This is a genomic window from Klebsiella sp. RCJ4, assembly GCF_009025755.1.
Classification (GTDB): Bacteria; Pseudomonadota; Gammaproteobacteria; order Enterobacterales; family Enterobacteriaceae; genus Klebsiella; species Klebsiella michiganensis.
The window spans coordinates 286823-342448 of record NZ_WCIN01000023.1 but is presented as its reverse complement, the minus strand read 5'-3'; the positions used below and the strand labels follow the sequence as shown (position 1 = coordinate 342448).

Sequence of the window (55626 nt, the reverse complement as noted above, 5' to 3'; positions counted from 1 at the left end):
TAGCCTGAAGAATGCCCATGTCGGAATATCTCTGCTTACTCACCACAAGTAAAAGGAGACAAACCGACATGGGACTTTACAGGAGTTCATCACATGTATATTGGCGTTGCAAATACCACATAGTCTGGACACCCAAGTACCGATTCAGGATCCTGAAAGATAAGCTGGGTAAGGAGCTGTACAGGACGATCTATATCCTCTGTGGAATAAAGGATTGTGAGGTTCTGGAGCTAAATGTTCAGCCCGATCATGTACATCTGGTCGTCATCATTCCACCAAAGATCTCGATATCAACTCTGATGGGCCATCTAAAAGGACGCAGTGCCATCAGGCTTTATAACCGTTTTCCACATATCAGGAAGAAGCTATGGGGGAATCATTTTTGGTCGCGAGGCTACTTTGTCGATACGGTGGGAGTGAATGAAGAAATTATCAGACGATATGTGAGGCATCAGGAGAAAACGGAACAAACGTATGAACAGCAGATGGAATTGCTAGAGTAATCAGCGGAAGGTGACAATAGCCCCCCTTACAGGGGGCATTCTCAAAAGCCACCTTCTCAGAAGGTGGCCTTTTACTTTCAGAGCTATTCGCTTTCAGCCGGTAGCCTGGGCAGCCAGTCAATGGGCGCTTCGCCGCGTTCGGTCAGCCACTGATTCGCCTGCACGAAATGATTACTGCCAAAGAACCCGCGGTGGGCGGAGAGCGGCGACGGATGCGGCGCTTTGAGCACGCAGTGGCGCTGGCGATCGATTATCGCGCCTTTCTTCTGCGCATGCGAACCCCACAGCAGAAAGACGACGCCTTCCCGATGCTGGTTAATCAGCGAAATGACTTTATCGGTAAAGGTTTCCCAACCGAGGCTGGCGTGAGAGTGCGCTTGCCCGGCACGTACCGTTAATACGGTATTGAGCAGCAACACGCCCTGGCGCGCCCAGCTTTCGAGATAACCGTGAGTCGGGCGCTGAAAGCCTGGTATCGTCCCTTCCAGTTCTTTGTACATATTCAGCAGCGATGGCGGGATCTGAATGCCCGGTAGAACCGAGAAGGCGAGGCCGTGCGCCTGCCCGGGTCCGTGGTAAGGATCCTGGCCGAGAATCACCACTTTAACGTCGCTTAGCTCAGTATAACGAAACGCGTTAAAGACATCTTTTTGCGGGGGATAGATGGTGATTCCCGATTGCCGCTCGTCAGCAACGGTTTTCAGGGTATTAACAAAATAGGGTTGCTGCTTCTCTTCTGCCAGCACGTCATGCCAGGTTAATGGGGCGGTCATTTTGCTCTCCTGCAAAGTGTCATTGCCATAGCTTAACTGCATCTTTCAACATCACAAAATTTGCCCCACGCGATTGACGCTCTTTATGCAAAAAAAATTGAAAACTTACAAATTTATTTGGTGGGTGGCATGGCGTAACTTGATGTAAAACAATAATATCCGCCTATGACCACTTTTGTGATGTGGTTTTTGTTGATTTAAATCAAAGAATGCCGGGGGTACGGCTGATATATATACACTCATAGAACAATGGTTTTACCAATTGGCCGCGAAGGCCAATAATCGAACAAACCCTGCCTGGGAGGCATAAAATGATTACTGGTATCCAAATTACTAAAGCTGCAAACGACGACCTGCTGAACTCTTTCTGGCTGCTGGATAGCGAAAAAGGCGAAGCCCGCTGCCTGTGCGCGAAAGCTGGTTTTGCTGAAGATGACGTGGTTGCAGTGAGCAATCTGGGTGAAATCGAATACCGTGAAATCCCGGTAGACGTGAAGCCTGAAGTCCGCGTTGAAGGCGGTCAGCACCTGAACGTTAACGTGCTGCGTCGCGAAACTCTGCTGGACGCGGTTGAACATCCGGAAAAATACCCGCAGCTGACCATTCGCGTGTCTGGCTATGCGGTACGCTTTAACTCTCTGACTCCGGAACAGCAGCGCGACGTTATCGCCCGTACTTTTACTGAAAGCCTGTAAGATTCCGTTTTAATGTGAAAACGCCGGGATATCCCGGCGTTTTTTTACTCTTCGTTTGACTTCTGCGGAGCATCCGCTGCGCTTGGTTTACGACGCTTACCAATGTTTTTGGTATCGCGATGGCGTTTTTTCACGCGCGGTTTCTCTTTTTCTTTCTCTTTCTTCTCTGCACGCTTGGCTAAAACCTTCTTGGAAGGTTTACCGGTTTGCTTCTCGCTGGGTGCGCGAGTGGTCGGGCGCAGTTCATCGATGACGCGGGCTTTTAACGGCTCTTCAATATAGCGGCCAATTTTACCCAGCAGCAGATGGTCGTGGGCTTCGACCAGAGAGATGGCCGTTCCCTTTTTACCCGCGCGTCCGGTACGACCGATACGGTGCAGATAGATGTCGGCCGTGCGCGGCAAGTCGAAGTTGAAAACGTGACTGACGTCCGCGATGTCGATCCCGCGCGCGGCAACGTCGGTGGCGATTAACACGTTAATACGGCCATCGGTCAGGCGGCTAATCGCTTCATTACGTTTTGCCTGTACCATCTCGCCTTCCAGCCAGCAGGTGTTGATACCCGCTTCACGCAGCCAGCCCGCCAGCTCATGCACGCGCTCGCGCTTACGGACGAAGACGATAGAACGCGTCGCTTCCGGCTGCTTTAGCAGATGGACCAGCAGAGCGGTCTTATGCTTGACGTCATCGGCGCGGTAATACCACTGGTGAATCTTTTTACGCTCGCGGGTGGAGGGGGTCGCAGAGACTTCCACCGGTTCTTCCAGCAGACGCTCAGCAAAATCTTTAATGGCGTCACCTTCGAGGGTGGCGGAGAACAGCATGGTCTGCTTACGCCAGCGGGTTTCACCGGCAATGTGTTCGATATCCTGCGCGAAGCCCATGTCCAGCATGCGGTCCGCTTCATCAAGGATCAGCGTTTCAACGGCGCGGCAATCAAAGTTTTCTTCTTTAATATATTGCAGCAGGCGACCGGTCGTGGCGACCACGATGTCCTGGTTCTCGCTGAACACTTCGGCATGGTTCATATAGGCGACACCGCCGGTGATCGTGGCGATATCCAGATGAGTATGTTTTGCCAGCTCACGCGCATGGTCGGCAACCTGCATCGCCAGTTCGCGCGTGGGGGTCAGGATAAGAATGCGCGGCGGACCAGACTTCTTGCGCGGAAAATCGAGCAGATGCTGCAACGCTGGCAGGAGATACGCCGCCGTTTTACCGGTGCCGGTCGGGGCTGAACCGAGAATATCACGGCCATCAAGCGCAGGCGGAATAGCGGCGGCCTGAATGGCTGTCGGGCGTGTGAAACCTTTATCCTGGAGGGCGTCCAGCAGGTTTTCGTCGAGTTCAAGTTCGGAAAAAGTCGTTACAGTCATGATCTACCTCTGAGTGGACCGCCGATTATAGACGTTACGGACGCAATGTTCATCTGTTTGTAAGGCTATCTGTTCTCCGGTATTGTGCATAGCCTTAAGCTCAGGAGTTTTTTGCCCGCAAGGTTATCGAGGATGTCCCAGTCGAAGTTCGCGCTGCCGCGCAATGGTTTTACGTTTAAGCAGTTTTTTGTCGCCCACGATCGCTGTGCGATGAAAGTGGGTACCGACGGCATTTTACTCGGCGCATGGGCCCCCATCGCTCAGGTTAAGCGCGTGCTGGATATCGGCGCGGGCAGCGGTCTGTTAGCGCTGATGCTCGCGCAGCGAACCGGCGAGGCGGTCATCGTGGATGCCGTGGAGCTGGATGAAGAAGCGGCAGAACAGGCGCGAGAAAACGCCGCGGATTCTCCCTGGGCCGAGCGCCTGCAGATTCATCAGGCGGATATTCAGCAATGGCAGCCGCAGCAAACCCGGCGCTATGAGCTGATTGTCAGCAATCCGCCTTTTTTCGCTGAAGGTGTACCTTGCGCCACCTCGCAGCGCGAGCAGGCTCGCTATACCTCCTCCCTCGATCACGCAACATTATTAACCTGCGCCGCCGAGCTTATTACGGAGGAGGGGTTTTTCTGCGTCGTGCTTCCGGTCGACATTGGTAACGCCTTTGTGCAGCGGGCGCAGAATATGGGCTGGCATCTGCGTCTGCGTACCGACGTGGCGGAAACGGAAGTGCGCCCGCCGCATCGGGTTCTGTTGGCTTTTTCGCCGACGGCGGGGGAGGAGTGCTTTAGCGACAGATTGGTCATCCGTGGGCCAGAGCAGCAGTATTCCGAAGGATTTACCGCTCTGACCCAGGACTTTTATCTTTTTATGTGAGCCAGCGGCGAGAGCACCGACGGCCCGCTCTCCGGCAACTGGTCAGGATAGTCCAGCGTATAGTGAAGCCCGCGGCTCTCTTTACGCAGCATGGCGCAGCGCACAATCAGCTCAGCAACCTGCACCAGGTTTCGCAGTTCCAGTAAATTATTGGAGACGCGGAAGCGGGCGTAGTATTCGTCCAGTTCCTGCTGCAGCATAGTAATTCGGCGCAGGGCGCGCTCAAGACGGCGGGTGGTGCGCACGATGCCGACATAATCCCACATCAGCAAGCGCAGCTCATGCCAGTTGTGCTGAATCACGACCAGTTCATCAGGTATTTCAACCTGGCTTTCGTCCCATGATGGCAGTTCATTGACCGTCTGCGCGAACGGCAGACGCTTAACGATATCTTCGGCGGCGGACCACCCGTAGACGAGGCACTCAAGCAATGAGTTTGATGCCATCCGGTTAGCGCCGTGTAATCCGGTATAGCTTACTTCGCCGATGGCATACAGCCCGTCGACGTCGGTGCGCCCGTGATCGTCAACCATGACGCCGCCGCAGGTGTAGTGCGCGGCAGGAACCACGGGCACCGCTTCTTTTGTCAGATCGATGCCCAGCCCCAGCAGCTTCTCGTAGATCATCGGGAAGTGGTGGCGAATAAATTCTGCCGGTTTATGGCTGATATCCAGATACATGCAGTCAGCGCCAAGGCGCTTCATCTCATGATCGATGGCTCTGGCGACGATATCGCGCGGAGCCAGCTCGCCGCGCTCGTCAAAGTCCGGCATAAACCGCGTGCCGTCAGGGCGTTTCAACAGCGCGCCCTCGCCGCGCAGCGCTTCCGTCAGCAGGAAGTTGCGCGCTTGCGGATGGTACAGCGCGGTTGGGTGGAACTGATTAAATTCGAGGTTGGCGACCCGGCAGCCGGCACGCCAGGCCATCGCGATACCATCGCCGGAAGAGACATCAGGATTCGTCGTATATTGATAAACTTTAGCCGCGCCGCCGGTAGCCAGCACCACGGCCTTTGCGTTACAGGTTTCAACCGCTTCTTTATTACGATTCCAGATCCACGCACCCACCACCCGGCGCGTGCCGGGCAGGCCGATTTTATCGGAGATAATAAGGTCAACGGCGTTACTGCGTTCCAGTATGCGGATATTTGGGTGGGCCAGCGCCTGGCTCACCAGGGTAGTCTCAACGGCTTTACCGGTCGCATCGGCGGCGTGGAGAATTCTGCGGTGGCTGTGACCTCCCTCGCGGGTCAGATGGTAGCTCTCTTCGCCGTTCGCCTGAACCTGAGTATCAAACAGCACGCCCTGATCGATTAGCCACTGAACGCAGGGTTTGGCGTTGCTCGCCACGAATGAGACCGCATGGCGATCGCAAAGACCCGCTCCGGCTATCAACGTATCCTCGATGTGCGAGTCAACGCTATCGGTTTCATCAAATACGGCGGCAATACCGCCCTGAGCGTAGAAAGTAGAACCTTCACTGATAGGGCCTTTGCTGAGAACCGTGACCGCGCAGCGTTCCGCCAGGCGTAAGGCAAGGGATAATCCGGCAGCGCCGCTGCCAATAATCAGCACATCACAGGAGGAATCGGAAGTTGTTTTCATGGCCTTTGTTTAATTTACTAAACACAATAAGCGAACAATAGCACCAGCCAGCGAGAAATCGTACATTTTTTTTACTCAGCGTTGTGAGGACTAAACATAACGGCGTAATGAGGCGGGCTGTAAATGGAAAAAAGGTTTTGCGAAGCGGCTCGTGAGCTTCAGATTTTATAGTGAAATAAAAGCCGGGTTACGTTACCCTTCTGGCGGGTCTTGCGCTTTTTCTTATTATCTTACATATCGTTTAGCGACCGGGACATATAATGAGAGATAACAATCCGTCAGCCGGTGCCGGACGAAAAACAAAGGCGTAACGGAACTTTATTGTTTTCAGACACTCCAACCCTCTGCTTGCTCACTTGATGCAGTAATTGGGTGGTGTTTTTGAATACGCATGGGAATTGGGTTTGGGGAGACATTACCTCGGATGAGCGAGCAGTTAACGGATCAGGTCCTCGTTGAACGGGTCCAGAAAGGAGATCAGAAAGCATTTAACCTGCTGGTGGTGCGCTATCAGCATAAGGTTGCAAGTCTGGTCTCCCGCTACGTGCCGCCGGGCGATATCGCTGACGTTGTTCAGGAATCGTTCGTTAAAGCATGGCGTGCGCTGGATTCTTTCCGGGGGGATAGCGCTTTTTACACCTGGTTATATCGCATCGCCGTAAACACGGCGAAGAATTATCTGGTTGCTCAGGGACGCCGTCCGCCATCCAGCGATGTTGATGCGAATGATGCTGAAAACTTCGAAAGTGGCGGGGCATTGAAAGAAATTTCGAACCCTGAGAACTTAATGTTGTCAGAAGAGCTGAGACAAATAGTTTTTCGTACCATTGAATCGCTTCCGGAAGATTTACGCATGGCAATTACCTTGCGGGAGCTGGATGGCATGAGCTATGAAGAAATAGCCGCCATCATGGATTGTCCGGTGGGTACAGTGCGTTCGCGCATCTTCCGGGCGCGAGAAGCTATTGATAATAAAGTTCAACCGCTAATCAGGCGTTGACGATAGCGGAATACTGGAAAAGGGTATCAGGCATGCAGAAAGAAAAACTTTCGGCCTTAATGGATGGTGAAACGCTGGATAACGAACTGCTCAACGAGCTGGAGCGTTCATCTGAAATGCAAAAAACCTGGGAGAGCTACCATCTCATCCGCGATACGCTGCGAGGCGATACGAGTGAGGTGCTCCATTTTGATATCTCAGCTCGCGTCATGGCCGCCATTGAAAACGAGCCCGTTCGTCAGACGGTTCCTCTAATTCCTGAATCTCAGCCCGCACCGCACCAGTGGCGTCAGATGCCTTTCTGGCAAAAAGTACGCCCGTGGGCCAGCTCGCTTACCCAGATGGGCGTTGCCGCGTGCGTATCCCTTGCTGTGATTGTCGGCGTTCAGCAGTATAATGGCCAGTCTGATTCATCCCAGCAGCCAGAGGCGCCGGTGTTTAACACCATGCCGATGATGGGTAAGGCCAGCCCGGTCAGCCTGGGCGTGCCGGCGGATGCTTCGGCAGGTAGCGGTCAGCAGGCTCAGGTGCAGGAACAGCGCCGCAGAATTAATGCTATGCTGCAGGACTATGAATTGCAGCGTCGCCTGCATGCGGAACAGCTTCAGTTTGGCCAGGCCCAGACTCAGCAAGCCGCTGTTCAGGTGCCGGGCTATCAAACTTTAGGAACACAATCGCAGTAATGAAGCAACTTTGGTGTGCCATGTCGCTCATGGCAGGCAGCCTGTTCTTCTCCGTCAACGCCTCGGCTGATACATCGTCCGGGGCGTTGTTGCAGCAGATGAACCTGGCCAGCCAGTCCCTTAATTACGAGCTTTCTTTCGTCAGCATCAACAAGCAGGGTGTTGAGTCGCTGCGTTATCGACACGCTAAACTAAACAATCGCACCCTGGCACAGCTGCTCCAGCTTGACGGGCCGCGTCGGGAGGTGGTGCTGCGCGGAACGGAAATCAGCTATTTTGAGCCCGGACTCGATCCTTTCACCCTGAACGGCGACTATATCGTTGATTCGCTGCCTTCATTGGTCTACTCCGACTTTAAACGTCTGTCATCCTATTACGACTTCATTTCCGTGGGGCGGACGCGTATTGCCGATCGTTTATGCGATGTTGTGCGCGTCGTGGCTCGCGATGGCACCCGCTATAGCTATATCGCATGGTTAGATGCTGAAACTAAGCTGCCTCTGCGCGTCGATCTGCTTGACCGCGACGGCGAAACGCTTGAGCAGTTCCGCGTCGTCTCGTTCAACGTTGGCGATAACGTTAGCGCCAGTATGGAAACCCTGTCTAAGGCTAACCTGCCTCCGCAGCTGTCGGTGCCGGAAGGGGGTAATAAGGCCAACTTTAACTGGGCGCCGACCTGGCTGCCGCAGGGCGTGGCCGAAGTCTCCAGCAGCCAGCGTCGTCTGCCCACTTTCGATGGCCCGGTAGAGTCCCGTTTGTATTCCGATGGGCTGTTTAGTTTCTCTGTCAATATCAATCGCGCCACGGCAAATAGCAGCGATCAGCTGCTGCGTACCGGCCGTCGTACCGTGGCGACTACCGTGCGTGATAACGCAGAGATAACCATCGTTGGCGAGCTGCCGCCGCAAACGGCGAAGCGTATTTCCGATAGTATTAAATTCAGGGCAGTACAATGATTAAAGAGTGGGCGACGGTCGTTTCCTGGCAAAATGGCGTTGCGCTGGTGCACTGCGATGTGAAAGCCTCCTGCAGCAGCTGTGCTTCTCGCGCCGGTTGCGGAAGCCGGGTGCTGAATAAGCTTGGGCCGCAAACCAGCCATACCCTTAGCGTCCCCTGCGAACAGCCGCTGTCGGCCGGGCAAAAAGTCGAACTGGGCATTGCCGAAAGCAGCCTGCTCGGGTCGGCGGTATTGGTTTATATGGCGCCGTTAGTCGGTTTGTTCGTGATGGCATCGATATTCCAGGTGCTGTTTGCCAACGACTTTGCCTCGCTTTGCGGGGCAATTTTGGGCGGCGTTGGCGGGTTTCTGGTCGCTCGCGGTCTTTCGCCTGGCTTAGCCTCCCGGCAGTCGTGGCAGCCGGTTATTATCAGCGTCGGTTTACCGCCAGATTTAGTCCGCATTGAGACGCCTTCCTCCCAGCTGGGTCAGTGATTTCACTGGCCCTTATCTTTATTTACAACTCCCGCAGGAACTCATCATTTACTCCGGTTATGCTAGCGGTAAGAGCATTTCCTGGTTTCGTGGATGTAGTGTAGAATGCGGCGTTTTCGGATTAAAAAACGTCAGGCACAGAACAGCGGCCTCATGATTCGCGTAAGGCATAATTAACTCTAAATATGAAGAATATACGTAACTTTTCAATCATCGCTCACATCGACCACGGTAAGTCGACATTGTCTGACCGTATTATCCAGATTTGCGGTGGCCTTTCCGATCGTGAAATGGCAGCCCAGGTTCTGGACTCCATGGATCTTGAACGTGAGCGCGGTATCACTATCAAGGCGCAGAGCGTCACCCTGGATTACAAAGCGACTGATGGCGAAACCTATCAGCTGAACTTTATCGACACCCCCGGCCACGTCGACTTCTCTTATGAAGTTTCTCGTTCGCTTGCCGCCTGTGAAGGCGCTTTGCTGGTGGTTGATGCCGGCCAGGGCGTCGAAGCCCAGACGCTGGCTAACTGCTATACGGCGATGGAAATGGACCTTGAAGTCGTACCGGTCCTGAACAAAATCGACCTGCCCGCAGCCGATCCGGAACGGGTAGCGGAAGAGATTGAAGACATCGTTGGTATTGATGCCACCGATGCGGTGCGCTGTTCAGCGAAGACCGGCGTTGGCGTACCGGACGTGCTGGAGCGCCTGGTGCGCGATATTCCGCCGCCGGAAGGCGATCCGGAAGCGCCGCTGCAGGCTCTGATTATCGACTCCTGGTTTGATAACTACCTCGGCGTCGTTTCTCTGGTGCGTATCAAAAACGGCACCATGCGCAAAGGCGATAAAATTAAGGTGATGAGTACCGGGCAGGTGTATAACGCCGATCGCCTGGGCATCTTCACGCCGAAGCAGGTGGACCGTACCGAGCTGAAATGCGGCGAGGTAGGCTGGCTGGTTTGCGCCATTAAAGACATCCTTGGCGCGCCGGTCGGCGATACGCTGACGCTTGCGCGCAACCCGGCAGATAAAGCGCTGCCCGGCTTTAAAAAGGTGAAACCGCAGGTCTATGCCGGCCTGTTCCCGGTCAGCTCCGATGATTATGAAAACTTCCGCGACGCGCTGGGCAAACTGAGCCTCAACGATGCTTCTCTGTTCTATGAGCCGGAAAGCTCTACGGCGCTGGGCTTCGGTTTCCGCTGCGGCTTCCTGGGTCTTCTGCATATGGAGATCATCCAGGAGCGCCTGGAGCGTGAATACGATCTGGATCTGATCACCACGGCGCCGACGGTAGTCTATGAAGTCGAAACCACCTCGAAAGAGGTTATCTACGTCGACAGCCCGTCGAAGCTGCCGCCGCTGAACAATATTCAGGAGCTGCGCGAGCCAATCGCGGAGTGTCACATGCTGCTGCCGCAGGAGTTTTTGGGCAACGTCATCACCCTGTGTATCGAAAAACGCGGCGTACAGACCAACATGGTCTACCACGGCAATCAGGTTGCGCTGACCTATGAAATCCCGATGGCGGAAGTGGTGCTCGACTTCTTCGACCGACTGAAGTCTACCTCCCGCGGCTATGCGTCGCTGGACTACAACTTCAAGCGCTTCCAGGCTTCCAACATGGTGCGTGTGGATGTGTTGATTAACGGCGAGCGTGTGGATGCGCTGGCGCTGATCACGCATAACGACAATGCGCCATACCGTGGCCGCGAACTGGTAGAGAAGATGAAAGAGCTGATCCCGCGTCAGCAGTTCGATATCGCTATCCAGGCTGCCATCGGCAACCATATTATTGCCCGCTCTACCGTCAAACAGCTGCGTAAAAACGTCCTGGCGAAATGCTATGGCGGCGACGTCAGCCGTAAGAAAAAGCTGCTGCAGAAGCAGAAAGACGGTAAGAAACGCATGAAGCAGGTCGGTAACGTTGAGCTTCCGCAGGAAGCGTTCCTCGCCATTCTGCACGTTGGTAAAGACGGCAAATAACCCTAAGGAGTTGGCATGGCGAACATGTTTGCCCTGATCCTGGTCATCGCTACTGTGGTGACGGGTCTGTTGTGGTGCCTGGATAAGTTTATCTTTGCGCCAAAACGTCGCGAAAGTCAGGCCGCTGCGCAGGCGGCGACCGGCGACCAGTTGGACAAGAAAACGCTGAAAAAGGTCGGCCCGAAACCGGGCTGGCTGGAAACCGGCGCGTCAATCTTCCCGGTACTGGCGATTGTGCTGGTGGTTCGCTCATTCATTTATGAGCCCTTCCAGATCCCCTCCGGCTCGATGATGCCGACGCTGCTGATCGGCGATTTTATTCTGGTTGAGAAGTTTGCCTACGGCATTAAAGATCCGATTTACCAGAAGACGCTGATCGAAACCGGACATCCGAAGCGCGGCGATATTGTCGTCTTTAAATATCCGCAAGATCCGCGCCTGGATTATATCAAGCGTGCGGTCGGTTTACCGGGTGATAAAGTGACTTACGATCCGATTGCCAAGCAGGTCACTATCCAGCCGGGCTGTAGTTCTGGCCAGGCCTGCGGCAACGCGCTGCCGGTCACTTACTCCAACGTTGAGCCGAGCGATTTCGTACAGACCTTCTCCCGCAGCAACGGCGGCGAAGCGACCAGCGGTTTCTGGCAACTGCCGAAAGGCGAGACGAAAGCCGATGGCATCCGTCTGGCCGAACGTAAAGAGACGCTGGGCGAAGTGACGCACCGTATATTGACCGTACCGATTGCTCAGGACCAGGTGGGGATGTATTACCATCAGTCCGGTCTGCCGCTGGCGACCTGGATTGTCCCGCCGGGGCAGTATTTTATGATGGGTGACAACCGCGATAACAGCGCCGATAGCCGTTATTGGGGCTTTGTGCCGGAAGCGAATCTGGTGGGTAAAGCAACCGCAATCTGGATGAGTTTCGAAAAACAGGAAGGCGAATGGCCTACCGGCGTACGTTTATCGCGTATCGGTGGTATCCAGTAAATCTTTCCTGCTTTATTCACGCTGCCGACGCAATAACGGCAGCGTGAATTATTTAAAATTTAAATCTATTCAAACTAACGACATCCCTTGTCGTTGCGTATAGAATATCCCCCCGAAGTTTTAGGTTGTCTCTCGTAAGATTGACACAGCACACGAAACCGCGTTGGTTTTTACTCAGGTCGGTTTCGTGTGCTGCATTTTTGACGCATTCATCTATTGGTAACGCATGAACCCCATCGTAATTAATCGGCTTCAACGGAAGCTGGGCTACACTTTTCATCATCAGGAGCTGTTGCAACAGGCATTAACTCACCGCAGTGCCAGCAGCAAACACAATGAGCGCCTGGAATTTTTAGGCGACTCAATATTGAGCTTTGTGATCGCGAACGCGCTCTATCATCGTTTCCCTCGGGTAGACGAAGGCGATATGAGCCGCATGCGCGCGACCCTGGTACGAGGCAACACGCTGGCAGAAATCGCCCGCGAGTTCGAATTAGGTGAATGTCTGCGTCTTGGGCCGGGTGAACTGAAAAGCGGGGGCTTTCGCCGTGAATCTATACTGGCGGACACCGTTGAAGCGTTAATCGGCGGGATTTTCCTCGACAGCGATATTCAGAACGTTGAGCGCCTTATTCTCTCCTGGTACCAGAGTCGTCTGGATGAAATCAGCCCGGGTGACAAGCAAAAAGATCCGAAGACGCGCTTGCAGGAGTATCTGCAGGGGCGCCATCTGCCGCTGCCGTCTTACCTGGTGGTACAGGTTCGCGGTGAAGCGCACGATCAGGAATTTACTATCCACTGCCAGGTTAGCGGCCTGAGTGAACCGGTGGTTGGCACGGGTTCTAGCCGTCGCAAGGCGGAGCAGGCTGCCGCCGAACAGGCGCTGAAAAAGCTGGAGCTGGAATGAGCGAAGAAAAGAACTACTGCGGATTTATTGCCATCGTTGGTCGTCCAAACGTGGGCAAATCCACATTGCTGAACAAGCTGCTCGGGCAGAAGATCTCGATCACTTCCCGAAAAGCGCAGACGACGCGTCACCGCATCGTTGGTATTCATACTGAAGGCCCGTATCAGGCGATCTACGTCGATACCCCGGGCCTGCATATGGAAGAAAAACGCGCGATTAACCGTCTGATGAACAAAGCGGCAAGCAGCTCCATTGGCGACGTAGAGCTGGTTATTTTCGTCGTTGAAGGTACCCGCTGGACGCCGGACGACGAGATGGTGCTCAACAAGCTGCGCGATGGTAAAGCGCCGGTGATTCTGGCGGTCAACAAAGTCGATAACGTACAGGAAAAAGCCGATCTTCTGCCGCACCTGCAGTTCCTTGGCAGCCAGATGAACTTCCTTGATATCGTGCCGATTTCCGCGGAAACGGGGCTGAACGTTGATACCATCGCCGGTATCGTGCGTAAGCATCTGCCGGAAGCGATTCATCACTTCCCGGAAGATTACATCACCGACCGCTCTCAGCGCTTTATGGCTTCCGAGATCATTCGTGAAAAGCTGATGCGTTTCCTCGGCGCTGAACTGCCGTATTCCGTTACCGTGGAAATCGAACGTTTTGTAACCAACGAGCGCGGCGGCTACGATATCAACGGTCTGATTCTGGTTGAGCGTGAAGGGCAGAAGAAGATGGTGATTGGCAACAAAGGGGCCAAAATCAAAACCATCGGTATCGAAGCGCGTAAAGACATGCAGGATATGTTTGAAGCGCCGGTTCACCTCGAGCTGTGGGTGAAAGTGAAGTCCGGCTGGGCTGATGACGAACGCGCGCTGCGCAGTCTCGGTTACGGCGACGATCTCTAAGTTTGGATACTCTATGGCTTTCGAGGTGCAGGACAAAACACAAAGTGTTTTGAACAGCGCTTGCGCTGGCTGCGAAGGAGCGAGGCCAGAGGCTGAGTCACGCGGCAAGACCGCGAGTCCCCGGAAGCTTACTTCAGTAAGTGACTGGGGTGAGTGGGCGCAGCCAACGCACCTGCGGCTTGAAAGACGACGAGTATGATGGAAGGCTGGCAACGCGCTTTCGTACTGCATAGCCGTCCCTGGAGCGAAACCAGCCTGATGCTGGACGTCTTCACGGAAGAATCCGGCCGCGTGCGCCTTGTGGCTAAAGGCGCACGTTCCAAACGTTCGAACCTCAAAGGCGCGCTTCAGCCTTTTACTCCCTTACTGCTTCGCTTTGGCGGGCGCGGCGAAGTCAAAACGCTGCGCAGCGCGGAAGCCGTCTCGCTGGCGCTCCCTCTCAGCGGCATCACGCTCTACAGCGGCCTTTACGTCAACGAACTTCTCTCTCGCGTGCTTGAGCACGAAACGCGCTTTTCCGAACTCTTCTTCGATTATTTGCACTGTATCCAGTCTCTGGCTGGCGCAAGCGGCTCGCCGGAACCGGCGCTACGGCGTTTTGAACTGGCGCTGCTGGGGCATCTGGGATATGGCGTGGATTTCCTGCACTGCGCCGGCAGCGGAGAAGCGGTTGACGACGCAATGACCTATCGCTACCGTGAAGAAAAAGGCTTTATCGCCAGCGTGGTTATTGATAACAACACCTTTACCGGGCACCATCTTAAGGCGCTGGCGAGCCGTGAATTTCCGGACAGCGATGCGCTGCGCGCGGCAAAGCGTTTCACCCGTATCGCCCTGAAGCCCTATCTGGGCGGGAAGCCGCTAAAAAGTCGCGAGCTTTTTCGTCAGTTTTTGCCCGCGCGGGCAGCGCGAGCCGATAAAACAAATAACGATTAACGAGGATTGTCATGGCTGAATTACTGTTGGGGGTCAATATTGACCACATTGCGACATTACGCAACGCTCGCGGTACCGCTTATCCGGATCCTGTACAGGCGGCCTTTATCGCCGAGCAGGCCGGCGCTGACGGTATTACCGTCCATCTGCGCGAAGATCGTCGCCATATTACCGATCGCGATGTCCGTATTTTGCGCCAGACGCTGGATACCCGCATGAACCTTGAGATGGCGGTGACGGAAGAGATGCTGAAGATTGCCTGTGAGACTCAGCCCCATTTTTGCTGCCTGGTACCGGAAAAACGTCAGGAAGTGACCACCGAAGGTGGACTGGACGTGGCGGGCCAGATCGACAAAATGCGCGACGCCTGTAAACGCCTTGCCGATGCCGGTATCCTGGTTTCGCTGTTTATTGACGCGGACAACGCGCAAATTAAGGCGGCAGCGGACGTTGGCGCGCCTTATATCGAAATTCACACCGGATGCTACGCTGATGCGCAAACTGACGCTGAGCAGGCAAAAGAGCTGGAGCGTATTGCCAAAGCGGCGACCTATGCCGCCAGCCTGGGGCTGAAGGTTAATGCCGGTCACGGTTTGACCTACCATAACGTGAAGGCCATTGCCGCGCTGCCGGAAATGCACGAGCTGAACATCGGCCACGCGATCATTGGCCGTGCGGTGATGAGCGGCCTGAAAGAGGCGGTGGCGGAAATGAAGCGCTTGATGCAGGAAGCGCGCGCCTGATGGCCATTCTCGGACTGGGTACTGATATTGTAGAAATTGCCCGTATTGAAGCGGTAATTGCCCGCAGCGGCGATCGTCTGGCGCGTCGCGTCCTGAGCGATAGCGAGTGGGCGATATGGGAACAGCATCAGCAGCCGGTCCGTTTTCTGGCCAAGCGTTTTGCCGTTAAAGAAGCGGCGGCCAAGGCGCTTGGTACCGGCATCCGCAATGGGCTGGCGTTTAATCAGTTTGAGGTTTACAACGACGAGCTGGGTAAGCCAAAGCTGCGATTGTGGGGCGAAGCGAAGAGTCTGGCCGAGCGCATGGGCGTAAGCAGCATTCACGTGACGCTGGCCGACGAGCGTCACTATGCCTGCGCCACGGTGATTATCGAAAGCTAGAGTGTTACAGGCCGGAGAGGTCGGTTAACGCCGCCATCCGGCAATATCACAGTTTGTCCGCGTGGTGCAGCAGGACAAACTTATCCCACAGCTGCTCTTCATTTTCGTTATGGGCCGGATCTTTCAGAATGGTATTTGGGATCGGGCACACCTTCTGGCAGGTCGGCGTATCATAGTGGCCAACGCATTCGGTGCAGCGATCGCTGTTAATTTCATAAATGCTATCACCCATGGATATCGCCTCATTCGGGCACTCCGGCTCGCACATATCGCAGTTGATGCATTTTTTGGTGATTAACAGCGCCATCAGGAAATTCTCAGAAACAACACAAACAGGGCGGGCATTATACGCCCATTTTTCGCCCGGGCCAGCTCTTTTCAACCGCGGTGCGACCATCCGCAGCGGAGAAATTTTGCCCGGCCTGAGCCAATAAGAGAGTGTGTGCTTTTGACAGCGGGCAGGGCACTCGGGGTTACACCAGCTTTTTCACCAGCGCTTCGCTATGGCGAATCCGCTCCGGAGCGTGCTCAAGATCCTGCTGCACCAGCCCCATAAACAGAAGATCGGTCAACATCATTTGCGCGCTGGTGGAGGAGATCGCGGCGCTACGCGTGGCCTGCTCTTCCGCAATGGTGTACAGGCACAGCGTTGCCTGCTGCTGAAGCGCGTTGGGGTTAAAGCCGGTGATCGCCAGGATCTGGCTTCCTACCCGCAGCGCTTCACCGGCCGCCATATTGATCTCGCGTCGTTCACCGGAATAGGAGATGGCCAGCAGCAGATCGTCCGGAGACATCGCCTGTACCGTCGCCAGCAGGGCGTGCATATCCTGTTCTGATACCGCGTTAATGCCGATTTTCATCAGCTTCCAGCTAAAGTTTCTCGCCACCAGGCCCGACGCGCCGATGCCGGTAATGATGACCCGACGGGCGTGGCGCAACAGCGTGACGGCTTCCAGCAGCTTCTCTTCGGTGTTGACGTCCAGCGAGGCGTGCATGGCCGCGACGTTATCTTTAATCAGCTTTTCGCCAACCAGGCGCAGGGGATCGTCGCCGCGAATCTGGTTATGCACCGGTACGGATTGCGGAGTCGGCGCGCTTGCCAGGGCTTCGCTCAACGCCAGCTTTAACGCCGGGAAGCCTTTGAACCCCATCTTCTGCGCAAATTTCACTACGCTTGACTGGCTGACGCCGGCTTCGCCCGCCAGCTGCTGCGAGCTGAGGTGGCGGGTTTGATCCGGTTGAGCCAGAATGAAATCGGCCAGTTTTTTATCGCTTGCGGCCAACGTCGGATAGCGCTGGCGAATACGGGTCAAACAGTTCATAGCGGCTCCGGAGGACAGCTTCACCCTCGGCTGAAAGAATTTTGTATTCGATTATAAGAGGATTATCGCGAATTAAAAATTCTGTGCCTAAGATTTCTCGGCAAAGACGTTTTCTTAATACGGATTCAACAGCAGCGTATGTTTTCGCTATTGGCGACGTAAGGCTGTTAAGCTATTGGTTATCATGCGATCGTTCAGGGGAGTGGGTTTTGAATAGCAGCACGCGGAGAGTGGTTTTCTTTGATCTGGATGGAACCTTGCATCAGCAGGATATGTTCGGCAGCTTTTTGCGCTATGCCCTGCGCCATCAGCCGCTGAACGCGCTGCTGCTGCTTCCTTTATTGCCAGTTATCGCGGCCGGACTGATGTTATACGGTCGCGCCGCGCGCTGGCCGATGAGCCTGCTGCTCTGGGCATCAACCTTCGGACGCAGCGAGCAGCAGCTTAAACGCCTGGAGGCCAATTTTGTTCGCTGGTTTCGCCAGCACGTCACGGCATTCCCGGTTGTTCAGGCGCGGCTTAAACATTATCTGACCAGCACGGACGCTGACGTCTGGCTGATCACCGGTTCGCCGCAGTCGCTGGTTGAACAGGTCTATTTTGATACCGCCTGGCTGCCGCGGGTGAATCTGATCGCCAGCCGAATGGAGCGACGCTACGGCGGCTGGGGATTAACCCTGCGCTGTCTCGGTAATGAAAAAGTGACGCAGCTGGAACAAAAGATCGGCGCACCGCTGCGCTTGTATAGCGGCTACAGCGACAGCGAGCAGGACAACCCGCTGCTCTCTTTTTGCCAGCACCGCTGGCGGGTAACGCCGCAGGGCGATCTTCAGCAGTTAGAATAGTGTGTAATACATAGCGCCCATGTATAATGCGCCCCGCTTTTCTGCAGGAGTGCCCGCTTTGTCTGACCATGAATTAAATGATGAATACTGGATGCGTCACGCCCTGACGCTGGCTAAACGCGCCTGGGAAGAGGGCGAGGTGCCGGTCGGCGCCGTGCTGGTGCATAATCATCAGGTCATCGGCGAGGGCTGGAATCGGCCCATTGGCCGCCACGATCCCACCGCGCACGCCGAGATTATGGCGCTGCGTCAGGGCGGGCTGGTGTTGCAAAACTATCGCCTGATTGACGCAACGCTGTACGTTACTCTCGAGCCCTGCGTGATGTGCGCCGGGGCAATGGTGCACAGCCGTATTTCCCGACTGGTGTTTGGCGCCAGGGATGCGAAAACCGGCGCCGCCGGGTCGCTGATTGATGTTCTGCATCATCCGGGCATGAACCATCGGGTAGAAATAGCGGAAGGTGTTATGGCGGAGGCCTGTTCCGGCATGCTGAGCGATTTCTTCCGCTGGCGGCGGGAAGAGAAAAAAGCGCTAAAGCGAGCGGGCCAACAGGCGCAAGATTAATGCCCCATTCCGGGGATTTTTAATTTTGCGTTATCGACCAGCGTTTCGGCGCGAAAGTTAAAAAAGGACCTGGTGTACTGCTCTTCTTTATCCAGCTCATCCGGCATGACCGCCGGATAGTGTTCGCCTAAGGCCGCCATCTGCGCGTCTTTTTTCTCTTTTTCAGAGAGATAGCCCACGAGGCTAATATGATATTTGCGGATATTTTCGACGTAGGCGTAGGCTTCGTGCCCGCGTGCAAAGCCGTACTTCAGTCGGCTGTAGTAGTTTTTCTGGCTTAGCAACGGCAGACGCTGCTTCACATCGGCCCAGCTATTCGGGTTGCCTTTCTGCTTTTTGGTCAGCGCCATCGCGTCAAGCATGTGCGCGTAGCCCATATTATAAGCCGCCAGCGCAAACCAGATGCGCTCGTCCTGTGGGACCGACTCCGGCACTTTATTCATCATGTCCTGTAAATAACGCATGCCGCCGTCGAGGCTTTGCTCGGCGTCGGTACGATCGGTCAGGCCCAGGCTTTGCGCCGTATTGCGGGTCAGCATCATTATCCCGCGAACGCCCGTCGGAGAGGTGGCCTGCGGATCCCAGTGCGATTCCTGCCATGAGATAGCCGCCAGCAGCCGCCAGTCTATCTGTCGGGCGTATTTTTCAAACATCGGCTGCAGGTCAGGTAGAACGCTCTCCACGGCGCGCAGGAAGGTGCGGGTGTCAACGTAGTCAAAATCGTTGCCGTGGCCGAGGTATTTCTCCTCCAGCCTCGCCAGGGTGCCATCTTCGTTAATGTTATTGAAGAAATCGAGCATTGCCGCCGGCAGGGAATTATCCTCACCTTTTTCGCTAAACCAGGTGACCGGCTGTTCGTCGCTGATATCGAGGGCGACGGCCAGCTCCGGGTGGACGCGCTGGAACAGACTGACGGCGACCGAATCAGCGACGGTATAGTCGAGTTTGCCATCGATAACCGCCTGCATCAGCGCCGTCGTGCCGCGCTTATCGTCCACGTGCCACTCAAGGTCGGGATATTTTTGCTTTTTCAATGCCTGAAGATCGTTAATCGCCACGTGCCCGGGAGCGATGGCCAGCTGCGCGGCGGTGATGTTTGCCAGGGTGCGCGGACGCAGGTTGCCTTTGCGATACACCAGCTGTTGCGAAACGGAATAGTAGGTCGGCCCGACCTGATAGTTTTTCACCCGCTCGGAGTTGTAGACCAGCCCGGCTGCCAGCATGTCGGCTTTGCCTTCATCGAGGTCGTCGAATAGCTGGCTGATATTCTGCCTGACGGTGACTTTGAGCTCGACGCCGAGGTAGTCGGCAAACTGCTGCGCCAGCTCATAATCAAAACCGTAGGTCTTGTCATTGATGGTCGCGAAGGTCATCGGCGAATTAATGGTGCTGATTCGCAGTTCTCCGCGCGCCATGATCCCCGCCACGCGGTTTTCTGGTTTTCCCATCCACGGGAGAGACGGCCACAGGGCAGCCGCCAGCAGGAGGGTCACAATGCCGATGAGCAGATAATTAATCTTTAGTTTTTTCAGATAGTTAATCTTCTGCAGCTTCGCGTTCCTCAGCAGATTATGACCAGAAAAAGTAAAAGGTTGTCCTGGAATGAGCGGCATTTTGCTTAAGAATGCGCCAGTTGGCAACTTATTCGCGAGATGAGTCACATTAATTGATAAACCCCGGCAATCATTTTATTTCTACGCAAACGGTTTCGTCGGGGCGCAGGATTCACTATAATGGCGCCCGTTTCCCCCCTGGCTCACCATGAAAGCTTCGAAGACGAGAGACTTATGATGGAAATTTTGCGTGGTTCACCTGCACTGTCGGCATTCCGTATCAATAAACTGCTGGCACGTTTCCAGGCGGCCAACCTTCCGGTCAGCACCCTTTATGCCGAGTACGTTCATTTTGCCGACCTCAGCGCCCCGCTCAGCGGCGACGATCGCGAGAGCCTGGCAAGATTGCTCAAGTATGGCCCGAACTTAAGCAGCCATACCCCGACCGGCAAGCTACTGCTCGTTACCCCCCGTCCCGGCACCATCTCTCCCTGGTCTTCTAAAGCTACCGACATCGCCCATAACTGCGGCCTGTCACAGGTTTTGCGCCTGGAGCGCGGCGTGGCGTATTACGTCGAAGCGAGCAGCCTGAATGACGAACAGTGGTCGCAGGTGGCGGCCGAACTGCATGACCGCATGATGGAAAGCGTCTTTGGCGCGCTGGAAGAGGGTGAAAAACTCTTCGCCCACCATCAGCCAACCCCGGTCACCAGCGTTGATCTGCTGGGCCTGGGCCGTCAGGCGCTGATTGACGCCAACCTCCGTCTGGGGCTGGCGCTGGCGGATGATGAAATCGACTATCTGCAGGATGCTTTCCAGAAGCTGGGTCGCAACCCGAACGATATCGAACTCTATATGTTCGCGCAGGCTAACTCCGAGCACTGCCGACACAAGATTTTTAACGCCGACTGGGTCATTGATGGCGAAAAGCAGCCGAAGTCGCTGTTTAAAATGATCAAAAACACCTTCGAGAAAACCCCGGACTACGTGCTGTCTGCTTATAAAGACAACGCCGCGGTAATGGAAGGTTCAGCCGTGGGGCGCTACTTCGCCGACCACGAAACCGGCCGCTACGACTTCCACCAGGAAGACGCGCATATTCTGATGAAGGTCGAAACCCATAACCACCCGACGGCAATCTCTCCGTGGCCGGGCGCGGCGACCGGTTCCGGCGGCGAAATTCGCGATGAAGGCGCCACCGGGCGCGGCGCGAAGCCGAAAGCGGGTCTGGTGGGCTTCTCGGTTTCCAACCTGCGTATTCCGGGGTTTGAGCAGCCGTGGGAAGAGGATTTCGGTAAGCCGGAGCGTATCGTCACCGCGCTGGATATCATGACCGAAGGCCCGCTGGGCGGCGCGGCGTTTAACAACGAATTTGGTCGTCCGGCGCTCAACGGTTACTTCCGTACCTATGAAGAGAAAGTGAGCAGCCACAACGGCGAAGAGCTGCGCGGCTATCACAAGCCCATTATGCTGGCGGGCGGTATCGGCAACATTCGCGGCGAACACGTGCAGAAGGGCGAGATCGTCGTCGGCGCGAAGCTGATTGTTCTCGGCGGTCCGGCGATGAACATCGGTCTTGGCGGCGGCGCGGCCTCTTCAATGGCTTCCGGCCAGTCCGATGCCGATCTCGATTTCGCCTCCGTACAGCGCGACAACCCGGAAATGGAACGTCGTTGCCAGGAAGTTATCGACCGCTGCTGGCAGCTGGGCGACGCTAACCCGATTCTGTTTATCCACGACGTCGGCGCCGGCGGTCTGTCGAACGCGATGCCTGAACTGGTCAGCGACGGCGGACGCGGCGGTAAATTCCAGCTGCGCGATATCCTCAGCGATGAGCCGGGCATGAGCCCGCTGGAGATCTGGTGTAACGAATCGCAGGAACGTTATGTGCTGGCGGTCGCGCCGGAGCAGCTGCCGCTGTTTGATGAGCTGTGCCGCCGCGAACGCGCGCCGTATGCGGTGATTGGCGAAGCGACCGAAGCGCTGCATCTGAGCCTCGACGATACTCACTTTGACGATCGCCCGATCGACCTGCCGCTTGACGTGCTGCTGGGCAAAACGCCGAAAATGACCCGCGACGTGCAGACGCTCAAAGCCCAGGGTCAGAGTCTGGAACGCCAGGGAATCACTATTGCCGACGCGGTGAATCGCGTGCTGCACCTGCCGACCGTGGCGGAGAAAACCTTCCTCGTCACCATCGGCGACCGTACCGTCACCGGTATGGTGGCGCGCGATCAGATGGTGGGTCCGTGGCAGATCCCGGTGGCTAACTGCGCGGTGACCACCGCCAGTCTCGACAGCTACTATGGCGAAGCCATGTCCATTGGCGAACGCGCGCCGGTGGCGCTGCTGGACTTTGCCGCTTCCGCCCGTCTGGCGGTCGGCGAGGCGCTGACCAACATCGCGGCGACGCAGATTGGCGCGCTCAATCGCGTGAAGCTGTCGGCAAACTGGATGGCCGCAGCCGGTCACCCGGGCGAAGACGCCGGTTTATATGAAGCGGTAAAAGCGGTTGGCGAAGAGCTCTGTCCGGCCCTCGGACTGACCATTCCGGTGGGTAAAGACTCCATGTCGATGAAAACCCGCTGGCAGGAAGGCACTGAACAGCGCGAGATGACCTCTCCGCTGTCGCTGGTGATTTCCGCCTTTGCCCGCGTGGAAGACGTACGCCGTACCGTCACCCCACAGCTCGCGACCGAAGACAACGCCCTGCTGCTGATTGATTTAGGCAAGGGGAACAATGCGCTGGGCGCGACCGCGCTGGCGCAGGTTTATCGTCAGCTTGGCGATGTGACCGCCGATGTGCGCGATGTCGCACAGCTGAAAGGCTTCTGGGACGCAATGCAGGCGCTGGTGGCCGAAGGTAAGCTGCTGGCGTGGCACGACCGGTCTGACGGTGGCCTGCTGGTCACGCTGGCCGAGATGGCCTTTACCGGCCACTGCGGCGTCAAGGTTGATATCGCCGCGCTCGGCGAGGATCGTCTGGCCGCGCTGTTTAACGAGGAGCTTGGCGGGGTGATTCAGGTTCGTGCCGCCGACCGCCAGGCGGTGGAAGCGCTGCTGGCCGCTCATGGTCTGGCGGATTGCGTTCACTATCTTGGCAAGGCCACGACGGGCGATCGCTTTGTCATCGAGGCCGACGGTCATCCGGTATTCAGCGAAAGCCGCACAACGCTGCGCATGTGGTGGGCAGAAACCACCTGGCAAATGCAGCGTCTGCGCGATAACCCGGAGTGCGCCGACCAGGAGCACGAGGCGAAAGCCAACGATGCCGATCCGGGCCTCAACGTGAAGCTCTCCTTCGATATCAATGAGGATATCGCTGCGCCTTATATTGCCACCGGCGCGCGTCCGAAGGTTGCGGTGCTGCGCGAGCAGGGTGTGAACTCCCATGTAGAAATGGCCGCGGCGTTCCATCGCGCGGGCTTTGATGCCATCGACGTGCACATGAGCGACCTGCTGGCGGGCCGTACCGGTCTTGCTGACTTCCAGGCGCTGGTGGCCTGCGGCGGCTTCTCCTACGGTGACGTTTTAGGCGCGGGTGAGGGCTGGGCGAAATCGATCCTGTTCAATGAGCGGGTTCGCGACGAATTTGCCACCTTCTTCCATCGTCCGCAAACCCTGGCGCTGGGCGTGTGCAACGGCTGCCAGATGATGTCTAACCTGCGCGAGCTGATCCCGGGCAGCGAGCTGTGGCCGCGCTTTGTGCGTAACCAGTCCGACCGCTTTGAAGCCCGCTTCAGCCTGGTTGAAGTGACCCAGAGCCCGTCTCTGCTGCTGCAGGGGATGGTGGGGTCAATGATGCCGATTGCCGTATCCCACGGTGAAGGGCAGGTGGAAGTTCGCGATGGCGCGCATCTGGCGCAGCTGGAAAGTAAAGGCCTGGTGGCGCTGCGCTTCGTCGACAACGCTGGTAAGGTGACGGAAAACTATCCGGCTAACCCGAACGGTTCGCCGAACGGTATCACCGCGGTGACCAGCGAAAGCGGGCGCGCGACCATCATGATGCCGCACCCGGAACGCGTGTTCCGCACCGTGTCGAACTCCTGGCATCCGGAAAACTGGGGCGAAGACAGCCCGTGGATGCGTATTTTCCGCAACGCGCGTAAACAGCTGGGCTAAAACCGCTCACAAATCGCATTAAGCCTCCTGCCCGCGCAGGGGGCTTTTTTATTGGTGAGGCGTATCGACAGCAGGTGTCGGGGATCGCCGACAAATGCGCTATAGCGGTGTCGTCAAAAGGTGACACTTAACTTATTGATTTATAATAGCATTGCTAAACCATTCATCCGGTGTTGCTAATCAGCGACACTTTGCGCGAAAACCGACCATCATCATTCATGCCCATGAATAGTAAAAAGATATTATATTTCATTGTGTTAATAAAATGTTTTGAGATGTGGCATAGTTCGTGCATAATTATAACCAGTGGCTCATTCACCTTCTTATGTCAGCCCCTTCGGGACGCGCTACATAAACTTCGAATGACGCACAAACAGGTGCCTGCCGTCCAACTCCTGATAACAGCTCCGCTTTATCAGTCATCGGGCGAAACGTCGAGTAAGGCACCGCCTCATTTCTTAATAAAGCCAGGCTCCTGTAGCCTGGCTTTATTATTTCCGGCGTAGATGTTTATTGCGTCCTCGGTTAGCATCGTCATGAGCTAATGATTGAGACCCTATCCGTGAAGCGACTCTCCCTTTTCCCCCGTTCGCTGCGCCAGCTGGTCACGCTATCCTTCGTGCTGATCCTGCTGCCGCTGCTGGTGCTGGCATGGCAGGCGTGGCAAAGCCTCAACGCGCTGAGCGCGCAGGCGGCGCATATCAACCGTACTACCCTTATCGACGCCCGCCGCAGCGAAGCGATGATTAACGCATCGCTGGAGATGGAACGTAGCTACCGTCAGTACTGCGTGCTGGACGATCCGACGCTGGCGCGGGTCTACCAGAATCAGCGCCAACGCTACAGCGAAATGCTTGATGCTCACGCGGGCGTCCTGCCTGATGAGAAAATCTGGCAGGCGCTGCGTCAGGATCTCGACGATCTGGCCGAGCTGCAGTGTAAAAATAGCGGTCCGGCGGCGAAGTCAGCCGCCAGCCTGGAAGCGTTTGCCTCGGCCAATAGCGACATGGTGCAGGCAACCCGAACGGTGGTCTATTCGCGCGGGCAGCAGCTGCAGCAGGAAATCGCCGAGCGCGGGCAGTTCTTCGGCTGGCAGGCGCTGGTGCTGTTCCTGCTCAGCCTGGCGCTGGTGCTGCTGTTCACCCGCATGATTATCGGCCCGGTGAAGGGCATTGAGAGAATGATCAACCGACTGGGGGAGGGGAAGTCGCTGGACGACGCCGCGCTGTTTACCGGTCCGCGCGAGCTGCGCTCCGTCGGTAAACGCATTATCTGGCTGAGCGAACGCCTTGCCTGGCTGGAGTCCCAGCGTCATCAGTTCCTGCGCCATCTTTCCCATGAGCTGAAAACGCCGCTGGCCAGCATGCGCGAAGGGACGGAGCTGCTTGCCGACCGGGTGGCCGGGCCGCTGACGCTCGAGCAGCAGGAGATCGTTGAAATTCTCGATAACAGCAGCCGCAACCTGCAAAAGCTGATCGAGCAGCTGCTGGATTACAACCGTAAACAGGCCGATGGCCCGATTGCGCGCGAGACGGTAAACCTGGCCGAACTGGTGGAAAATGTGGTTTCTGCCCATAGCCTGCCGGCAAGAGCTAAAATGATGCATACCGAACTGTTGCTCAGCGAGCGTTTATGCGAAGCGGAGCCCGCTCTGCTGGTGAGCGTCCTGGATAATCTCTACTCCAATGCGGTGCACTATGGTGCTGAATCCGGTAACATTCGCATTCATAGCTATCGGCACGGCGAGCAGGTGCGCATTGACGTCATTAACGACGGCGAGCCGATCCCGCCCGCAGAGAGAAACATGATTTTTGAGCCTTTTTATCAGGGAAGCCACCAGCGTAAAGGGGCGGTAAAAGGCAGCGGTCTGGGGCTGAGCATTGCCCGCGACTGCGTACGGCAAATGCAGGGCGAGCTGAGCCTGGTTGGTGATAAATCAGGGCTAATCTGTTTTCGTATCACGCTCCCCGTCGCCGAGTCTGGACAAAATAACGTATAACTATCGGGTGAATATGTCCCACTTCTTCGCACTTGTCCGTCCCCTCAGGGGATGGCTGTTGTCAGGCATGTCCTGCCTGGCGCTGGCGGGATGTTCCGCCTCTACATCACCACACGCCGCGGATGGCAAAACGCTCTCCGCGCTGCCGCAGCACCAGGTCGCCGATTTTCTTTCGGTGGAGTGCGCCGACATCTGGAGCCTGCAAAGCGAGGCCAGTGATAAAAACCCGCTTTACTGGCTGCGGGGAATTGACTGCGCGGACCGCCTTGCTCCGGTACAGGCGCGGGCTGAAGCCCGGCAGCACGATGCCGACAGCTGGCAGGATGCCTTTAAACGCGGCATTTTACTGGCCGATGCCAAAATCACGCCCAACGAACGTCGCGATCTGGTGGCCAGTCTGGATGCCTTCAGCCCGCAAATCGCCGCCCAGGTTCGCCCGCTTTATCAGCTCTGGCGCGATGCCCAGGGCCGGCAGCTTCAGCTGATTGAGGAGCGCTCCCGCTACGCCAAATTGCAGCAGTCAAGCGATGCGGAGCTGGAGACGCTGCGTCAGCAGGAAATTGAACTTCGCAGTCAGCTCGAACTGACGACCCGCAAGCTGGAGAATCTCACCGACATCGAGCGCCAGCTCTCCAGCCGTAAACCCGGCGGGAACTTCAGCCCGGACGCCGGGCACGGCGGTGAGAAGGTCCCGGAGGTGATTCATGACGATCCGTAAACCCGCCCGTCTGCTGCTGGTGGACGACGATCCGGGGCTGCTGAAGCTGCTGGGCATGCGTCTTGTCAGCGAAGGATACAGCGTACTGACCGCCGAGAGCGGGCCGGAGGCCCTGCGCACGCTGAGCCGTGACAAAGTCGACCTGGTGGTCAGCGACCTGCGGATGGACGAGATGGACGGCCTCCAGCTGTTCAGCGAAATCCAGAAGGTTCAGCCGGGAATGCCGGTGATCATTCTCACCGCGCACGGTTCCATTCCGGACGCCGTTGCCGCGACCCAGCAGGGCGTATTTAGCTTTCTCACCAAGCCGGTGGATAAAGACGCCCTGTATAAAGCGATTGATGACGCGCTGGAGCAGAGCGCACCCACCACCGACGAGCGCTGGCGCCAGGCGATTGTGACCCGCAGCCCGCTGATGGAGCGTCTGCTGGAGCAGGCCGGGATGGTGGCGCAGTCGGACGTCAGCGTACTGATTAACGGCCAGAGCGGTACCGGCAAGGAGATTGTCGCCCAGGCAATTCATAACGCCAGCCCGCGCCGCGATAAACCTTTTGTCGCCATTAACTGCGGCGCGCTTCCCGAGCAGCTGCTGGAGTCGGAGCTGTTTGGCCACGCCCGCGGCGCTTTTACCGGCGCGGTCAGCAATCGCGAGGGGCTATTCCAGGCCGCAGAAGGCGGGACTCTGTTTCTTGATGAAATCGGCGATATGCCGGTGGCGCTGCAGGTTAAACTGCTGCGCGTCCTGCAGGAGCGTAAAGTGCGCCCGCTGGGCAGCAACCGCGATATCGACATTGATGTGCGGATTATTTCTGCGACCCATCGCGACCTGCCGAAGGCCATGGCGCGCGGCGAGTTTCGCGAAGATCTGTTTTATCGTCTCAACGTGGTGAATCTGAAAATCCCGCCGCTGGCCGAGCGTACGGAAGATATTCCGCTGCTGGCGAACCATCTGCTGCGCCAGTCCGCCGATCGCCACAAACCCTTTGTTCGCGCGTTCTCCACCGATGCGATGAAGCGGCTGATGGCCGCAAAATGGCCGGGCAACGTGCGCCAGCTGGTGAACGTGATTGAGCAGTGCGTGGCGCTAACCTCTTCGCCGGTCATTAGCGACGCCCTGGTGGAGCAGGCGCTGGAAGGGGAAAACACCGCGCTGCCGACCTTTGTTGAGGCGCGGAATCAGTTTGAGCTCAATTACCTGCGCAAGCTGCTGCAAATCACTAAAGGCAACGTCACGCATGCGGCGCGGATGGCGGGGCGCAACCGCACCGAATTTTATAAGCTGCTGTCGCGCCACGAGCTCGACGCTAACGACTTTAAAGAGTAGCTCCGGATGATGGCGCAAGTTATGATACGGTTAGCAACCGGTTACGCGACTAAAACAGGAACACCATGAAAAAGATTGATGCGATTATTAAACCCTTCAAACTGGATGACGTGCGTGAAGCGCTGGCCGAAGTCGGCATCACCGGTATGACGGTAACGGAAGTGAAAGGCTTTGGCCGTCAGAAGGGGCATACCGAGCTATATCGCGGCGCGGAGTATATGGTCGATTTTCTGCCGAAAGTGAAAATCGAAATCGTTGTCACCGATGATATCGTCGACACCTGCGTGGATACCATTATCCGTACGGCGCAGACCGGCAAAATCGGCGACGGTAAGATCTTTGTTTTCGATGTCGCGCGCGTGATTCGTATCCGCACCGGCGAAGAAGACGACGCGGCGATTTAAGCTGACAAACCGAATGGCGGCCCGATACTTTCCAGGCCGCCTGCCTTTATCGCTCTGTTTACAGCACCTTGTGCGGGCCGAAGCACTCGTAATGGATGTTGTCGCTGCCCACGCCAAGCCCTACCAGCTGCTTCGCGGCAAACTGCATAAACGCCACCGGGCCGCAGAGATAGAACTGCATCTGCGGGTCGCCGATCTTGTCGGCCAGGGCCGTTAAATCCATCAAACCTTCGCTGTCAAACGCGCCGGCGTCACGGTCCGCTTCGCTCGGGCTGCGGTACCAGACGTGAGAAGTAAACTTCGGCAGGGTTTCACCCAGCGCTTTCACTTCCTCCGCGAAGGCGTGCACTTCGCCATTCTCTGCCGCGTGGAACCAGTTCACCTGCGCCGGATGCTGTGCTTTTGCCAGCGTGTCCAGCATCGCCAGCATCGGCGTCTGACCGACGCCGCCGGAGAGCAGCGTGACCGGCGTTTCCGGCGCCACGTTGAGGAAGAAATCGCCGGCCGGCGCGGCCAGGTAAATCACGTCGCCTTCTTTCGCAGAATCATGCAGCCAGTTTGAAACCTGGCCGCCGTTTTCACGCTTAACCGCAATGCGATAGCCTTTGCCGTCGGGTTTGCGGGTCAAAGAGTACTGACGAATTTCCTGATGCGGAAAGCCTTCCGGCTTCAGCCAGACCGCCAGATACTGGCCTGGATGATATTCCGCTACCGCGCCGCCGTCGACCGGCTCAAACTCAAAGCTGGTAATCAGCGCGCTGCGCGGCGTTTTTCTGACGATGCGGAACGCGCGGGTGCCTTCCCAGCCGCCGGTTTTGCTGGCGCTTTCGCTGTAGATTTGCGCTTCACGATTAATAAAGACGTTGGCCAGCACGCCGTAGGCCTTGCCCCAGGCATCCAGCACTTCCTGACCCGGGCTGAACATCTCGTCAAGGGTGGCCAGCAGGTGGGTGCCGACAATATTGTACTGCTCGGGCTGGATCTGGAAGCTGGTGTGCTTCTGGGCGATTTTTTCCACCGCCGGCAGCAGGGCGGGCAGGTTCTCAAGATTGCTGGCATAGGCGGCAATGGCGTTGAACAGCGCCTCGCGCTGGTCGCCGTTGCGCTGATTACTCATATTAAAGATTTCTTTGAGTTCGGGATTATGAGCAAACATGCGGTCGTAAAAATGAGCGGTCAGTTTCGGACCGGTTTCAACCAGCAGAGGGATGGTGGCTTTCACCGTAGCGATGGTTTGTGCGTCGAGCATAGCAGCTTCCTTTATAGGTTATCTTAATGATGCATTTAAAATGCATCTTATAAAAATAACCCTGCTTTGTAAATGGTTCTTTAACACTTTCCCATAAGGCAGTTACAACATGAATTATTTGCATCACAAACCTGAAAAGAAATCCGTTGATAATCGAAGGTGCTTTATTGCTCAAAGCCTTGTGTAACGCGGAGCCAATCGTTTGCGTAAAATCCTTTGTCAAGACCTGTTATCGCAGAATGATTCAGTTATACTGTGGGCCGTTGTCCAGGTGGACCGCCTTTTTAGGCCGAAATTTTATTGTTAGCTGAGTCAGGAGATGCGGATGTTAAAGCGTGAAATGAACATTGCCGATTATGATGCCGAACTGTGGCAGGCTATGGAGCAAGAAAAAGTACGTCAGGAAGAGCACATCGAACTGATCGCCTCCGAAAACTACACCAGCCCGCGCGTTATGCAGGCGCAGGGCTCTCAGCTGACCAACAAATACGCTGAAGGATATCCGGGCAAGCGCTACTACGGCGGCTGTGAATACGTCGATATCGTAGAGCAGCTGGCTATCGATCGCGCCAAAGAGCTGTTCGGCGCTGACTACGCTAACGTGCAGCCGCACTCCGGCTCCCAGGCTAACTTCGCGGTCTATACTGCACTGCTGCAGCCGGGCGATACCGTTCTGGGTATGAACCTGGCGCAGGGTGGTCACCTGACTCACGGCTCCCCGGTCAACTTCTCCGGCAAACTGTACAACATCATTCCTTACGGCATCGATGAGTCCGGTAAAATTGACTATGAAGACATGGCTAAGCAGGCTCAGGAACATAAACCGAAGATGATTATCGGTGGTTTCTCCGCTTATTCCGGCGTGGTTGACTGGGCAAAAATGCGCGAAATCGCTGACAGCATCGGCGCATACCTGTTCGTCGACATGGCCCACGTTGCCGGTCTGATCGCCGCTGGCGTTTACCCGAACCCGGTTCCGCATGCTCACGTCGTGACCACCACTACCCACAAAACCCTGGCCGGTCCGCGCGGCGGCCTGATCCTGGCGAAAGGCGGCAGCGAAGAGCTGTACAAAAAACTGAACTCTGCCGTATTCCCGAGCGCCCAGGGCGGCCCGCTGATGCACGTTATCGCGGCGAAAGCCGTTGCGCTGAAAGAAGCGATGGAGCCGGAGTTCAAAGTTTACCAGCAGCAGGTAGCGAAAAACGCGAAGGCAATGGTAGAAGTGTTCCTGAACCGCGGCTACAAAGTGGTTTCCGGCGGCACTGAAAACCACCTGTTCCTGCTGGATCTGGTCGATAAAAACCTGACCGGTAAAGAAGCGGACGCTGCGCTGGGCCGTGCTAACATCACCGTCAACAAAAACAGCGTGCCGAACGATCCGAAGAGCCCGTTTGTGACCTCCGGCATCCGTATCGGTTCTCCGGCGGTCACCCGTCGCGGCTTTAAAGAAGCGGAAGTGAAAGAGCTGGCCGGCTGGATGTGCGACGTGCTGGACAACATCAATGACGAAGCGGTCATTGAGCGCGTGAAGGGTAAAGTTCTGGATATCTGCGCACGCTTCCCGGTTTATGCGTAAGCGTTAGCGTTGACATCAAAAAGGCCGCTGATGCGGCCTTTTTTGCGTCTGTTGATTAGCGGCGGTCGAGCGAAATCGCCCCGGGACCGGTTATCGCCAGCAGCAGGAAGGCACCGGCAATACTGATGTTTTTCCAGAAGTTAATCATGTTCGGCAGAACCGCATCGCCGGTCATATCCCAGTAGTGATGGCCAATCACCGCTGTACCGAGGGTATAAAAAATAAAGATCACCGCCAGCGGGCGGGTGAAAAAGCCCAGCACAATTAAAATGGCCGCCGGCACTTCCATAATAATGGCAATGATGGCCGCAAGCGTTGGCATCGGCGCGCCGGAGGAGGCCATGTACTGCACCGTGCCGCTAAAGCCGAGCAGCTTGGGATAGCCGAAAAGAATAAACAGCACCACCACCGCGATACGCGCAATCAGCAGCAGCAGAGAGCGGGAGGAGCCAAAGTCAAAGTAGCGTAGAGTGTTCATAATCAGCTCGTTATGAGAGACGTGTGATTTAAACGTAATACACAAATTTGCGCTCCGCCACGTCCGCTGACGATTAACGCAGCGTTTGCAGCTGTTCCTCCACGTACAGATAACCGATCCCCATCAGCTGCTGGGCGCGGGTCAGTTTGCCAAAGCCGATTTGAGTGGCGTGCGCTCGCGGCGTATCGCCGTGGTCAAAGGGATTAAAGCCGGTTTGTTTAACGATACTTTCCAGCCATTGTTCGCCAAAGGCGCAGCTGCGTCCGTATAGCCAGATCTGATTAATATTCAAAATATTTAAGAAATTATAAAGGCTTAAGCCAATGGCGTTGGCCGCGCTATCAACCCATGCGCGAATATGCACGTCTCCCTGTTCCCAGGCTTCAATGAGCGATGCCGTGGTTAATTGCTCGGGAGAGCGCTGCGCTTCCGGCTGCGTTTTAAGCCACATCCGCGCCTGCTTTTTCAACGCGCTGAGGGACGCTACGGTTTCGAGGCAACCGTATCTCCCGCAGTCGCAGGCCCTGCCGTCAGGATTCACAATCGTGTGTCCTATCTGCCCGCTGCCGTAGAGGCTTCCTCGATAAATCTGATCGTTAATCACAAATGACGAGCCGATACCGTAATCGACGTTAATCACGCAAAAATCCGGCTGTATACCCTGATGCTGCCACTTCTCCGCCAGCGCCAGCATCACGCAGTCATTATCCACCCGCACCTGCACGCCGAGCTGTTCCTCCAGCAGATACTTTATTTCAATCGGCGTTTTCCAGCGCGCCTGGGGCATGGTTTGTGACACCCCGGTTACCGGATCAACCTGACCATGGACGCCAAGGGCGAGATTGATGCTGTGCTGCGGGTAGAGGCGGTGGATACGCCGCCAGCATTCCACGATGGCCTCCAGAAGGGCCTGCGGCGTAGGGGCATCGATGGGCAAATGCTGGTGGCCGTCAACCGCCAGTAGACGGGCATCGGCAAGCTGATACTCAATACTGGTCGGCGTAATATTCATGCATAGCGTCCAGGCTCCGCGCGCGGGGATCTGGTAGCTTCCGCTGTTCACGCCGCGTTTGCTCATTTTTTCCGTGGAATGGCCGATCAATCCCTCGCTAAGCAGTTCGGCAAGAATGTTGCTCACAGCCGGAATAGAGAGCCCGGTGAGCTGGGAAAGCTGGGATTTACTGAGCTGTTTCTCCCGCCAGAGGTGGGAGAGAAAAATAGATTTGTTGGCCTGCCTGACCCGGGCGTTATTCAAACCGGTGCGCTGCATACACTTAACTCCCTTAACTATATTGCGTGAGCGTTGCGCATTTTAGCAGCTAAATGGCGATATAAACTCCTCTCATAGCAAGTTTTACTTTATTTTGTTTAGTGGAGGCGTCATGTACGGTTCGGTTAAGGTCTGGCAGGAAACAATTACATTACCTACGTGGACGACGGGGGCGGAGGATCCGAACCCCATGTTTCTGGAAAAGCGCGTTTATCAGGGTTCCTCCGGCAACGTCTATCCCTACGGCGTGATAGATACCCTGACCGGCGAGCGTGAAATGCGCGATTATCAGGCAGTATGGATGGAGAATGATTTCATTCGTATCATGCTGCTGCCGGAGCTCGGCGGACGTATTCACCGGGCGTATGACAAAGTCAAACAGCGCGATTTCGTCTATTACAATGAAGTCGTGAAGCCCGCCCTGGTAGGGCTACTGGGGCCCTGGATCTCCGGCGGTATCGAGTTCAACTGGCCGCAGCATCACCGCCCGACGACCTTTATGCCGGTCGATTTTTCGATCCAGCGCGGGGAAAACGGCGTGCAGACCGTATGGATGGGGGAAGCGGAGCCCATGCGCGGTTTACAGGTCATGACCGGGTTTACTCTCTATCCTGACCGCGCGCTGATTGAAATTACCGGTAAGGTTTTTAATGGTAACGCAACGCCGCGTCATTTCCTGTGGTGGGCCAACCCGGCGGTCAAAGGCGGCGATGCTCACCAGAGCGTGTTTCCACCCGACGTCACCGCCGTATTCGATCACGGCAAGCGCGATGTTTCCGCTTTTCCCATCGCCACCGGCACCTACTACAAAGTGGACTATTCTGCGGGCGTCGATATCTCCCGGTATAAAAATGTTCCGGTACCCACCTCGTATATGGCGGAGAAATCGGACTACGACTTTGTCGGCGCTTATCACCACGACGAGCGCGGTGGACTGCTGCATGTTGCCGACCATCACGTCTCGCCGGGCAAAAAACAGTGGAGCTGGGGCTATGGCGACTTTGGCCAGGCGTGGGACCGCAATCTGACCGACGAAAATGGCCCCTATATCGAGCTGATGACCGGCGTCTACACCGATAACCAGCCTGACTTTACCTGGCTTGCGCCTTATGAAGAGAAGGTGTTTGTGCAAAACTTCCTTCCCTACAGCGAGCTGGGAATGGTGCAAAATGCCAATACGCAGCTGGCGCTGAAGCTGGTTCGTGAGACGGAGCAGCTGCAGCTCGGCGTTTACGCCATTGCGCCGCTGGAAAATATTGTTGTTGAACTCAGCGCGGAAAAGCAGCCGCTGTATGAAACTCAGCTTACGCTGAAGCCCGGCGAGAGCTGGCAGCATACGCTGCCGGAAAATGACGCCCGGCGCTTAACCATTAAGGTGAAAACCGCAGACAACCAGCCGCTGCTGGATTATCAGGAACATATTACTCAGCAGACGCCCCTGCCCGAACCTGCCTGCGCGCCGGCGATGCCGAAAGAGATTCACAACGGCGATGAGCTCTATTTTATCGGCCAGCATCTTGAACAATACAATCATGCAAGCCGCTATGCCGCGGATTACTATCGCCGGGCGATAGCCCTCGATCCGCAGGATTACCGCAATAATGTTGCCCTCGGGACGCTGGCGTTTAATTGCGCCGACTGGGGGCTGGCGGAGCAATGTGCCCGGGCCGCGCTACTTCGCGCCCATCGTCTGAATAAAAATCCGCGCGATGGCGAAGCCAGTATGCTGCTTGGCAGCGCGCTGGAAAGGCAGGGCGATGAAGCTGGAGCATGGGATTGCTATTACAAAGCGTCCTGGAGCGGTAACTGCCGCGATGCCGCCTGGTGGGCGCTGGCAAGGCTGGCGATGAAGCGTGGCGATACCGCCGACGCGCTGGAAAAGGTCAACACCAGCCTGCAGTTTAACGCCAGCAACCATCTGGCTATGGGGCTGAAAGCGCTGGCGTTAGCGGACAGCGGGCGGGCGAAGGAAGCGCAGGCGTATATTGTCCTCTGCCTCGAACAATACCCGTTGAGCTATCCGCTGCACTGCGCGCGCTGGATGATTGCGCCGGGCGATGAGGCGCGCGCGAGCCTGCTGCGCGTAACGGGGCGCAGAGGGATCAACGGCAGCCTGCTGGCGGGCTGGCTGCTCTCCATCGGTCAGAAGCAGGCGGCGAAGGAGGTGCTTGAGGTTCTGGATTGCCAGGAAGCGCTGCCGATGCTGTGGCGCGCCTCGTTAAGCGATGATGCGAATAAACGGCAACGGTTAATTGCCGAAGCCGAGCGCTGCCATGTGCGAAAAGTGCGTTTCCCCAACACGCTCGATGAAGTCCAGATGCTGCAAACCCTGAGCGATAGCGCTTTTGCCCGCTATCTGCTCGGTTGCTTCTGGTACAGCAAACGTCGCTATGAAGAGGCGGTAAGCTGCTGGCGCGAGACGCTGGAAAAATCTCCCGACTATGCGCCCGCTCATCGTCTGCTGGGGGTCTACGCCTGGAACAAACAACAGGATGCCGCGCAGGCGCTGGCTTATCTGCAGCGGGCCGTAGAGCTTGAGCCCGAAAACGCGCGCTTCCTCTTTGAGCTTGATTTCCTGAAAAAATCACTGGGTACGCCGGTAAACGAACGACTGGAAACGCTGGCTGCGCGCAAAGCGGTGGTGCTGAAGCGGGATGACCTGACCGCTGAGCTGTTAAGCCTGTGGAACGCGGCCGGCCATTATGCCGATGCCGCCGCTATTCTTGGTACGCGCGTATTTCATCCCTGGGAAGGCGGGGAGGGGAAAGTTACCGGCCAGTATTTGCTCAATCAGCTCCATCGCGCTTTACAGTTGATCGAACGTAAGGCGTTCACGCAGGCCGCTCGCTGCCTGAATGAAGCGTTACGCTATCCCGATAACCTGGGAGAGGGGCGGCTGCCCGGGCAGACGGACAACGATATCTGGTATTTGCTGGGCTATTGCGCGGAACAGACTGGGGATGCGCACCGGGCAGCGGAATATTACCAGCTTGCCCTGCAAGGGGGCTCAACGCTGGACGCCGGGCGTTACTACAACGATCAGCCCGCCGATTACCTTTTCTGGCAGGGCATCGCGCTGCGTAAGAGCGGTAATCCGGCGCAGGCCGAGCAGAACTTCCAGAATTTTATCGCCTGGGCCAGGCAGCATCGGGATGACGTTCCGCAAGCCGACTTTTTTGCCGTCTCTCTCCCGGATCTGGTGGTGCTTGATGTCTCTGCGCAGGAGCAGCATCAGCAGCACTGCTTGTTTATTGAAGCGCTGGGCCATCTGGGGCTGGGCAACGTATCCGCCAGCCAGCAGGCGATGCAGCGGCTGCTGCAGCTGAACCCGGCTTATGATAAGGCGCATCTGATTCGTCATGCCCTGCAAAGCGGCATTTTTTCCTGAACCTGAAACGGGCGGGCCTGGCTCGCCTGTACCCTACTGTTCCCTGCGTTTCCCTTATAGAGGAATCATTATGAATAACGCGCAGACACATCTGAAAATGGGCTACGTCTGGACTATCTGTCTGGTCGCCGCCTGCGGTGGTTTACTCTTTGGCTATGACTGGGTGGTGATTGGCGGCGCAAAGCCGTTTTATGAAGCCTGGTTTTCCATTACCGACCCGGCGCAGTCCGGCTGGGCAATGAGCTCGGCGCTGGTGGGCTGCGTTTTCGGCGCATTAATCTCGGGATGGTGCGCCGATAAACTGGGGCGCAAGCTGCCCTTAATACTGTCCGCCGTGCTGTTCAGCGCTTCGGCGTGGGGGACGGCGGTCGCCAGCAGTTTCGACATGTTTGTGGTTTACCGCATTGTGGGCGGCGTGGGCATTGGTCTGGCATCCGCGCTCAGCCCGCTTTACATCGCGGAAGTCAGCCCGGCAGAAAAAAGAGGGCGCTTTGTTGCGATAAACCAGCTCACTATCGTGATTGGCGTGCTGGCCGCTCAGCTTATCAACCTGATGATTGCGGAACCCGTAGCGACGGGGGCGACGCAGCAGATGATTGTGGAGACCTGGAACGGGCAGATGGGCTGGCGCTGGATGTTCGGCGCGGAACTGGTGCCAGCGCTGGCGTTTTTGGTGCTGATGTTTTTTGTTCCTGAGTCGCCGCGCTGGCTCATGAAGGCCGGTAAGCCGGATCGCGCCCGGGCCGCGCTGGAGCGCATTGGCTCCGCCGACTATGCCGACAGGATATTACGCGACATCGCGCACACGCTGGAAAAAGATAACCATAAAATATCCTACGGCGCGCTGCTGGCTCCGCAGGTTAAACCGATCGTTATCATTGGCATAGTCCTCGCCGTCTTCCAGCAGTGGTGCGGAATTAACGTCATCTTTAACTACGCGCAGGAGATTTTTGCCTCGGCGGGATTCGATATTAACAGTACGCTGAAATCGATCGTCGCAACGGGAATCGTCAACCTGGTGTTTACCCTCGCCGCGCTGCCGCTGGTGGATAAAATCGGCCGCCGTAAATTAATGCTGCTCGGTGCCTCAGGGTTGACGCTGATCTATGTTCTGATTGCCGCCGCCTATGGCATGGGCATCATGGGCTGGCCCGTTCTGCTGCTGGTGCTGGCGGCGATTGCTATTTACGCCTTGACCCTGGCGCCGGTTACCTGGGTACTGCTGGCGGAAATCTTCCCCAACCGCGTTCGCGGACTCGCGATGTCCTTAGGCACCCTGGCGCTGTGGATTGCCTGTTTCTTGTTAACCTACACTTTCCCGCTGCTTAATGCCGGACTGGGCGCGGCGGGCAGTTTCCTGCTGTATGGCGTCATTTGCGCTGCCGGCTACCTCTATATTCTGCGCAACGTGCCGGAAACGAAGGGGGTCACTCTCGAAGCCCTGGAAGAGCAGCTGGCGCAACGTCATGCGGGCGCTCAGGCGATGAAGCAGGAGCAGACGCGCTAATGGCGGAAGAGTGGATTCTGGAAAACGCGCATCTGCGGATGCGCGTCGCTTCTCTGGGCGGCAAAGTGCAAAGTTTATACTCGCGGCATTATCAGGCGCCGGTGCTGTATGAAAACCCCGCCGGCGGCATGTTTCCGATGCTGCCGCTGGCCAATCGCGTCGCCGGGAACCGCTTTATTTTTCAGGGACGTGAGATAGTTCTGCCTCGCCACCACGCCGACGCGCATTTTTTTCTCCACGGCGACGGTTGGCTGCAGCGCTGGGATATGATTGCGCGCGGCGGCGACTATTGCGTGTTACAGCTGCGTCGGCAGCATGCCTGCGGTTTCGATTACCTGGCGCAGATCCGCTACCAGCTGCTGCGTAACCAGCTGGTGGCTGCGCTGACGCTTACCCACTGCGGTAGCACGCCCATCCCCTATGGCTGCGGTTTTCATCCGTTTTTTCCTTTTGATAAGCGCGGTACGGTGCAGTTTGCAGCCGCCGGCTACTGGCCGGAAGGGGAGCAGCATCTTCCTCTCGGCTGGCAAGGCCAGTTGCCCGGCTACGCCGATTTCAGCCACGCGCAGTACGGTGAGGATCGCTGGCTGAACGTGGGCTATTCCGGCTGGAGCGGGCGGGCGAGGGTGAGTAGTGATGTGATGGATATCACAATTCTTTCGCAAACTCCGTGGTTGATGCTTTTCAGAATGCAGGGCGAGCCGTTCCTTTGCCTCGAGCCGCAAAGTCATCCGGTAAACGCCCATAACATGGACGGACAGCCGGGGCTGCGGGTTTTAGGCGCCGGAGATACGCTGAGTTTTTCGCTGAAAATAGACGTACAGGGGCGCGAATAGCGCCATATCTGGGGCGAGGGTATCTTGCGCCCGCCCCGCTTTATCGCCAGACTGTCGCCTCCATTCGGGAGGGAATCATGGTCTTACACTCCACGCGCTGGCTGGCGCTAAGTTACTTCACCTATTTTTTTAGCTACGGCATCTTCCTGCCTTTCTGGAGCGTCTGGCTTTCCGGACTTGGCCTGACGCCGGAAACCATCGGCATGCTGCTCGGCGCCGGGCTGGTGTCGCGCTTTCTTGGCAGCCTGCTGATTGCGCCGCGGGTCAGCGACCCGTCCCGTCTTATCTCTTCTCTGCGCATTCTGGCGCTGCTGACGCTGCTCTTTGCGCTCGCATTTTGGATCGGCCACCAGGTTGCCTGGCTAATGGTGATTATCGTCGGCTTTAACCTCTTTTTCTCGCCGCTGGTGCCGCTGACCGACGCGCTGGCGAATACCTGGCAAAAGCAGATCACCATGGACTACGGGCGCGTGCGCCTGTGGGGGTCGATAGCTTTCGTCATTGGCTCGGCGCTGACCGGGAAGCTGGTCAGCCTGTATGACTACCGGATGATACTGGTGATGCTCAGCGTCGGTATTGCCTCCATGCTGCTCGGCATGCTGCTGAAGCCGTCGGTGCAGCCGCAGGGCGAATCCCGCCAGCAGGAAGCGGCCGGCCTGGCGGCCTGGCTTACGCTGGTGCGGCAAAGCTGGCGCTTCCTCGCCTGCGTCTGTTTGCTACAGGGCGCGCACGCCGCCTACTACGGATTTAGCGCTATCTACTGGCAGGAAGCGGGCTATTCGGCCTCCGCCGTGGGCTACCTGTGGTCGCTTGGCGTGGTGGCGGAAGTGGTGATTTTCGCGCTGAGCAAAAAAGTTTTCCGCCGCTTTAGCGCCCGCGACCTGCTGCTGCTGTCCGCGGTGTGCGGGCTGATTCGCTGGTCGTTGATGGGCTGGACGACGGCGCTACCCTGGCTTATCGTCGCGCAGATCCTCCACTGCGGCACCTTCACGGTGTGCCATCTGGCGGCGATGCGCTACATTGCGGCGCGTCAGGGCAGCGAAGTGATCCGCCTGCAGGCGGTCTACTCCGCCGTCGCGATGGGCGGCAGCATTGCGGTGATGACGGTCTTTGCCGGTTTCCTCTACCAGCATCTGCACCAGGGCGTTTTCTGGGTGATGGCGCTGGTGGCCTTACCGGCGCTGGTGGTGCGGCCAAAAGCGGTGGCTTAGGCCTCCAGCATTTTGCAAATCTGCTGCTGCTGATGATCGCTGAACGTCTCTTCGGCGTGAAACAGCGGCGGCGAAAACAGCGGCAGCGCCGTGGCATAGGGAGTGACGATCAGCGTCACTTCCTTCGGCGCGCCCTCTTTCTGAAAGGTGCTCACGCTCAAATACTTTATATTGAGCGGCAGCAGGGTTAACTCGCGCAGTTGCTGCTCCAGCGACTGCTCAAGGTCCGGGTTATCATCGGTCAGCAGAACCACCTGTTTCTCCTGCAGATCGCTTTTTTGCATCAGCCAGGCGCCGAAGATCACCGCGATTAAACTGACTTCCTCCTGGCTAAAGCGTACCTGCCAGCTGGCTTCGAATTCCGCCAGCGCAGCCTGCGTTGTGCGCATCAAACGGGGATAAAGACGGCCAATCTCCTCCGGCAGCGCGTTATCGATACCGATAGCGAAAACGCTGCGGTGTAGCGCCTGCGAAAGGTGAATATAGAGCTGATCGCTCAGCCCCTGTTCATCGCTAAACGGACGGCCCGCCAGGTTCTGAAAGCGGTGAATCAGCCCGGAAATGGCCAGATGCAGACGGCGATCGTGCTGATGACCATCGCGGATAGGATCGGGGGTTTTCAACAGCATAAACAGCAGGGCCAGAAACAGCTGTTCTCCGGCATGGGGCGTTGCCGCAACCCGCCGCTGCCAGTGGCGGACAATCTCCTCGGCGAGGGAAAACTCGGCGGCGGCTTGCGCCCAGCGCTGCTGCTCGTGGGTGAAAGTGGGGCTCTGTCCAAGGTGGTGCTGCAGCAAACAATACTGTAAATAAAGACGCAGAAAATGCACGTCGCGGCAGTCAAACTGCCGGTTCAGGGCGCGCGAGCAGCGGTTGACCAATGCCTGAAGATTGGTGTCGTCATACAGCGTGCGTGCGATACCCTGCTGTTTAAGCTGCGTTTTCAATGCCGGGGTAAAATGGTGGCTGACAAAATGCGGGCACAGGCGCAGCCCGCGTCGCAGGCCGTGCAGCAGGCATAAACGTTGATCGAGCGCGGCGCCTTCCATCCGATAGCTGCCGTCCGCTTGTGAAGCAAGGGTCAAGCGGTGATAACGCTGAATCTCGCGTCCCGTCTCCGCAATGTCCTGCCGGGCGGTATCCTCATCAACCTGGGTGAGGTTACCCAGCCATTCGGGCGTCACGGACTGCCCGGGCAGATAAAACATCAGGAGCACCTGGCTACGGCGCTGTGGACTGGAAAGCACAGATGGTGGTTCAATCACTGTCATCATCCGGTTAGTTCCAGTTAGGGTTTTCGTTAAGAGTAGTTAATGTATTGAGGGTGAACAGGGCATTTCCGGGTCTTTACATCAGGATTGCTGGCGGGGTTCACAGAATTTTTCACGCGAGGAACAGATGAAGAGAGTGAAACAATGCGTCAGCGTAGCGTTTTTCATGTTTTTATCGCTATCTGCGGCGGCGCATCCGCACAGTTTCATCAGTTTGCAAACGGAGGCCGTGGCGGAAAATGGGCTGCTCACCGGCTTTAAAATGCGCTGGACGATGGATGAAATCACCTCCGCCGATCTGCTCTATGATGCGGGCAACGCTAAACCCGGTAGCGAAATCTGGAAAAAGCTGGCGGCGGAAGTGATGGCGAACGTGCTGGGCCAGCACTATTTCAGCGAGCTATGGCACAACGGCCAGCGGGTGAAGTTTGATAATCGGCCCGCTGGTTATGGCCTTGAACGCAGCGGTCATCAGGCGGTGCTCACCTTTACCCTGCCGCTGGCGAAGCCGCAGCCTCTGGCCGGGCAAACCTTCACCTTTTCCACCTACGACCCGACCTATTATGTTGATATGTATTACGACAAAGACGCAGACTTCACTCTACCGACGGCGATGAAGACAAGCTGCTCGGCAAAAGTGATGACGCCGAAGCCTAACGAAAAAATGTTGTCCTACGCGCAGTCGCTGGATAAAGCGGATGCGCCGCCGGAGGATATGGAACTGGGGAATTACTTCGCGCAAAAGGTGACGCTGCAATGTCAGTGATTTTTGCTCAAACCGGCCGTTCGCCGCGCTGGCGTCAGCTGTGGCCGCTGGCGCTGTTTCTGCTGCTGGCAGCCGGAGCTGGCTTCTGGCTATGGCGGGCCTGGCCGCAGGTGCTGCTGCAAAGCGCGGTCTGGCAGCGCGCGCTGAATGTCGAACTGAGTCGGCTTCTGCAGGCGGTTGCGGAGAATCCTGCCTCCGCCGGGCTGTCGCTGCTGGGGTTTAGCTTCGTCTACGGCGTTCTGCATGCGCTGGGGCCGGGGCACGGCAAGGTGGTCATAACCACCTGGCTGGCAACCCATCCGTCGAAGCTGAAATCGAGCATCGGCCTGACGCTGGCCGCTTCGCTGCTGCAGGGGCTGGTGGCCATCGCCTTAGTGGTGGTGGTGCTGACGCTGCTGCGGCTGCCGGCAAGACAGCTGCATCTGAGCAGCTTCTGGCTGGAAAAGGGAAGCTATCTGCTGGTCGGCGCGCTGGGCCTTTTGCTGTGTTGGCGGGCGCTGAAAAAGCTGCGGATGCTGCTGCGCCGACCGACATTCATCGCCTTCACCGCGCATCACGTTCATCACGCCAGCTGCGGCTGCGGGCACCAGCATCTGCCGGCGCCGGAACAGCTGCAAAGCGGCGATGACTGGCGGGCGCGGCTGGCTATCGTGCTGTCAATGGGGATGCGGCCCTGCTCGGGAGCCATTATGGTGCTGTTGTTCAGCAAGGTTATCGGCGTATTTGGCTGGGGCATGGCGGCCTCGATGGCGATGGCGGCGGGAACCTCGCTGACGATTAGCGCGCTGGCGCTGCTGGTTCATGGTTTCCGCCAGCTGGCGGTCAGGCTGAGCGCGAATCGGGCGCCGGCGCTGTGGAAGCAGATCGGTTGGGCAACGCTGGCGCTGGCCGGCGGCGTGATTTTACTGGCGGCGGCCATCGTGATGTGGAGTAGCGCGATGCCATCGGGCGGCGGCCTGAGGCCGTTTTAATGCGATAAAAAAAGGAAGCCGCGGCTTCCTTTTGGTTTTTCATGCGGTGAGAAATTAACGCTTCAGCGCTTCACTCAGATGCTCGCGCATATTGGCCAGCATCGCTTTCACGACGCGCGGGTTGCCTGCAACGATGTTGCCGGTCAGCAGGTAGTTATGGCCACCGGTAAAGTCGCAGACGATAGCGCCTGCTTCACGGGCGATCAGCTCGCCTGCCGCGAAATCCCACGGTTTCAGCGCGATTTCAAAGTAGCCGTCAACCCGGCCAGCGGCAACGTAGGCCAGATCCAGGGCCGCGGAACCGGTGCGGCGGAAATCCGCGCATTCGGTGAACATGTTGCCGAGGATGTTCATGTAAGAGGTCGCGTGCTGTTTTGCTTTGAACGGGAAGCCGGTGGCGATGATCGTGCCATCCAGATCGCGAGCGCTGCTGCCGCGCAGGCGGTAGCCGTTCAGCTGCGCGCCCTGACCGCGGGTCGCGGTGAACAGTTCGTTACGCATCGGATCGTAAACCACGGCCACTTCAGTACGGCCTTTAATGCGTACGGCGATGGAGACGGAGAAGTGCGGCAGACGTTTGACGAAGTTGGTGGTGCCATCCAGTGGATCGATAACCCATTGAACATCCTGATCTTCACCAGCGTGCTCACCGCTTTCTTCGGTGATGATGGTGTGCTGCGGGTAAGATTTGCGAATGGTTTCGATAATCATCGCCTCGGCGGCTTTATCGACGTTGGTCACAAAATCATTGCTGCCTTTCTGGCTGGTTTCTACGGAGTCAGGGGTTTCGTAGTGCTTGGCAATTAAATTACCCGCCTTGCGCGCTGCGCGCACGGCGATGTTCAGCATCGGATGCATCGGTATCTCTCACTGGATGTTAAAGAACGGGAAAAAACGGCGCATATAGTAACAGTGAAATCTCCTTATGTCTTCGTTTTATGATAGCATGCACGAATAATCTTTAGCCGAAGAACCATAATGCTGCAAAATATTCGAATCGTACTGGTAGAAACCTCGCACACCGGCAATATGGGCTCCGTCGCCCGCGCAATGAAAACCATGGGGTTAACCAACCTGTGGCTGGTCAATCCTCTGGTCAAACCCGATTCTCAGGCCATCGCTCTGGCGGCCGGGGCCAGCGACGTCATTGGCAATGCCCACATCGTTGATACCCTTGATGAAGCGCTGGCGGGCTGTAGCCTGGTCGTGGGGACCAGCGCGCGCTCCCGTACGCTGCCGTGGCCGATGCTCGACCCGCGTGAATGCGGCCTGAAAAGCGTTGCCGAAGCGCAGCATGCGCCGATCGCGCTGGTATTTGGCCGCGAACGCGTCGGCCTGACTAACGAAGAGCTGCAGAAGTGTCACTACCACGTGGCGATTGCCGCGAATCCGGAATACAGCTCGCTGAACCTGGCGATGGCGGTGCAGGTTATCTCCTATGAAGTGCGTATGGCCTGGCTGGCAGCGCAGGAGCAAAATGAACCTGTCATCGAGCATGAAGAAACCCCGTATCCGCTGGTGGATGATTTAGAGCGTTTCTACGGTCATCTGGAGCAGACGCTGCTGGCAACCGGGTTTATCCGCGCCAGCCACCCGGGCCAGGTGATGAACAAACTGCGCCGTTTGTTTACCCGCGCCCGCCCGGAAAGCCAGGAGCTGAACATCCTGCGCGGCATGCTGGCGTCAATTGAGCAGCAGCAGAAAAATAAAGAGTCATAGTGCACGCCGTTGCCCGGCGGCGCGGTACTGCGGGCTCCCTCTCTCCTTGTGGGAGAGGGCCGGGGCGAGGGCACCAGGCCGCGCTGAAGTGAAACGGCACGGAAAGCCAAATACCTGACTAAAACAGTCAAGTAAATAGTTGACCAATTTACTCGGGAATGTCAGACTTGCCCTTGCTATGCAATACCCATATTAATAAAAAGCCCGGGCAGGGGCGAGTTTGAGGTTAAGTAAGACATGAGACTGACATCTAAAGGGCGTTATGCCGTGACCGCGATGCTTGACGTTGCGCTCAACTCTGAATCGGGTCCGGTTCCGTTGGCTGATATTTCAGAGCGTCAGGGAATTTCGCTTTCCTATCTGGAACAGCTGTTCTCTCGCCTGCGCAAAAATGGCCTGGTTTCCAGCGTACGTGGTCCAGGCGGCGGTTATCTGTTAGGTAAAGAAGCGGGTAGCATCGCGGTTGGCGAAGTTATCAGCGCAGTGGACGAATCCGTTGACGCCACCCGTTGTCAGGGTAAAGGCGGCTGCCAGGGCGGCGATAAGTGTCTGACTCACGCGCTGTGGCGCGATCTGAGCGAGCGATTGACCGGTTTTCTGAATAACATCACGCTGGGCGAACTGGTGAATAACCAGGAAATCCTTGATGTCTCCGGCCGTCAGCACAACCATGAATCCCAGCGTAGCACCCGCGCTCAGGACGCCATCGACGTCAAACTGCGCGCGTAGTTCTCGTTCAGTTTCATCTTGCAGCTATCGGCTGCAAGCTGAAACGAGCTGAGTAAAAAAGATAAAAAAGATTTTCGAATCAGGCCAGGATGTTCCGACATCCTGTGTACTCGGTCGTACATCCAGCCGGTTGCCTGATTCCTTGCATTGAAGCGATGTACGGAGTTTATAGAGCAATGAAATTACCGATCTATCTCGATTACTCCGCAACCACGCCGGTGGACCCGCGTGTTGCCGAGAAAATGATGCAGTTCCTGACCCTGGACGGGACCTTTGGTAACCCGGCCTCGCGTTCACACCGTTTTGGCTGGCAGGCTGAAGAGGCGGTAGATATCGCCCGTAATCAGATTGCCGAGCTGGTCGGCGCTGACCCGCGCGAAATCGTTTTTACTTCCGGCGCGACGGAATCCGACAACCTGGCGATTAAAGGTGCAGCCAACTTTTATCAGAAAAAAGGCAAGCACATCATCACCAGCAAAACCGAACATAAAGCCGTGCTGGACACCTGCCGTCAGCTGGAGCGCGAAGGGTTTGAAGTGACCTACCTCGCCCCGCAGCGTAACGGCATTATCGATTTAAAAGAGCTGGAAGCCGCGATGCGTGATGACACCATCCTTGTTTCCATTATGCACGTGAATAACGAAATCGGCGTGGTACAGGATATCGCTACCATCGGCGAGATGTGCCGCGCCCGCGGTATCATTTACCACGTTGACGCGACCCAGAGCGTGGGCAAACTGCCTATCGACCTGAGCCAGCTGAAAGTTGATCTGATGTCCTTCTCCGGCCACAAAATCTATGGCCCGAAAGGCATCGGCGCGCTGTACGTGCGTCGTAAACCGCGTATTCGTATCGAAGCGCAGATGCACGGCGGCGGTCACGAGCGCGGCATGCGCTCCGGGACGCTGCCTGTCCACCAGATCGTCGGTATGGGTGAAGCTTACCGTATCGCGAAAGAAGAGATGGAAAGCGAAATGGCCCGCCTGCGCGGCCTGCGTAACCGTCTGTGGGACGGCGTAAAAGATATGGAAGAGGTCTACCTGAACGGCGATCTCGAGCAGGGCGCGCCGAACATTCTCAACGTCAGCTTTAACTACGTTGAAGGCGAGTCGCTGATTATGGCGCTGAAAGACCTGGCGGTCTCTTCCGGTTCCGCCTGTACTTCCGCAAGCCTCGAGCCGTCCTACGTGCTGCGCGCGCTGGGGATGACCGACGAGCTGGCGCATAGCTCTATTCGTTTCTCTTTAGGTCGTTTTACTACCGAAGAAGAGATTGACTACACCATCAATCTGGTTCGCAACTCCATTGGTCGTCTGCGCGAACTTTCTCCGCTGTGGGAAATGTTCAAGCAGGGCGTGGATCTGAACAGCATTGAATGGTCACATCACTAATTCGGCACCAATAAGGAGAATTCATCATGGCTTACAGCGAAAAAGTTATCGATCATTACGAGAATCCGCGCAATGTCGGCTCCTTCGACAATAGCGACGAAAACGTCGGCAGCGGCATGGTTGGCGCACCGGCGTGCGGCGACGTGATGAAGTTGCAGATTAAAGTCAACAATGAAGGTATCATTGAAGACGCGCGTTTCAAGACCTACGGCTGCGGTTCCGCTATTGCTTCCAGCTCCCTGGTGACCGAGTGGGTGAAAGGGAAATCGCTGGACGAAGCTCAGGCGATCAAAAACACCGATATCGCAGACGAGCTTGAGCTGCCGCCGGTGAAAATTCACTGCTCTATTCTGGCGGAAGACGCGATTAAAGCCGCGATTGCGGATTACAAAAGCAAACGTGAAGCAAAATAATTAAGAGTTGAGGTTTGTTATGTCGATTACTTTAAGCGACAGTGCAGCAGCGCGAGTCAACACCTTTCTGGCCAACCGCGGTAAAGGGTTTGGTCTGCGCCTGGGAGTCAGAACTTCCGGCTGCTCGGGTATGGCTTATGTACTGGAGTTTGTTGACGAGCCGGCGGCAGAAGACACCGTGTTTGAAGACAAAGGCGTGAAGGTCGTGATCGACGGCAAAAGTTTGCAGTTCCTCGACGGCACGCAGCTGGACTTCGTCAAAGAAGGTCTTAACGAAGGGTTTAAGTTCACCAACCCGAACGTGAAAGACGAGTGCGGCTGCGGCGAAAGCTTTAACGTGTAATCGGTTATCCCTGACCCCACCGTAGTCTCGCTGCGCGTGGGGTTTGCTTTATCTCGTTAACCCTGAGGTTGCTATGGACTATTTTACCCTCTTCGGGTTACCGGCCAGCTATACCCTTTCGTTAGAACCCCTGGCTGCCCGGTACCAGGAGCTACAGCGCCAGTATCATCCCGATAAGTTCGCCAGCGGCAGCGCGGCTGAACAGCTCGCCGCGGTGCAGCAGTCCGCCACCATTAATCAGGCGTGGCAAACCCTTCGTCATCCGCTGACCCGCGCCGAATATCTCCTTTCACTTCACGGTTTCGATCTCGCCAGCGAGCAGCATACCGTGCGCGATACCGCGTTCCTGATGGAACAGCTGGAACTGCGCGAAGAGCTCGATGATATAGGCAAGGCGAAAGATGAAGCGCGGCTGGAAAGCTTTATCAAGCGGGTCAAAGCGCAATTTGATACCCGGCATCAGCTGATGGTTGAACAACTGAATAACGAGACGTGGGAGGCGGCGGCGGATACCGTGCGCAAGCTGCGTTTTCTCGATAAACTGCGAAGCAGTGCGGAACAACTCGAAGAAAAACTGCTCGATTTTTAATTTTCGGAAGCAATTATGGCCTTATTACAAATTAGTGAGCCCGGACTGAGCGCCGCGCCGCACCAGCGACGTCTGGCGGTGGGTATCGACCTGGGCACCACCAATTCACTGGTGGCTACCGTGCGTAGCGGCCAGGCCGAAACTCTGCCCGACCATCAGGGGCGCTATTTGCTGCCGTCGGTGGTGAACTATCAGGCTTCGGGTTTGACGGTGGGCTATGACGCGCGACAAAACGCCGCTCTGGATCCGGTCAACACCATCAGCTCCGTCAAACGCATGATGGGCCGCTCTCTGGCCGATATCGAGGCCCGCTACCCACATCTGCCTTATCAGCTGCAGGCCAGCGAAAACGGCCTGCCGATGATTCAGACTACGGGGGGGTTGCTCAATCCGATCCGCGTATCTGCCGACATTCTAAAAGCGCTGGCCGAACGCGCCACCGAGGCGCTGGCGGGCGAGCTCGACGGCGTGGTGATTACCGTGCCGGCCTACTTCGATGATGCTCAGCGGCAGGGAACCAAAGACGCGGCGCGTCTGGCGGGCCTGCACGTGCTGCGTCTGCTGAACGAGCCGACCGCGGCGGCGATAGCCTACGGCCTGGACTCCGGTCAGGAAGGGGTCATCGCGGTTTACGATCTCGGCGGCGGTACTTTTGATATCTCCGTGCTGCGCTTGAGCCGCGGCGTGTTTGAAGTCCTGGCCACCGGCGGCGATTCCGCGCTCGGCGGCGACGATTTCGATCATCTGCTGGCCGATTATCTGCGCGAGCAGGCTGGCCTGAGCGATCGCAGTGATAACCGCCTGCAGCGCGAGCTGCTTGACGCGGCGATCGCGGCGAAAATCGCCCTCAGCGATGCCGAGACGGCGCGGGTGAACGTCGGCGGCTGGCAGGGGGAGGTGACCCGTAGCCAGTTTAATGCGCTGATCGCCCCGCTGGTCAAACGCACCTTGCTGGCCTGCCGTCGCGCGTTGAAAGACGCCGGCGTTGAGGCGCAAGAGGTGCTGGAAGTGGTGATGGTGGGCGGCTCGACCCGCGTGCCGCTGGTGCGCGAACGCGTCGGCGAATTCTTTGGCCGTACGCCGCTGACCTCTATCGACCCGGATAAAGTCGTCGCCATCGGCGCGGCGATTCAGGCGGATATCCTGGTAGGCAATAAGCCGGACAGCGAACTGCTGCTGCTTGATGTCATTCCGCTCTCTCTGGGGCTGGAAACCATGGGTGGCCTGGTGGAAAAGGTTATCCCGCGTAACACCACCATTCCGGTGGCGCGCGCGCAGGAGTTCACTACCTTCAAAGATGGTCAGACGGCGATGTCTATCCACGTTATGCAGGGCGAGCGTGAGCTGGTGCAGGACTGCCGCTCCCTGGCGCGCTTTGCGCTGCGCGGCATTCCGGCATTACCGGCGGGCGGGGCGCATATTCGCGTGACCTTCCAGGTGGATGCCGATGGCCTGCTGAGCGTGACGGCGATGGAGAAATCGACCGGCGTTGAGGCCTCTATCCAGGTGAAACCGTCCTACGGTCTGACCGATGGCGAGATCGCCAGCATGATTAAAGATTCGATGAGCTACGCCGAACAGGATGTCCAGGCGCGTATGCTGGCCGAGCAAAAAGTTGAAGCCGCGCGCGTACTGGAAAGTCTGGTCAGCGCGCTGGCCGCCGACGCCGCGCTGTTAAGCGCCGCAGAGCGTCAGGCTATCGATGACGCCGCGGAGCAAGTGCGCGCCGCGGCGGCAGGCGATGATGCCGATGCAATCAAAGAAGCGATTAAAAATATCGACACACAAACCCAGGAATTCGCCGCACGTCGTATGGATCAATCGGTCCGTATCGCGCTGAAAGGCCAATCCGTGGACGAGGTTTAAAATGCCAAAAATTGTTTTTCTGCCCCACCAGGACCTGTGTCCGGATGGCGTAGTTGTGGAAGCTGAGACCGGTGAGACCATTCTTGATGCAGCGCTGCGTAGCGGTATTGAGATTGAACACGCCTGCGAAAAATCCTGTGCCTGCACCACCTGCCACTGCATCGTGCGTGAAGGCTTTGACTCGCTGGCGGAAAGTACCGAAGATGAAGACGACATGCTGGATAAGGCCTGGGGGCTTGAGCCCGACAGCCGTCTGAGCTGCCAGGCGCGGGTGACTGACGAAGATTTGGTCATCGAAATTCCGCGTTACACCATCAACCACGCACGCGAGCATTAATATGGGACTGAAATGGACCGATAGTCGTGAAATCGGCGAAGCGCTGTACGACGCTTTCCCGGATCTCGACCCGAAAACCGTTCGCTTCACCGATCTGCATCAGTGGATTTGCGATCTGGAAGAGTTTGATGACGATCCGAACGCATCCAATGAAAAAATTCTTGAGGCGATTCTGCTAGTCTGGTTAGACGAAGCAGAATAATTTTCGCGTCATGATTTATCCGGTGGTTTAAGCCGGATGAATCAACGAGCGAAAGAACTTTACGGGCTGCCATACGGCGGCCCGTTTGCTAAGAAGGATAATGATAATGACCGAAGCTATGAAAATTACGCTTACCGCTCAGCCAGCCGATGCGCGCTGGGGAGAAAAAGCATCTTACAGCATTAATAACGACGGCATCGCCCTGCATCTGAACGGCAAAGACGACCTCGGTTTGATTCAGCGCGCGGCGCGAAAAATTGACGGCATGGGCATCAAACATGTCGCGCTTGACGGCGAGGGCTGGGATACCGATCGCGCATGGGCATTCTGGGCCGGCTATAAAGGCCCGAAAGGCAGCCGCAAAGTGGAGTGGCCGGCCCTCGACGATGCGCAGAAAAGCGAACTGGATAACCGCCTGACCATTATTGACTGGGTCCGCGACACCATCAACGCCCCGGCGGAAGAGCTGGGGCCGGAACAGCTGGCGCAGCGTGCGGTAGACCTGCTGTGCAGCGTGGCCTGCGATAGCGTCTCTTATCGCATCACCAAGGGCGAAGATCTGCGCGAGCAGAACTACCTGGGCCTCCACACCGTCGGCCGCGGCTCCGAGCGTCCGCCGGTCCTGCTGGCGCTGGACTATAACCCAACCGGCGACAAAGAAGCCCCGGTGTACGCCTGCCTGGTCGGTAAAGGCATCACCTTTGACTCCGGCGGATACAGCATCAAGCAGAGCGCGTTTATGGACTCGATGAAGTCCGATATGGGCGGCGCGGCGACGGTAACCGGCGCGCTGGCGTTCGCCATCACGCGCGGCCTGAACAAGCGCGTGAAGCTGTATCTGTGCTGCGCCGATAACCTGATTAGCGGTAACGCCTTCAAACTGGGCGATATTATTCACTATCGCAACGGCAAAACCGTGGAAATCATGAACACCGATGCGGAAGGTCGCCTGGTGCTGGCGGACGGCCTGATCGATGCTTCGGCGCAAAAGCCGGCGCTGATCATCGATGCCGCCACGCTGACCGGCGCGGCGAAAACCGCGCTTGGCAATGATTATCACGCGCTGTTCAGCTTTGATGATGCGCTGGCGAATCGCCTGCTGGCGAGCGCGCAGGCTGAAAACGAAGCTTTCTGGCGCCTGCCGCTGGCTGAGTTCCACCGCGGCCAGCTGCCGTCCAACTTTGCTGAACTGAACAATACCGGCAGCGCGGCCTATCCGGCCGGCGCCAGCACCGCGGCGGGCTTTCTGTCCCACTTCGTGGAGAATTATCATGAAGGCTGGCTGCATATCGACTGCTCGGCGACCTACCGCAAATCTGCGGTTGAGCAGTGGTCGGCGGGCGCGACCGGCCTCGGCGTGCGCACTATTGCTAATTTGCTGACCGCGGAATAACCCTTTCCCCTGACCCTCCCCCTGATGTTTCAGGGGGAGGTCACGTTCGGCTTTCTCCCGCTTCCTTCGTGGAGAGAGCCGGGGTGAGGGGATTTTCGTTGTGGAACTACTATGTCCGAAACTAAAAATGAGCTAGAAACCCTGCTGGAGAAGGCGGCTACCGAGCCAGGCCATCGTCCGGCGTTTTTCCGTACGCTGCTGGAAGCTACCGTGTGGGTACCCGGAGCCGCCGCTCAGGGCGAGCAGGTCGTTGAAGACAGCGTGCTGGATCTGCAGCACTGGGAAAAAGATGATGGCACATCGGTCATTCCTTTTTTCACCTCGCTGGAAGCGCTGCAGCAGGCCGTTGAGGACGAACAGTCTTTTGTGGTGATGCCGGTGCGCACGCTGTTCGCCATGACCCTCGGCGAAACGCTCTATCTCAATGCCAAACTCGCCACCGGCAAAGAGTTTGCGCCGCGTGAGATTAGCCATCTGCTGGGGGAAGAGGGCAGCCCGCTCAGCACCCAGACCGTGCTTGAAGGCGGAGAGTCGCTGCTGCTGTCTGAGGTTGCCGAGCCGCCCGCGCAGATGGTGGACTCGCTGACCACGCTGTTTAAGACCCTGAAAACGGTGAAGCGCGCGTTTTTATGCTCTATCAAAGACAGCGCCGATGCGCCAGCCAACCTGCTGATTGGTATTGAAGCGGAAGGCGATATTGAGGAGGTTATTCAGGCGACCGGCAGCGTGGCGACCGATACGCTTCCCGGCGACGAGCCGATTGATATCTGTCAGGTGGTGGAGGGGGAAAAGGGGATTAGCCACTTTATGATCGCCCACATCACGCCGTTTTATGAAAAGCGCTGGGGCAGCTTCCTGCGCGACTTTAAGCACAATCGGATTATTTAACTCAACGGGGGCTCAGGCCCCCGTTGTTCTCTTTACTGCCTACTGCGCCGGTTCAATCGGCAAATCCGTCCGCGCCCCCCATTCGCTCCATGAGCCGTCGTACAGGCTAACGCCGTTAACGCCGAGGGTGGTGAGCGCCAGCACGACGACCGCCGCCGTTACGCCGGAGCCGCAGCTGGCAATAATCGGCCGTTCAAAATCGACGCCCTGACGCGCGAAGATCTCGTTGAGTTCATCGGTGGTTTTCAGTTCGCCGTTAATCACCAGTTCCGTCCACGGTACGTTTAGCGCGCCGGGAATATGCCCGCTGCGCAGTCCCGGTCGCGGCTCTGCCACCTGGCCATTAAAGCGTCCTGCCGGGCGCGCATCGACGATCTGCGCCGATCCTTCGTGGCTGACCAGCAGCACATCGGTCAGGCGCTTGATCGCCAGCGGATCGACGCGGCCGTCAAAATCACCTTCCGGCAGTTCGGGGAGGCCCTGCTCCAGCGGCAGCCCATCGCGGCGCCAGCCCTCCAGCCCACCGGCGACAATCGACACCTTTTCAACGCCGAACGTGCGCAGCATCCACCAGGCGCGCGGCGCGGAGAAGAGATTGCCTTCATCGTATACCACCAGATGCTTATCGCTGCTGACGCCAAGTTCGCGCATGGCGACGGCAAACGCCTCCGCGCGCGGCATCATGTGCGGCAGCGGGCTGGTGTGGTCAGAGAGGGCTTCGATATCGAAAAAGACGGCGCCGGGAATATGGCCTGCCTGATACTCAGCGTTAAGATCGCGCTCTTCTTGTCCCGGAGGGGCCATCCGCGCGTCGATAATCTGGATTTCCGGGTCATCAATATGCTCTGCCAGCCAGTCGGCAGCGACAAAAAACGAGGTAGACATGAGTGCCTCCGTGTCATCAACAATAGAGTGATTGTTGTTGTTTTTTGCGATATCGACAAGGCATTTTCAAGGAGAGGCGGCGGGAATGTGATATTCCCCCGAGCGGCGTCGGGGGAGGATTGGCTTAAAACGCGTTTTGCTGCAGGTAGCGCCAGGCGTACTGCGCGTACAGTTCAGCGCCGCTTTTCATCACCTGCTCGTCGATATTAAAGCAGCCGTGATGGTGCGCGTAGTCGCTGCCTTTCTCTTTATTGCCCGAGCCGAGCAGCGCAAAGGCGCCGGGGATATTTTGCATATAAAAACTAAAATCTTCTCCGCCGGTGGTCGGTTTTTCATTGAAAAGGACGCCATCGCCGAACGCGTCGCGGATAACCGACTGCGCCAGCAGCGCGCTGCGCTCTTCGTTGATCACCGGTAGCGTACCGTAGCAGTAGTCAACCTGAGCGGTCGCCCCATATACCGCGGCGGTATGCTCGGCATAGCGGGTAATGGCCGTTTCCAGGCGCTGGCGCGCTTCCAGGCTGAAGCAGCGCACGGTACCTTCAAGAACGGCGTTTTCGGCAATGACGTTAAAGCGCGTGCCGACATCCATTTTGCCGATGGTGACTACCGCGGACTCCAGCGGGGAGGTTTCTCGCGCCACAATAGCCTGCAGATTCATCACGAAAGCGGAAGCGACCACCGCCGCATCGACGCAGGCCTCCGGCATCGAACCGTGGCCGCCGCGGCCGCGGAAGGTCACTTTCAGCAAATCGGCTGAGGCAAAGGAGGAACCGACGTTGCAGGAGATTTTGCCGGACGGCGTGCCGGACCAGATATGCATCCCGAAAACGTTATCCACGTTATCGATAGCCCCCTGCTGAATCATCGCCTTCGCCCCCTCGGCAATCTCTTCCGCAGGCTGAAAGATCAGCCGGACGTTGCCCGCCAGCTGCTCGCGGACGTCATATAACGCACGGGCGGCGGTCAGCAGCATGGCGGTATGGGCGTCATGGCCGCAGGCGTGCATTTTCCCGGGAGTTTGTGATTTATAGTCGAGCGGGTCGTTCAGCTCCACCACCGGTAACGCATCCATATCGGCGCGCAGAGCCACGGTTTTACCCGGCTGGCCGCCGGCGATGTCGGCGATGATTCCGGTGGGATGCGTCCGGCGGTAAGGGATACCGATGGCCTCCAGTCCGGCGGCGACGCGATCCGTGGTGCGCTTCTCCTCCCAGGGAAGTTCCGGATGGGCGTGCAGGTCGCGACGAAAAGCGATCATCGCCTGTTCTTCTCTGGCGATAATCGCGGTGATGTCAGGGTTAATCATCAATGGCTCCATCATTTGCTAAAAATTCAACGCGCTCAGCCGACAGCGGGGGTCAGATAGCCGACCAGAATTCCGGCTAACACCACCGAAACCATGGTGACGGAGACGAATCCGCCGACCAGCATCGGGCCCAGCATATGGTGGGTCAGCATCTGGCGCTCTTTTTCATCGTGGGTGAGGGCGTTGATGGCCTCGTTGGTAATAATATAGTCGGCGGGGAAACCGTACAGCGCGGTCAATGAGATGGCGAAAGCCATCGGGCCGCTGACGCCAAGCAGTTTCCCGACCAGCCAGGAGACAATAAACATCCCGATCGCCGCCGTGGCGATTAACACCACCATCGGGAAAAGCAGGCGCAGCAGCATCTCCGGCGTGGCTTTGTTTAAGGTATCAAAGATAAAT

53 protein-coding genes (1 of these 53 running past the window's edge) are annotated in these 55626 nt (G+C 57.0%); 39 read left to right on the top strand and 14 right to left on the bottom strand.

Going from position 1 to position 55626, the window contains the following annotated elements:
* Positions 1-68 precede the first annotated feature (68 nt).
* Positions 69-503, top strand: a complete 435-nt coding sequence (tnpA, locus tag F8562_RS08025) for an IS200/IS605 family transposase (RefSeq protein WP_014228411.1) — start codon at positions 69-71, stop codon at positions 501-503.
* 83 nt (positions 504-586) lie between these two features.
* Here tnpA and ung read toward each other — a convergent pair whose 3' ends face one another.
* The gene (gene ung / locus F8562_RS08020; RefSeq protein ID WP_014230405.1) at positions 587-1276 is read right to left on the bottom strand and encodes a uracil-DNA glycosylase; all 690 of its coding nucleotides are present in this window, start codon (positions 1274-1276) and stop codon (positions 587-589) included.
* Between the two features lie 311 nt (positions 1277-1587).
* Here ung and grcA point away from each other — a divergent pair, with 311 nt between their 5' ends.
* On the top strand, positions 1588-1971 hold the full coding sequence (gene grcA / locus F8562_RS08015) for an autonomous glycyl radical cofactor GrcA (protein WP_004104596.1): 384 nt from the start codon (positions 1588-1590) through the stop codon (positions 1969-1971).
* Between the two features lie 44 nt (positions 1972-2015).
* Here grcA and srmB read toward each other — a convergent pair whose 3' ends face one another.
* On the bottom strand, positions 2016-3347 hold the full coding sequence (gene srmB, locus F8562_RS08010) for an ATP-dependent RNA helicase SrmB (RefSeq protein WP_004853282.1): 1332 nt from the start codon (positions 3345-3347) through the stop codon (positions 2016-2018).
* Between the two features lie 132 nt (positions 3348-3479).
* On the opposite strand from srmB, the gene trmN reads away from it, so the two are divergent.
* On the top strand, positions 3480-4220 hold the full coding sequence (gene trmN, locus F8562_RS08005) for a tRNA(1)(Val) (adenine(37)-N(6))-methyltransferase TrmN (RefSeq protein ID WP_014839225.1): 741 nt from the start codon (positions 3480-3482) through the stop codon (positions 4218-4220).
* Here the strand turns inward: trmN and nadB are convergent.
* Entirely contained in the window at positions 4205-5824 is a 1620-nt protein-coding gene (nadB, locus tag F8562_RS08000) for an L-aspartate oxidase (RefSeq protein ID WP_094909363.1), read from the bottom strand. The two genes, trmN and nadB, sit on opposite strands and share 16 nt — an antisense overlap.
* Before the next feature lie 424 nt (positions 5825-6248).
* Here nadB and rpoE point away from each other — a divergent pair, with 424 nt between their 5' ends.
* From rpoE to acpS, 11 genes are all read left to right on the top strand, one after another.
* Positions 6249-6824 carry an RNA polymerase sigma factor RpoE gene (gene rpoE / locus F8562_RS07990; protein ID WP_004104583.1) on the top strand — a complete coding sequence of 192 codons (576 nt, stop codon included), beginning with the start codon at positions 6249-6251 and terminating at the stop codon, positions 6822-6824.
* Positions 6825-6856: 32 nt separating this feature from the next.
* Complete coding sequence (rseA, locus tag F8562_RS07985) at positions 6857-7507, top strand: anti-sigma-E factor RseA (protein WP_004853279.1); 651 nt, start codon at positions 6857-6859, stop codon at positions 7505-7507.
* Positions 7507-8463, top strand: coding sequence for a sigma-E factor regulatory protein RseB (gene rseB / locus F8562_RS07980; protein WP_004853278.1), 957 nt, complete (start codon positions 7507-7509; stop codon positions 8461-8463). Before rseA ends, rseB begins: the two co-directional genes overlap by 1 nt.
* Positions 8460-8939, top strand: coding sequence for a SoxR-reducing system protein RseC (gene rseC / locus F8562_RS07975; protein WP_014230402.1), 480 nt, complete (start codon positions 8460-8462; stop codon positions 8937-8939). The genes rseB and rseC overlap by 4 nt, the downstream gene beginning before the upstream one ends.
* 185 nt (positions 8940-9124) lie before the next feature.
* Positions 9125-10924 carry a translation elongation factor 4 gene (gene lepA, locus F8562_RS07970; RefSeq protein WP_004853275.1) on the top strand — a complete coding sequence of 600 codons (1800 nt, stop codon included), beginning with the start codon at positions 9125-9127 and terminating at the stop codon, positions 10922-10924.
* Positions 10925-10939: 15 nt separating this feature from the next.
* Positions 10940-11914 carry a signal peptidase I gene (gene lepB, locus F8562_RS07965; protein ID WP_014230401.1) on the top strand — a complete coding sequence of 325 codons (975 nt, stop codon included), beginning with the start codon at positions 10940-10942 and terminating at the stop codon, positions 11912-11914.
* A 226-nt stretch (positions 11915-12140) separates the two neighbouring features.
* Entirely contained in the window at positions 12141-12821 is a 681-nt protein-coding gene (gene rnc / locus F8562_RS07960) for a ribonuclease III (RefSeq protein ID WP_004104573.1), read from the top strand.
* Positions 12818-13723 carry a GTPase Era gene (gene era / locus F8562_RS07955; protein WP_004104571.1) on the top strand — a complete coding sequence of 302 codons (906 nt, stop codon included), beginning with the start codon at positions 12818-12820 and terminating at the stop codon, positions 13721-13723. Before rnc ends, era begins: the two co-directional genes overlap by 4 nt.
* Positions 13724-13921: 198 nt before the next feature.
* On the top strand, positions 13922-14659 hold the full coding sequence (gene recO, locus F8562_RS07950) for a DNA repair protein RecO (RefSeq protein WP_004853269.1): 738 nt from the start codon (positions 13922-13924) through the stop codon (positions 14657-14659).
* A gap of 11 nt (positions 14660-14670) precedes the next feature.
* Positions 14671-15402, top strand: a complete 732-nt coding sequence (pdxJ, locus tag F8562_RS07945) for a pyridoxine 5'-phosphate synthase (protein WP_014839220.1) — start codon at positions 14671-14673, stop codon at positions 15400-15402.
* Positions 15402-15782, top strand: coding sequence for a holo-ACP synthase (gene acpS, locus F8562_RS07940; protein WP_014230399.1), 381 nt, complete (start codon positions 15402-15404; stop codon positions 15780-15782). Before pdxJ ends, acpS begins: the two co-directional genes overlap by 1 nt.
* A 46-nt stretch (positions 15783-15828) precedes the next feature.
* Here acpS and F8562_RS07935 read toward each other — a convergent pair whose 3' ends face one another.
* Together F8562_RS07935 and F8562_RS07930 are read right to left on the bottom strand one after the other, a co-directional pair.
* Complete coding sequence (locus tag F8562_RS07935) at positions 15829-16089, bottom strand: YfhL family 4Fe-4S dicluster ferredoxin (RefSeq protein ID WP_004114478.1); 261 nt, start codon at positions 16087-16089, stop codon at positions 15829-15831.
* Positions 16090-16255: 166 nt separating this feature from the next.
* A complete protein-coding gene (locus F8562_RS07930) occupies positions 16256-17104 on the bottom strand; it encodes a MurR/RpiR family transcriptional regulator (protein WP_014230398.1) in 849 nt (282 codons plus the stop codon).
* 209 nt (positions 17105-17313) lie between these two features.
* Here F8562_RS07930 and yfhb point away from each other — a divergent pair, with 209 nt between their 5' ends.
* A complete protein-coding gene (yfhb, locus tag F8562_RS07925; protein ID WP_004853258.1) occupies positions 17314-17949 on the top strand; it encodes a phosphatidylglycerophosphatase C in 636 nt (211 codons plus the stop codon).
* Between the two features lie 58 nt (positions 17950-18007).
* Complete coding sequence (gene tadA / locus F8562_RS07920; RefSeq protein WP_014230397.1) at positions 18008-18514, top strand: tRNA adenosine(34) deaminase TadA; 507 nt, start codon at positions 18008-18010, stop codon at positions 18512-18514.
* On the opposite strand, the gene mltF is transcribed toward tadA, so the two are convergent.
* The gene (gene mltF, locus F8562_RS07915) at positions 18511-20127 is read right to left on the bottom strand and encodes a membrane-bound lytic murein transglycosylase MltF (RefSeq protein WP_014839219.1); all 1617 of its coding nucleotides are present in this window, start codon (positions 20125-20127) and stop codon (positions 18511-18513) included. The genes tadA and mltF overlap by 4 nt on opposite strands.
* A gap of 174 nt (positions 20128-20301) precedes the next feature.
* On the opposite strand from mltF, the gene purL reads away from it, so the two are divergent.
* From purL to glnB, 5 genes are all read left to right on the top strand, one after another.
* A complete protein-coding gene (gene purL, locus F8562_RS07905) occupies positions 20302-24189 on the top strand; it encodes a phosphoribosylformylglycinamidine synthase (RefSeq protein WP_014839218.1) in 3888 nt (1295 codons plus the stop codon).
* Between the two features lie 562 nt (positions 24190-24751).
* The gene (locus F8562_RS07900) at positions 24752-26188 is read left to right on the top strand and encodes a sensor histidine kinase (protein WP_089046454.1); all 1437 of its coding nucleotides are present in this window, start codon (positions 24752-24754) and stop codon (positions 26186-26188) included.
* Between the two features lie 13 nt (positions 26189-26201).
* Positions 26202-26906: a two-component system QseEF-associated lipoprotein QseG gene (gene qseG, locus F8562_RS07895; protein ID WP_032720547.1), complete on the top strand. Its 705-nt coding sequence runs from the start codon at positions 26202-26204 to the stop codon at positions 26904-26906.
* Positions 26893-28230, top strand: a complete 1338-nt coding sequence (gene glrR / locus F8562_RS07890) for a two-component system response regulator GlrR (protein ID WP_014230390.1) — start codon at positions 26893-26895, stop codon at positions 28228-28230. The genes qseG and glrR overlap by 14 nt, the downstream gene beginning before the upstream one ends.
* Positions 28231-28295: 65 nt before the next feature.
* Positions 28296-28634: a nitrogen regulatory protein P-II gene (gene glnB, locus F8562_RS07885; RefSeq protein WP_002914032.1), complete on the top strand. Its 339-nt coding sequence runs from the start codon at positions 28296-28298 to the stop codon at positions 28632-28634.
* Between the two features lie 58 nt (positions 28635-28692).
* Here glnB and hmpA read toward each other — a convergent pair whose 3' ends face one another.
* Entirely contained in the window at positions 28693-29883 is a 1191-nt protein-coding gene (hmpA, locus tag F8562_RS07880) for an NO-inducible flavohemoprotein (RefSeq protein ID WP_014839214.1), read from the bottom strand.
* Between the two features lie 325 nt (positions 29884-30208).
* On the opposite strand from hmpA, the gene glyA reads away from it, so the two are divergent.
* The gene (glyA, locus tag F8562_RS07875; RefSeq protein ID WP_009654385.1) at positions 30209-31462 is read left to right on the top strand and encodes a serine hydroxymethyltransferase; all 1254 of its coding nucleotides are present in this window, start codon (positions 30209-30211) and stop codon (positions 31460-31462) included.
* A gap of 55 nt (positions 31463-31517) precedes the next feature.
* Here glyA and F8562_RS07870 read toward each other — a convergent pair whose 3' ends face one another.
* The gene (locus F8562_RS07870) at positions 31518-31940 is read right to left on the bottom strand and encodes a DoxX family protein (RefSeq protein WP_025106587.1); all 423 of its coding nucleotides are present in this window, start codon (positions 31938-31940) and stop codon (positions 31518-31520) included.
* A 73-nt stretch (positions 31941-32013) separates the two neighbouring features.
* Positions 32014-33210 carry an ROK family transcriptional regulator gene (locus tag F8562_RS07865; RefSeq protein ID WP_014839212.1) on the bottom strand — a complete coding sequence of 399 codons (1197 nt, stop codon included), beginning with the start codon at positions 33208-33210 and terminating at the stop codon, positions 32014-32016.
* A gap of 112 nt (positions 33211-33322) precedes the next feature.
* On the opposite strand from F8562_RS07865, the gene F8562_RS07860 reads away from it, so the two are divergent.
* The 4 genes from F8562_RS07860 (at position 33323) to F8562_RS07845 (ending at position 40152) form a co-directional block, all read left to right on the top strand.
* Positions 33323-36598, top strand: a complete 3276-nt coding sequence (locus tag F8562_RS07860) for a DUF5107 domain-containing protein (protein WP_038424776.1) — start codon at positions 33323-33325, stop codon at positions 36596-36598.
* 70 nt (positions 36599-36668) lie between these two features.
* Complete coding sequence (locus F8562_RS07855) at positions 36669-38105, top strand: sugar porter family MFS transporter (RefSeq protein ID WP_014839210.1); 1437 nt, start codon at positions 36669-36671, stop codon at positions 38103-38105.
* Positions 38105-38941, top strand: coding sequence for an aldose 1-epimerase (locus F8562_RS07850; protein WP_014230378.1), 837 nt, complete (start codon positions 38105-38107; stop codon positions 38939-38941). The genes F8562_RS07855 and F8562_RS07850 overlap by 1 nt, the downstream gene beginning before the upstream one ends.
* Positions 38942-39018: 77 nt before the next feature.
* Positions 39019-40152: a 3-phenylpropionate MFS transporter gene (locus F8562_RS07845; RefSeq protein ID WP_014230377.1), complete on the top strand. Its 1134-nt coding sequence runs from the start codon at positions 39019-39021 to the stop codon at positions 40150-40152.
* On the opposite strand, the gene csiE is transcribed toward F8562_RS07845, so the two are convergent.
* Positions 40149-41426, bottom strand: coding sequence for a stationary phase inducible protein CsiE (gene csiE / locus F8562_RS07840; RefSeq protein ID WP_032750899.1), 1278 nt, complete (start codon positions 41424-41426; stop codon positions 40149-40151). The two genes, F8562_RS07845 and csiE, sit on opposite strands and share 4 nt — an antisense overlap.
* A gap of 124 nt (positions 41427-41550) precedes the next feature.
* Here csiE and F8562_RS07835 point away from each other — a divergent pair, with 124 nt between their 5' ends.
* Together F8562_RS07835 and F8562_RS07830 are read left to right on the top strand one after the other, a co-directional pair.
* On the top strand, positions 41551-42189 hold the full coding sequence (locus F8562_RS07835; RefSeq protein WP_014839209.1) for a DUF1007 family protein: 639 nt from the start codon (positions 41551-41553) through the stop codon (positions 42187-42189).
* Complete coding sequence (locus F8562_RS07830; protein WP_094909361.1) at positions 42180-43160, top strand: nickel/cobalt transporter; 981 nt, start codon at positions 42180-42182, stop codon at positions 43158-43160. The genes F8562_RS07835 and F8562_RS07830 overlap by 10 nt, the downstream gene beginning before the upstream one ends.
* Before the next feature lie 54 nt (positions 43161-43214).
* Here F8562_RS07830 and suhB read toward each other — a convergent pair whose 3' ends face one another.
* Positions 43215-44018, bottom strand: coding sequence for an inositol-1-monophosphatase (gene suhB, locus F8562_RS07825; RefSeq protein ID WP_004853221.1), 804 nt, complete (start codon positions 44016-44018; stop codon positions 43215-43217).
* A gap of 120 nt (positions 44019-44138) precedes the next feature.
* Here suhB and trmJ point away from each other — a divergent pair, with 120 nt between their 5' ends.
* From trmJ to sseB, 11 genes are all read left to right on the top strand, one after another.
* Entirely contained in the window at positions 44139-44879 is a 741-nt protein-coding gene (gene trmJ, locus F8562_RS07820; RefSeq protein WP_014839208.1) for a tRNA (cytosine(32)/uridine(32)-2'-O)-methyltransferase TrmJ, read from the top strand.
* 237 nt (positions 44880-45116) lie between these two features.
* A complete protein-coding gene (gene iscR / locus F8562_RS07815) occupies positions 45117-45608 on the top strand; it encodes a Fe-S cluster assembly transcriptional regulator IscR (protein WP_004853217.1) in 492 nt (163 codons plus the stop codon).
* A gap of 176 nt (positions 45609-45784) precedes the next feature.
* Positions 45785-46999, top strand: a complete 1215-nt coding sequence (gene iscS, locus F8562_RS07810) for a cysteine desulfurase (protein WP_004134936.1) — start codon at positions 45785-45787, stop codon at positions 46997-46999.
* A gap of 26 nt (positions 47000-47025) precedes the next feature.
* Positions 47026-47412: a Fe-S cluster assembly scaffold IscU gene (gene iscU, locus F8562_RS07805; protein WP_002913991.1), complete on the top strand. Its 387-nt coding sequence runs from the start codon at positions 47026-47028 to the stop codon at positions 47410-47412.
* Between the two features lie 19 nt (positions 47413-47431).
* Positions 47432-47755: an iron-sulfur cluster assembly protein IscA gene (iscA, locus tag F8562_RS07800; RefSeq protein WP_004104506.1), complete on the top strand. Its 324-nt coding sequence runs from the start codon at positions 47432-47434 to the stop codon at positions 47753-47755.
* A gap of 73 nt (positions 47756-47828) precedes the next feature.
* Entirely contained in the window at positions 47829-48344 is a 516-nt protein-coding gene (hscB, locus tag F8562_RS07795; RefSeq protein WP_014839207.1) for a co-chaperone HscB, read from the top strand.
* Between the two features lie 15 nt (positions 48345-48359).
* Positions 48360-50210: a Fe-S protein assembly chaperone HscA gene (hscA, locus tag F8562_RS07790; protein ID WP_014839206.1), complete on the top strand. Its 1851-nt coding sequence runs from the start codon at positions 48360-48362 to the stop codon at positions 50208-50210.
* A gap of 1 nt (position 50211) precedes the next feature.
* Positions 50212-50547, top strand: a complete 336-nt coding sequence (gene fdx, locus F8562_RS07785; protein ID WP_004104503.1) for an ISC system 2Fe-2S type ferredoxin — start codon at positions 50212-50214, stop codon at positions 50545-50547.
* A gap of 1 nt (position 50548) precedes the next feature.
* Positions 50549-50749, top strand: a complete 201-nt coding sequence (gene iscX / locus F8562_RS07780; RefSeq protein WP_004104502.1) for a Fe-S cluster assembly protein IscX — start codon at positions 50549-50551, stop codon at positions 50747-50749.
* Positions 50750-50855: 106 nt separating this feature from the next.
* A complete protein-coding gene (gene pepB / locus F8562_RS07775; protein WP_014839205.1) occupies positions 50856-52142 on the top strand; it encodes an aminopeptidase PepB in 1287 nt (428 codons plus the stop codon).
* 111 nt (positions 52143-52253) lie between these two features.
* Positions 52254-53030 (top strand): enhanced serine sensitivity protein SseB, encoded by a 777-nt coding sequence (sseB, locus tag F8562_RS07770; protein WP_014230370.1) that lies wholly within the window; start codon positions 52254-52256, stop codon positions 53028-53030.
* 39 nt (positions 53031-53069) lie between these two features.
* On the opposite strand, the gene sseA is transcribed toward sseB, so the two are convergent.
* The 3 genes from sseA to F8562_RS07755 form a co-directional block, all read right to left on the bottom strand.
* Positions 53070-53915 (bottom strand): 3-mercaptopyruvate sulfurtransferase, encoded by an 846-nt coding sequence (gene sseA / locus F8562_RS07765; protein WP_014230369.1) that lies wholly within the window; start codon positions 53913-53915, stop codon positions 53070-53072.
* A gap of 124 nt (positions 53916-54039) precedes the next feature.
* On the bottom strand, positions 54040-55224 hold the full coding sequence (locus F8562_RS07760) for a M20 family metallopeptidase (RefSeq protein ID WP_014230368.1): 1185 nt from the start codon (positions 55222-55224) through the stop codon (positions 54040-54042).
* A gap of 35 nt (positions 55225-55259) precedes the next feature.
* On the bottom strand, positions 55260-55626 hold the final stretch of the coding sequence (locus F8562_RS07755) for a hypothetical protein (RefSeq protein ID WP_014839204.1). 845 nt of this gene lie beyond the right edge of the window; the window shows 367 of its 1212 coding nt (coding positions 846-1212); its start codon lies off the right edge, out of view — the gene reads right to left on this strand; the stop codon is at positions 55260-55262.

What these genes read in the sequence shown, in the direction of transcription:
- tnpA (WP_014228411.1), top strand. Translation starts at nt 69, where the DNA reads ATGGGACTTTACAGGAGTTCATCACATGTATATTGGCGTTGCAAATAC.
- ung (WP_014230405.1), bottom strand. Translation starts at nt 1,276, where the DNA reads ATGACCGCCCCATTAACCTGGCATGACGTGCTGGCAGAAGAGAAGCAG.
- grcA (WP_004104596.1), top strand. Translation starts at nt 1,588, where the DNA reads ATGATTACTGGTATCCAAATTACTAAAGCTGCAAACGACGACCTGCTG.
- srmB (WP_004853282.1), bottom strand. Translation starts at nt 3,347, where the DNA reads ATGACTGTAACGACTTTTTCCGAACTTGAACTCGACGAAAACCTGCTG.
- trmN (WP_014839225.1), top strand. Translation starts at nt 3,480, where the DNA reads ATGTCCCAGTCGAAGTTCGCGCTGCCGCGCAATGGTTTTACGTTTAAG.
- nadB (WP_094909363.1), bottom strand. Translation starts at nt 5,824, where the DNA reads ATGAAAACAACTTCCGATTCCTCCTGTGATGTGCTGATTATTGGCAGC.
- rpoE (WP_004104583.1), top strand. Translation starts at nt 6,249, where the DNA reads ATGAGCGAGCAGTTAACGGATCAGGTCCTCGTTGAACGGGTCCAGAAA.
- rseA (WP_004853279.1), top strand. Translation starts at nt 6,857, where the DNA reads ATGCAGAAAGAAAAACTTTCGGCCTTAATGGATGGTGAAACGCTGGAT.
- rseB (WP_004853278.1), top strand. Translation starts at nt 7,507, where the DNA reads ATGAAGCAACTTTGGTGTGCCATGTCGCTCATGGCAGGCAGCCTGTTC.
- rseC (WP_014230402.1), top strand. Translation starts at nt 8,460, where the DNA reads ATGATTAAAGAGTGGGCGACGGTCGTTTCCTGGCAAAATGGCGTTGCG.
- lepA (WP_004853275.1), top strand. Translation starts at nt 9,125, where the DNA reads ATGAAGAATATACGTAACTTTTCAATCATCGCTCACATCGACCACGGT.
- lepB (WP_014230401.1), top strand. Translation starts at nt 10,940, where the DNA reads ATGGCGAACATGTTTGCCCTGATCCTGGTCATCGCTACTGTGGTGACG.
- rnc (WP_004104573.1), top strand. Translation starts at nt 12,141, where the DNA reads ATGAACCCCATCGTAATTAATCGGCTTCAACGGAAGCTGGGCTACACT.
- era (WP_004104571.1), top strand. Translation starts at nt 12,818, where the DNA reads ATGAGCGAAGAAAAGAACTACTGCGGATTTATTGCCATCGTTGGTCGT.
- recO (WP_004853269.1), top strand. Translation starts at nt 13,922, where the DNA reads ATGGAAGGCTGGCAACGCGCTTTCGTACTGCATAGCCGTCCCTGGAGC.
- pdxJ (WP_014839220.1), top strand. Translation starts at nt 14,671, where the DNA reads ATGGCTGAATTACTGTTGGGGGTCAATATTGACCACATTGCGACATTA.
- acpS (WP_014230399.1), top strand. Translation starts at nt 15,402, where the DNA reads ATGGCCATTCTCGGACTGGGTACTGATATTGTAGAAATTGCCCGTATT.
- F8562_RS07935 (WP_004114478.1), bottom strand. Translation starts at nt 16,089, where the DNA reads ATGGCGCTGTTAATCACCAAAAAATGCATCAACTGCGATATGTGCGAG.
- F8562_RS07930 (WP_014230398.1), bottom strand. Translation starts at nt 17,104, where the DNA reads ATGAACTGTTTGACCCGTATTCGCCAGCGCTATCCGACGTTGGCCGCA.
- mltF (WP_014839219.1), bottom strand. Translation starts at nt 20,127, where the DNA reads ATGCCGCTCATTCCAGGACAACCTTTTACTTTTTCTGGTCATAATCTG.
- purL (WP_014839218.1), top strand. Translation starts at nt 20,302, where the DNA reads ATGATGGAAATTTTGCGTGGTTCACCTGCACTGTCGGCATTCCGTATC.
- qseG (WP_032720547.1), top strand. Translation starts at nt 26,202, where the DNA reads ATGTCCCACTTCTTCGCACTTGTCCGTCCCCTCAGGGGATGGCTGTTG.
- glrR (WP_014230390.1), top strand. Translation starts at nt 26,893, where the DNA reads ATGACGATCCGTAAACCCGCCCGTCTGCTGCTGGTGGACGACGATCCG.
- glnB (WP_002914032.1), top strand. Translation starts at nt 28,296, where the DNA reads ATGAAAAAGATTGATGCGATTATTAAACCCTTCAAACTGGATGACGTG.
- hmpA (WP_014839214.1), bottom strand. Translation starts at nt 29,883, where the DNA reads ATGCTCGACGCACAAACCATCGCTACGGTGAAAGCCACCATCCCTCTG.
- glyA (WP_009654385.1), top strand. Translation starts at nt 30,209, where the DNA reads ATGTTAAAGCGTGAAATGAACATTGCCGATTATGATGCCGAACTGTGG.
- F8562_RS07870 (WP_025106587.1), bottom strand. Translation starts at nt 31,940, where the DNA reads ATGAACACTCTACGCTACTTTGACTTTGGCTCCTCCCGCTCTCTGCTG.
- F8562_RS07865 (WP_014839212.1), bottom strand. Translation starts at nt 33,210, where the DNA reads ATGCAGCGCACCGGTTTGAATAACGCCCGGGTCAGGCAGGCCAACAAA.
- F8562_RS07860 (WP_038424776.1), top strand. Translation starts at nt 33,323, where the DNA reads ATGTACGGTTCGGTTAAGGTCTGGCAGGAAACAATTACATTACCTACG.
- F8562_RS07855 (WP_014839210.1), top strand. Translation starts at nt 36,669, where the DNA reads ATGAATAACGCGCAGACACATCTGAAAATGGGCTACGTCTGGACTATC.
- F8562_RS07850 (WP_014230378.1), top strand. Translation starts at nt 38,105, where the DNA reads ATGGCGGAAGAGTGGATTCTGGAAAACGCGCATCTGCGGATGCGCGTC.
- F8562_RS07845 (WP_014230377.1), top strand. Translation starts at nt 39,019, where the DNA reads ATGGTCTTACACTCCACGCGCTGGCTGGCGCTAAGTTACTTCACCTAT.
- csiE (WP_032750899.1), bottom strand. Translation starts at nt 41,426, where the DNA reads ATGATGACAGTGATTGAACCACCATCTGTGCTTTCCAGTCCACAGCGC.
- F8562_RS07835 (WP_014839209.1), top strand. Translation starts at nt 41,551, where the DNA reads ATGAAGAGAGTGAAACAATGCGTCAGCGTAGCGTTTTTCATGTTTTTA.
- F8562_RS07830 (WP_094909361.1), top strand. Translation starts at nt 42,180, where the DNA reads ATGTCAGTGATTTTTGCTCAAACCGGCCGTTCGCCGCGCTGGCGTCAG.
- suhB (WP_004853221.1), bottom strand. Translation starts at nt 44,018, where the DNA reads ATGCATCCGATGCTGAACATCGCCGTGCGCGCAGCGCGCAAGGCGGGT.
- trmJ (WP_014839208.1), top strand. Translation starts at nt 44,139, where the DNA reads ATGCTGCAAAATATTCGAATCGTACTGGTAGAAACCTCGCACACCGGC.
- iscR (WP_004853217.1), top strand. Translation starts at nt 45,117, where the DNA reads ATGAGACTGACATCTAAAGGGCGTTATGCCGTGACCGCGATGCTTGAC.
- iscS (WP_004134936.1), top strand. Translation starts at nt 45,785, where the DNA reads ATGAAATTACCGATCTATCTCGATTACTCCGCAACCACGCCGGTGGAC.
- iscU (WP_002913991.1), top strand. Translation starts at nt 47,026, where the DNA reads ATGGCTTACAGCGAAAAAGTTATCGATCATTACGAGAATCCGCGCAAT.
- iscA (WP_004104506.1), top strand. Translation starts at nt 47,432, where the DNA reads ATGTCGATTACTTTAAGCGACAGTGCAGCAGCGCGAGTCAACACCTTT.
- hscB (WP_014839207.1), top strand. Translation starts at nt 47,829, where the DNA reads ATGGACTATTTTACCCTCTTCGGGTTACCGGCCAGCTATACCCTTTCG.
- hscA (WP_014839206.1), top strand. Translation starts at nt 48,360, where the DNA reads ATGGCCTTATTACAAATTAGTGAGCCCGGACTGAGCGCCGCGCCGCAC.
- fdx (WP_004104503.1), top strand. Translation starts at nt 50,212, where the DNA reads ATGCCAAAAATTGTTTTTCTGCCCCACCAGGACCTGTGTCCGGATGGC.
- iscX (WP_004104502.1), top strand. Translation starts at nt 50,549, where the DNA reads ATGGGACTGAAATGGACCGATAGTCGTGAAATCGGCGAAGCGCTGTAC.
- pepB (WP_014839205.1), top strand. Translation starts at nt 50,856, where the DNA reads ATGACCGAAGCTATGAAAATTACGCTTACCGCTCAGCCAGCCGATGCG.
- sseB (WP_014230370.1), top strand. Translation starts at nt 52,254, where the DNA reads ATGTCCGAAACTAAAAATGAGCTAGAAACCCTGCTGGAGAAGGCGGCT.
- sseA (WP_014230369.1), bottom strand. Translation starts at nt 53,915, where the DNA reads ATGTCTACCTCGTTTTTTGTCGCTGCCGACTGGCTGGCAGAGCATATT.
- F8562_RS07760 (WP_014230368.1), bottom strand. Translation starts at nt 55,224, where the DNA reads ATGATTAACCCTGACATCACCGCGATTATCGCCAGAGAAGAACAGGCG.